This window comes from Streptomyces sp. NPDC041108, assembly GCF_055592645.1.
This window is the reverse complement of record NZ_JBVIYK010000020.1, coordinates 53982-108683: the sequence shown is the minus strand read 5'-3', so window position 1 is coordinate 108683 and position 54702 is coordinate 53982. Positions and strand designations below refer to the sequence as shown.

Annotated in this window: 60 protein-coding genes (2 of these 60 running past the window's edge); 26 read left to right on the top strand and 34 right to left on the bottom strand. The window is 69.9% G+C overall.

What is annotated here, in order from left to right; all coding sequences use genetic code 11:
- From rlmB to ACZ6BB_RS36865, 5 genes are all read right to left on the bottom strand, one after another.
- A protein-coding gene (rlmB, locus tag ACZ6BB_RS36885) for a 23S rRNA (guanosine(2251)-2'-O)-methyltransferase RlmB (RefSeq protein ID WP_471619478.1) crosses the window boundary here: on the bottom strand, positions 1–362 show its start. 580 nt of this gene lie to the left of the window's left edge; the window shows 362 of its 942 coding nt (coding positions 1–362); it begins with the start codon at positions 360–362; the stop codon falls past the left edge of the window.
- A gap of 125 nt (positions 363–487) precedes the next feature.
- Positions 488–1891 (bottom strand): cysteine--tRNA ligase, encoded by a 1404-nt coding sequence (gene cysS, locus ACZ6BB_RS36880; protein WP_471619477.1) that lies wholly within the window; start codon positions 1889–1891, stop codon positions 488–490.
- Positions 1892–2071: 180 nt separating this feature from the next.
- Positions 2072–2608 carry a 2-C-methyl-D-erythritol 2,4-cyclodiphosphate synthase gene (gene ispF / locus ACZ6BB_RS36875; protein ID WP_471619476.1) on the bottom strand — a complete coding sequence of 179 codons (537 nt, stop codon included), beginning with the start codon at positions 2606–2608 and terminating at the stop codon, positions 2072–2074.
- Entirely contained in the window at positions 2598–3374 is a 777-nt protein-coding gene (gene ispD, locus ACZ6BB_RS36870; RefSeq protein WP_471619475.1) for a 2-C-methyl-D-erythritol 4-phosphate cytidylyltransferase, read from the bottom strand. Before ispD ends, ispF begins: the two co-directional genes overlap by 11 nt.
- Positions 3375–3725: 351 nt before the next feature.
- A complete protein-coding gene (locus ACZ6BB_RS36865) occupies positions 3726–4208 on the bottom strand; it encodes a CarD family transcriptional regulator (RefSeq protein WP_003953493.1) in 483 nt (160 codons plus the stop codon).
- A gap of 760 nt (positions 4209–4968) precedes the next feature.
- On the opposite strand from ACZ6BB_RS36865, the gene ACZ6BB_RS36860 reads away from it, so the two are divergent.
- A complete protein-coding gene (locus ACZ6BB_RS36860; RefSeq protein WP_471619474.1) occupies positions 4969–5661 on the top strand; it encodes a copper chaperone PCu(A)C domain-containing protein in 693 nt (230 codons plus the stop codon).
- 148 nt (positions 5662–5809) lie between these two features.
- Here ACZ6BB_RS36860 and phoP read toward each other — a convergent pair whose 3' ends face one another.
- Both phoP and phoR read right to left on the bottom strand, forming a co-directional pair.
- Entirely contained in the window at positions 5810–6481 is a 672-nt protein-coding gene (gene phoP / locus ACZ6BB_RS36855; protein WP_010985401.1) for a two-component system response regulator PhoP, read from the bottom strand.
- Between the two features lie 5 nt (positions 6482–6486).
- Positions 6487–7752 carry a two-component system sensor histidine kinase PhoR gene (phoR, locus tag ACZ6BB_RS36850; RefSeq protein WP_471619473.1) on the bottom strand — a complete coding sequence of 422 codons (1266 nt, stop codon included), beginning with the start codon at positions 7750–7752 and terminating at the stop codon, positions 6487–6489.
- A 287-nt stretch (positions 7753–8039) separates the two neighbouring features.
- On the opposite strand from phoR, the gene phoU reads away from it, so the two are divergent.
- From phoU to ACZ6BB_RS36835, 3 genes are all read left to right on the top strand, one after another.
- Complete coding sequence (gene phoU, locus ACZ6BB_RS36845) at positions 8040–8729, top strand: phosphate signaling complex protein PhoU (RefSeq protein WP_005476809.1); 690 nt, start codon at positions 8040–8042, stop codon at positions 8727–8729.
- Positions 8730–9339: 610 nt separating this feature from the next.
- Positions 9340–9588, top strand: coding sequence for an SCO4226 family nickel-binding protein (locus ACZ6BB_RS36840; RefSeq protein ID WP_471619472.1), 249 nt, complete (start codon positions 9340–9342; stop codon positions 9586–9588).
- A gap of 116 nt (positions 9589–9704) precedes the next feature.
- Positions 9705–10004 (top strand): hypothetical protein, encoded by a 300-nt coding sequence (locus ACZ6BB_RS36835; RefSeq protein WP_471619471.1) that lies wholly within the window; start codon positions 9705–9707, stop codon positions 10002–10004.
- A 518-nt stretch (positions 10005–10522) separates the two neighbouring features.
- Here ACZ6BB_RS36835 and ACZ6BB_RS36830 read toward each other — a convergent pair.
- The 7 genes from ACZ6BB_RS36830 to ACZ6BB_RS36800 all read right to left on the bottom strand — a co-directional run bounded on the left by ACZ6BB_RS36830 (position 10523) and on the right by ACZ6BB_RS36800 (position 16614).
- Complete coding sequence (locus ACZ6BB_RS36830; protein WP_471619490.1) at positions 10523–10849, bottom strand: GYD domain-containing protein; 327 nt, start codon at positions 10847–10849, stop codon at positions 10523–10525.
- Between the two features lie 800 nt (positions 10850–11649).
- Complete coding sequence (locus ACZ6BB_RS36825) at positions 11650–11871, bottom strand: hypothetical protein (protein WP_471619470.1); 222 nt, start codon at positions 11869–11871, stop codon at positions 11650–11652.
- A gap of 753 nt (positions 11872–12624) precedes the next feature.
- Positions 12625–13011, bottom strand: coding sequence for a hypothetical protein (locus ACZ6BB_RS36820; RefSeq protein WP_471619469.1), 387 nt, complete (start codon positions 13009–13011; stop codon positions 12625–12627).
- Positions 13012–14685: 1674 nt separating this feature from the next.
- Positions 14686–15105 carry a hypothetical protein gene (locus tag ACZ6BB_RS36815; protein ID WP_467348058.1) on the bottom strand — a complete coding sequence of 140 codons (420 nt, stop codon included), beginning with the start codon at positions 15103–15105 and terminating at the stop codon, positions 14686–14688.
- Positions 15106–15330: 225 nt separating this feature from the next.
- The gene (locus ACZ6BB_RS36810) at positions 15331–15738 is read right to left on the bottom strand and encodes a hypothetical protein (RefSeq protein ID WP_467348060.1); all 408 of its coding nucleotides are present in this window, start codon (positions 15736–15738) and stop codon (positions 15331–15333) included.
- A complete protein-coding gene (locus ACZ6BB_RS36805) occupies positions 15732–16160 on the bottom strand; it encodes an ATP-binding protein (protein ID WP_467348062.1) in 429 nt (142 codons plus the stop codon). The genes ACZ6BB_RS36810 and ACZ6BB_RS36805 overlap by 7 nt, the downstream gene beginning before the upstream one ends.
- Before the next feature lie 46 nt (positions 16161–16206).
- Positions 16207–16614: an NUDIX hydrolase gene (locus ACZ6BB_RS36800; RefSeq protein WP_471619489.1), complete on the bottom strand. Its 408-nt coding sequence runs from the start codon at positions 16612–16614 to the stop codon at positions 16207–16209.
- Positions 16615–16721: 107 nt separating this feature from the next.
- Between ACZ6BB_RS36800 and ACZ6BB_RS36795 the strand changes: the two genes are divergently transcribed.
- The 10 genes from ACZ6BB_RS36795 to ACZ6BB_RS36750 all read left to right on the top strand — a co-directional run bounded on the left by ACZ6BB_RS36795 (position 16722) and on the right by ACZ6BB_RS36750 (position 23745).
- The gene (locus tag ACZ6BB_RS36795) at positions 16722–17510 is read left to right on the top strand and encodes a GntR family transcriptional regulator (protein WP_060903208.1); all 789 of its coding nucleotides are present in this window, start codon (positions 16722–16724) and stop codon (positions 17508–17510) included.
- A gap of 168 nt (positions 17511–17678) precedes the next feature.
- The gene (locus ACZ6BB_RS36790; RefSeq protein ID WP_334425151.1) at positions 17679–18035 is read left to right on the top strand and encodes an SCO3933 family regulatory protein; all 357 of its coding nucleotides are present in this window, start codon (positions 17679–17681) and stop codon (positions 18033–18035) included.
- Positions 18035–19411: an FtsK/SpoIIIE domain-containing protein gene (locus tag ACZ6BB_RS36785; RefSeq protein WP_471619468.1), complete on the top strand. Its 1377-nt coding sequence runs from the start codon at positions 18035–18037 to the stop codon at positions 19409–19411. Before ACZ6BB_RS36790 ends, ACZ6BB_RS36785 begins: the two co-directional genes overlap by 1 nt.
- Before the next feature lie 89 nt (positions 19412–19500).
- Positions 19501–20142 carry a DUF2637 domain-containing protein gene (locus ACZ6BB_RS36780; RefSeq protein ID WP_467348068.1) on the top strand — a complete coding sequence of 214 codons (642 nt, stop codon included), beginning with the start codon at positions 19501–19503 and terminating at the stop codon, positions 20140–20142.
- Between the two features lie 11 nt (positions 20143–20153).
- Positions 20154–20345 (top strand): mobile element transfer protein, encoded by a 192-nt coding sequence (locus ACZ6BB_RS36775; RefSeq protein ID WP_046709297.1) that lies wholly within the window; start codon positions 20154–20156, stop codon positions 20343–20345.
- Positions 20346–20368: 23 nt separating this feature from the next.
- Positions 20369–20563: a hypothetical protein gene (locus tag ACZ6BB_RS36770; RefSeq protein ID WP_046709296.1), complete on the top strand. Its 195-nt coding sequence runs from the start codon at positions 20369–20371 to the stop codon at positions 20561–20563.
- 25 nt (positions 20564–20588) lie between these two features.
- A complete protein-coding gene (locus ACZ6BB_RS36765; RefSeq protein WP_467348162.1) occupies positions 20589–20834 on the top strand; it encodes a SpdD protein in 246 nt (81 codons plus the stop codon).
- A gap of 154 nt (positions 20835–20988) precedes the next feature.
- Complete coding sequence (locus ACZ6BB_RS36760) at positions 20989–22272, top strand: replication initiator (protein WP_471619488.1); 1284 nt, start codon at positions 20989–20991, stop codon at positions 22270–22272.
- Positions 22265–22501, top strand: coding sequence for a helix-turn-helix transcriptional regulator (locus ACZ6BB_RS36755; protein WP_055520625.1), 237 nt, complete (start codon positions 22265–22267; stop codon positions 22499–22501). The genes ACZ6BB_RS36760 and ACZ6BB_RS36755 overlap by 8 nt, the downstream gene beginning before the upstream one ends.
- A complete protein-coding gene (locus ACZ6BB_RS36750) occupies positions 22501–23745 on the top strand; it encodes a tyrosine-type recombinase/integrase (RefSeq protein ID WP_467348072.1) in 1245 nt (414 codons plus the stop codon). The genes ACZ6BB_RS36755 and ACZ6BB_RS36750 overlap by 1 nt, the downstream gene beginning before the upstream one ends.
- 80 nt (positions 23746–23825) lie before the next feature.
- Here the strand turns inward: ACZ6BB_RS36750 and ACZ6BB_RS36745 are convergent, their stop codons facing one another.
- Positions 23826–24587, bottom strand: coding sequence for a phosphoglyceromutase (locus tag ACZ6BB_RS36745; protein ID WP_471619467.1), 762 nt, complete (start codon positions 24585–24587; stop codon positions 23826–23828).
- Between the two features lie 153 nt (positions 24588–24740).
- Here ACZ6BB_RS36745 and ACZ6BB_RS36740 point away from each other — a divergent pair, with 153 nt between their 5' ends.
- Complete coding sequence (locus ACZ6BB_RS36740) at positions 24741–26171, top strand: MDR family MFS transporter (protein WP_471619466.1); 1431 nt, start codon at positions 24741–24743, stop codon at positions 26169–26171.
- A gap of 218 nt (positions 26172–26389) precedes the next feature.
- On the opposite strand, the gene ACZ6BB_RS36735 is transcribed toward ACZ6BB_RS36740, so the two are convergent.
- A complete protein-coding gene (locus ACZ6BB_RS36735; RefSeq protein WP_471619465.1) occupies positions 26390–26833 on the bottom strand; it encodes a DUF2000 family protein in 444 nt (147 codons plus the stop codon).
- A 154-nt stretch (positions 26834–26987) separates the two neighbouring features.
- On the opposite strand from ACZ6BB_RS36735, the gene ACZ6BB_RS36730 reads away from it, so the two are divergent.
- The gene (locus ACZ6BB_RS36730; RefSeq protein WP_471619464.1) at positions 26988–27779 is read left to right on the top strand and encodes a helix-turn-helix transcriptional regulator; all 792 of its coding nucleotides are present in this window, start codon (positions 26988–26990) and stop codon (positions 27777–27779) included.
- Here ACZ6BB_RS36730 and ACZ6BB_RS36725 read toward each other — a convergent pair.
- The gene (locus tag ACZ6BB_RS36725) at positions 27724–28239 is read right to left on the bottom strand and encodes a type III secretion system chaperone family protein (protein ID WP_013002624.1); all 516 of its coding nucleotides are present in this window, start codon (positions 28237–28239) and stop codon (positions 27724–27726) included. The two genes, ACZ6BB_RS36730 and ACZ6BB_RS36725, sit on opposite strands and share 56 nt — an antisense overlap.
- A 62-nt stretch (positions 28240–28301) precedes the next feature.
- A complete protein-coding gene (gene mshA, locus ACZ6BB_RS36720) occupies positions 28302–29642 on the bottom strand; it encodes a D-inositol-3-phosphate glycosyltransferase (RefSeq protein WP_471619463.1) in 1341 nt (446 codons plus the stop codon).
- Positions 29643–29915: 273 nt separating this feature from the next.
- Between mshA and ACZ6BB_RS36715 the strand changes: the two genes are divergently transcribed.
- From ACZ6BB_RS36715 to ACZ6BB_RS36705, 3 genes are all read left to right on the top strand, one after another.
- Entirely contained in the window at positions 29916–30713 is a 798-nt protein-coding gene (locus tag ACZ6BB_RS36715; RefSeq protein WP_471619462.1) for a class I SAM-dependent methyltransferase, read from the top strand.
- A 453-nt stretch (positions 30714–31166) separates the two neighbouring features.
- Positions 31167–32294: a C40 family peptidase gene (locus ACZ6BB_RS36710; protein ID WP_471619461.1), complete on the top strand. Its 1128-nt coding sequence runs from the start codon at positions 31167–31169 to the stop codon at positions 32292–32294.
- 321 nt (positions 32295–32615) lie between these two features.
- A complete protein-coding gene (locus tag ACZ6BB_RS36705) occupies positions 32616–34046 on the top strand; it encodes a PP2C family protein-serine/threonine phosphatase (RefSeq protein ID WP_471619460.1) in 1431 nt (476 codons plus the stop codon).
- Positions 34047–34187: 141 nt separating this feature from the next.
- Here ACZ6BB_RS36705 and ACZ6BB_RS36700 read toward each other — a convergent pair whose 3' ends face one another.
- From ACZ6BB_RS36700 to ACZ6BB_RS36690, 3 genes are all read right to left on the bottom strand, one after another.
- Positions 34188–34529, bottom strand: a complete 342-nt coding sequence (locus ACZ6BB_RS36700; protein ID WP_383894479.1) for a DUF2516 family protein — start codon at positions 34527–34529, stop codon at positions 34188–34190.
- A 248-nt stretch (positions 34530–34777) separates the two neighbouring features.
- Entirely contained in the window at positions 34778–35386 is a 609-nt protein-coding gene (locus ACZ6BB_RS36695) for a hypothetical protein (RefSeq protein ID WP_471619459.1), read from the bottom strand.
- A 128-nt stretch (positions 35387–35514) separates the two neighbouring features.
- A complete protein-coding gene (locus ACZ6BB_RS36690) occupies positions 35515–35985 on the bottom strand; it encodes a helix-turn-helix domain-containing protein (RefSeq protein WP_471619458.1) in 471 nt (156 codons plus the stop codon).
- 239 nt (positions 35986–36224) lie between these two features.
- Between ACZ6BB_RS36690 and ACZ6BB_RS36685 the strand changes: the two genes are divergently transcribed.
- Complete coding sequence (locus ACZ6BB_RS36685; RefSeq protein WP_471619457.1) at positions 36225–36923, top strand: Clp protease N-terminal domain-containing protein; 699 nt, start codon at positions 36225–36227, stop codon at positions 36921–36923.
- Positions 36924–37092: 169 nt separating this feature from the next.
- Positions 37093–37218, top strand: a complete 126-nt coding sequence (locus ACZ6BB_RS36680) for a hypothetical protein (protein WP_471619491.1) — start codon at positions 37093–37095, stop codon at positions 37216–37218.
- A 204-nt stretch (positions 37219–37422) separates the two neighbouring features.
- Here the strand turns inward: ACZ6BB_RS36680 and ACZ6BB_RS36675 are convergent, their stop codons facing one another.
- Together ACZ6BB_RS36675 and ACZ6BB_RS36670 are read right to left on the bottom strand one after the other, a co-directional pair.
- On the bottom strand, positions 37423–38286 hold the full coding sequence (locus tag ACZ6BB_RS36675) for an alpha/beta fold hydrolase (protein WP_471619456.1): 864 nt from the start codon (positions 38284–38286) through the stop codon (positions 37423–37425).
- A gap of 174 nt (positions 38287–38460) precedes the next feature.
- Positions 38461–39039 (bottom strand): TetR/AcrR family transcriptional regulator, encoded by a 579-nt coding sequence (locus ACZ6BB_RS36670; RefSeq protein ID WP_471619455.1) that lies wholly within the window; start codon positions 39037–39039, stop codon positions 38461–38463.
- 114 nt (positions 39040–39153) lie between these two features.
- On the opposite strand from ACZ6BB_RS36670, the gene ACZ6BB_RS36665 reads away from it, so the two are divergent.
- From ACZ6BB_RS36665 to ACZ6BB_RS36655, 3 genes are all read left to right on the top strand, one after another.
- Positions 39154–40101 carry a GNAT family N-acetyltransferase gene (locus ACZ6BB_RS36665; protein ID WP_471619454.1) on the top strand — a complete coding sequence of 316 codons (948 nt, stop codon included), beginning with the start codon at positions 39154–39156 and terminating at the stop codon, positions 40099–40101.
- A complete protein-coding gene (locus ACZ6BB_RS36660) occupies positions 40098–40697 on the top strand; it encodes a DinB family protein (protein ID WP_471619453.1) in 600 nt (199 codons plus the stop codon). The genes ACZ6BB_RS36665 and ACZ6BB_RS36660 overlap by 4 nt, the downstream gene beginning before the upstream one ends.
- Before the next feature lie 603 nt (positions 40698–41300).
- Entirely contained in the window at positions 41301–42164 is an 864-nt protein-coding gene (locus ACZ6BB_RS36655) for a nitroreductase/quinone reductase family protein (RefSeq protein WP_471619452.1), read from the top strand.
- Between the two features lie 228 nt (positions 42165–42392).
- Here the strand turns inward: ACZ6BB_RS36655 and ACZ6BB_RS36650 are convergent, their stop codons facing one another.
- From ACZ6BB_RS36650 to ACZ6BB_RS36630, 5 genes are all read right to left on the bottom strand, one after another.
- Positions 42393–44528: a HelD family protein gene (locus ACZ6BB_RS36650; protein ID WP_471619451.1), complete on the bottom strand. Its 2136-nt coding sequence runs from the start codon at positions 44526–44528 to the stop codon at positions 42393–42395.
- Between the two features lie 128 nt (positions 44529–44656).
- Positions 44657–45277 carry a TetR family transcriptional regulator gene (locus ACZ6BB_RS36645; protein WP_471619450.1) on the bottom strand — a complete coding sequence of 207 codons (621 nt, stop codon included), beginning with the start codon at positions 45275–45277 and terminating at the stop codon, positions 44657–44659.
- Positions 45278–45287: 10 nt separating this feature from the next.
- Positions 45288–46388, bottom strand: coding sequence for a phosphotransferase (locus ACZ6BB_RS36640; protein ID WP_471619449.1), 1101 nt, complete (start codon positions 46386–46388; stop codon positions 45288–45290).
- A gap of 232 nt (positions 46389–46620) precedes the next feature.
- On the bottom strand, positions 46621–47340 hold the full coding sequence (locus ACZ6BB_RS36635) for an HAD family hydrolase (protein WP_471619448.1): 720 nt from the start codon (positions 47338–47340) through the stop codon (positions 46621–46623).
- A 29-nt stretch (positions 47341–47369) separates the two neighbouring features.
- Positions 47370–48230 (bottom strand): GntR family transcriptional regulator, encoded by an 861-nt coding sequence (locus ACZ6BB_RS36630; RefSeq protein WP_471619447.1) that lies wholly within the window; start codon positions 48228–48230, stop codon positions 47370–47372.
- A 206-nt stretch (positions 48231–48436) separates the two neighbouring features.
- Between ACZ6BB_RS36630 and ACZ6BB_RS36625 the strand changes: the two genes are divergently transcribed.
- Entirely contained in the window at positions 48437–48628 is a 192-nt protein-coding gene (locus tag ACZ6BB_RS36625) for a hypothetical protein (RefSeq protein ID WP_471619446.1), read from the top strand.
- Positions 48629–48667: 39 nt separating this feature from the next.
- On the opposite strand, the gene ACZ6BB_RS36620 is transcribed toward ACZ6BB_RS36625, so the two are convergent.
- From ACZ6BB_RS36620 to ACZ6BB_RS36610, 3 genes are all read right to left on the bottom strand, one after another.
- Positions 48668–49585, bottom strand: a complete 918-nt coding sequence (locus tag ACZ6BB_RS36620) for a winged helix-turn-helix domain-containing protein (RefSeq protein ID WP_471619445.1) — start codon at positions 49583–49585, stop codon at positions 48668–48670.
- Positions 49586–49859: 274 nt separating this feature from the next.
- Positions 49860–51149, bottom strand: a complete 1290-nt coding sequence (locus ACZ6BB_RS36615; RefSeq protein WP_471619444.1) for a GNAT family N-acetyltransferase — start codon at positions 51147–51149, stop codon at positions 49860–49862.
- 152 nt (positions 51150–51301) lie between these two features.
- The gene (locus ACZ6BB_RS36610) at positions 51302–51937 is read right to left on the bottom strand and encodes an RsiG family protein (protein ID WP_471619443.1); all 636 of its coding nucleotides are present in this window, start codon (positions 51935–51937) and stop codon (positions 51302–51304) included.
- 215 nt (positions 51938–52152) lie between these two features.
- Here ACZ6BB_RS36610 and dtd point away from each other — a divergent pair, with 215 nt between their 5' ends.
- Positions 52153–52578 carry a D-aminoacyl-tRNA deacylase gene (gene dtd / locus ACZ6BB_RS36605; protein WP_471619442.1) on the top strand — a complete coding sequence of 142 codons (426 nt, stop codon included), beginning with the start codon at positions 52153–52155 and terminating at the stop codon, positions 52576–52578.
- Between the two features lie 210 nt (positions 52579–52788).
- On the opposite strand, the gene ygfZ is transcribed toward dtd, so the two are convergent.
- The 3 genes in view from ygfZ to ACZ6BB_RS36590 are tightly spaced (at most 16 nt apart) and all read right to left on the bottom strand, a layout consistent with a single transcriptional unit that may run on beyond the window.
- Positions 52789–53754, bottom strand: coding sequence for a CAF17-like 4Fe-4S cluster assembly/insertion protein YgfZ (ygfZ, locus tag ACZ6BB_RS36600; protein ID WP_471619441.1), 966 nt, complete (start codon positions 53752–53754; stop codon positions 52789–52791).
- A gap of 9 nt (positions 53755–53763) precedes the next feature.
- Positions 53764–54279, bottom strand: a complete 516-nt coding sequence (locus ACZ6BB_RS36595; protein WP_471619440.1) for a Fur family transcriptional regulator — start codon at positions 54277–54279, stop codon at positions 53764–53766.
- Positions 54280–54295: 16 nt separating this feature from the next.
- Positions 54296–54702, bottom strand: the 3' portion of a protein-coding gene (locus tag ACZ6BB_RS36590) for a heme-binding beta-barrel domain-containing protein (RefSeq protein WP_005476868.1). It continues 169 nt past the right edge of the window; only the last 407 of its 576 coding nucleotides appear in the window; the start codon falls outside the window, past its right edge — the gene reads right to left on this strand; it ends in the stop codon at positions 54296–54298.

The following is a 54702-nucleotide window of genomic DNA, read 5'->3' as shown; positions in this document are numbered from 1 at the left end:
GCCTCCATGAGGTTGATGCCGCCGCGCTCGGCCGCGAGCTGCAGCGCCTCGCGCACGCGCTCGTCGTTGTCGATGAACTGCTGGACGTAGAGCGTCGAGGCGGGCACGCCCTCGCGCAGCGCCTCGACGACGGGGTTGCGTCCGACGACCATCTCGGACGTGCCCTTGCCGCCCCGGCCGCGCGCCACGGGACGGCGTGCGGCCTGCTTCGCCTTGGCGTTGGCGATGCGGTTGGCCTTGTGCTTCTTGCGCATCTCGGCGGGCGGCGTCGGGCCCTTGCCCTCAAGACCCTTGCGCCGCTGGCCGCCACTGCCGACCTGCGCGCCCTTCTTGCCGGACATGCGGCGGTTGTGAGCGGCCATGACCTACCTGTCTCTGAGTAGCGTGTGCGCGTACGCGTCGGGCGTACGTCGTCGTGTGTACGTAATGCAGTGTGCCGCCCGGAGGCCCGGGCGGCACAATCGATCAAGGTGGCCGGACATCCTGCTCAGCGCGGACCGAGTGTCCAGCGCGGGCCGTCGGGGCCGTCCTCGATGGCCAGACCCGACTGGTTGAGCTGGTCACGGATAGCGTCCGCGGTCGCCCAGTCCTTACGGGCGCGGGCCGCCTCGCGCTGCTGGAGCACGAGCCCGACGAGCGTGTCGACGACCCCGTGGAGGTCCTCGCCGCGATTGCCGTCGGCACCGGCCCAGTGTGCGTCGAGCGGGTCGAGGCCCAGCACGCCGAGCATGGCCCGCACCTCGGCGAGCCGGGCCACGGCCTCTTCCTTGTCGTCGGCGGCCAGCGCGCTGTTGCCCTGCCGGACCGTGGTGTGCACGACGGCGAGCGCCTGCGGCACTCCCAGGTCGTCGTCCATCGCCTCGGCGAACGCCGGCGGCACCTCGGCCGCGGGCTCCACGACCCCGCCGGCCTTCTCGATGACCCGCTGGACGAACCCCTCGATCCGGGCGAACGCCGACTCCGCCTCGCGCAGGGCGTCCTCGCTGTACTCGATCATCGAGCGGTAGTGCGGGGTGCCCAGGTAGTACCGGAGCACGATGGGCCGCCAGTGCTTGACCATCTCGGAGACGAGGACGCTGTTCCCCAGCGACTTGGACATCTTCTCGCCGCTCATGGTGACCCAGGCGTTGTGCACCCAGTACGTCGCGAAGTCGTCGCCGAAGGCCTTGGCCTGCGCGATCTCGTTCTCGTGGTGCGGGAAGATCAGGTCGAGACCGCCGCCGTGGATGTCGAACGCGGTGCCCAGGTACTTGTGCGCCATGGCCGAGCACTCCAGGTGCCAGCCCGGCCGTCCCCGCCCCCAGGGCGTCTCCCAGGTCGGCTCCCCCGGCTTCGCCGACTTCCACATGGCGAAGTCACGGGGATCGCGCTTGCCGGTCTCGCCCTCGCCGGAGGGCTGGAGGAGGTTGTCGAGCTCCTGGTTGGACAGCTGCAGATACCCGGGGAACGACCGCACGTCGAAGTAGACGTTCCCGTCGGCCTCGTACGCGTGACCACGCTCGATCAGCCCGCGCATCATCTCGACCATCTCGGTCACGTGCCCGGTGGCCCGCGGCTCGTAGGTCGGCGGCAGGCAACCGAGCGCGCCGTAGCCGTCGTTGAACGCGCGCTCGTTCTCGTACCCGATCGACCACCACGGGCGGCCCTGGTCGGCCGCCTTCGCGATGATCTTGTCGTCGATGTCCGTGACGTTCCGGACGAACGTCACGTCGTACCCGCGGTACTCGAACCACCGGCGCATGATGTCGAAGTTGAGCCCCGACCGGATGTGTCCGATGTGCGGGGCCGCCTGCACCGTGGCGCCACACAGGTAGATCGAGACACAACCCGGCGTGAGCGGGGCGAAGTCACGAATCTGCCGGGCGCTGGTGTCGTACAGGCGAATAGTCACGCCCCCAAGCGTAGTGGCCCACCAGCCGTGCCCCGAGCCCTTCACCCCAAGGACGGCAGATTCGTGACGTATGCACGTCCGGCACCGGCCCACCGCGTCTTCCGGACGGGCCGGAGGCCCGAACAGGGGCGCGGGGAACGCCGCGGGCGACCACGACGCTCCCGCACCCGAGCAGGGAAGTCACCCCACCCGCACCACCAGCGCCGTGGCCACCGCCATCAGCCCCTCACCCCGCCCGGGAAAACCCAGCCCGTCCGTGGTCGCGCCGGACACCGAAACAGGGGCTCCCACCACCTCGGACAGCACCTTCTGCGCCTCGTCCCGCCGTTTCCCGATCTTCGGCCGGTCCCCCACGACCTGCACGGCCACGTTCCCGATGACGAACCCCCCGGCCCGCACGATCCGCGCCGCCTCCGCCAGCAGCGTCACCCCGGACGCCCCCGACCACTGAGGCCGCCCCGTCCCGAAGTGCTGCCCGAGGTCCCCCATCCCGGCCGCGGAGAACAACGCGTTGCAGGCGGCGTGCGCCACGACGTCCGCGTCGGAGTGCCCGGCGAGACCCGGCCCCTGCCCCTCCCACCTGAGTCCGGCGCACCACAGTTCCCGCCCCTCCTCGAAGGCGTGGATGTCGGTACCGATCCCGACCTGCGGCAGCACCACGGAAGCCGGCAGCGACACCGGCGACGCCCCCGAAGCCTCGACGTTCTCAGAACCCATCGTTCAGCCTCCTGCGCGCCAGAACCGCCTCCGCGAGCACCAGGTCCAGCGGCCGCGTCACCTTGAACGCCTCCTCGTGCCCGGGCACGACCACCACGCCGAGCCCGAGCCGCTCCACCATGCTCGCGTCGTCGGTCACCTCCCCGGTGACCGTCTCGTGCGCCCGGAGCAGCGTGTCCCGGTCGAACCCCTGCGGCGTCTGCACGGCCCGCAGCCGCGCGCGCTCGGGCGTGGCGACGACCGGCTCCGGCGCACCCGGCGCGTCCGCCGGCTCGACCTCCTTGACGGTGTCGGCGAGCGGCAGCGCGGGCACCACGGCGGGCGCCCCGTCCCGTACGGCCTCGATGACCGCGTCGACCGTGTCGACCGGCACGAGCGGACGGGCCGCGTCGTGGACGAGGACGACCTCGTAGCCGGGCGGCAGCGCGTCGAGCCCGAGCTTCACCGACTCCTGGCGCGATGGGCCGCCGGGGACCACGAGGAAGTCGGTCCGCTCGGGCAGGGCGTGCGCGTCGAGCAGGGTCTTGACCTCGGGGGCGCCGTCGGGCGGTGCCACGACGATCACCAGGGAGACCGCACGGGAGGCCGCCATGGCCCGTACCGCGTGGATCAGCATCGGGGTGCCGTTCAGCGCGCGCAGCGCCTTGGGGGCGCCCGGGCCGAGGCGTACGCCCCGGCCGGCGGCCGGGATCACGGCCGCCGTGCGGGGTGCCGTACGGGGTGCCGCTCCGGCTGCGGAAGGCGAAGGGCGCGAATCGTCAGACATCGGTTCCTGTCAGGTTTGTGTGCTCGGCCTACGTGGGTATGGCCACAGCGTGCCGGGCGCGACACCTTGACCGGACCCTTCCGTGACATCTGGTCGAGCCAGCTGCCCGGGCCCGGCACGCCAGTACGAGTCAGGAGTACGAGTACGACAGGTACGAGCACTCCGTACTCGCAGGAGCACCGGGGCACGCCAAGTATCGCCGAGTATCGGGGTCGCCCTTCAGGCGTTCGGCATCCGGGCACGAACATGCCGCAGCGCCCGGCGACATTACGTACGTCATCGGGCACCGCGGCATTTCGATGTGCTGCGCTGAACGGCTGAGCGGGCTGGCTGCCTGCCTCAGGAGTCAGTTCAGGACGCGAGAACCTCGTCGAGCAGGGCCTCGGCCTTGTCCTCGTTCGTGTTCTCCGCGAGGGCGAGTTCGCTCACCAGGATCTGGCGGGCCTTGGCGAGCATGCGCTTCTCACCGGCGGACAGTCCGCGCTCCCGCTCGCGACGCCACAGGTCACGCACGACTTCCGCGACCTTGATGACATCGCCGGAGGCGAGCTTCTCCAGGTTTGCCTTGTAGCGACGCGACCAGTTCGTGGGCTCCTCGGCATACGGCGCGCGCAGCACCTCGAAGACCCGGTCCAGGCCGTCTTGACCGACCACATCACGTACACCGACGAACTCCGCATTGTCCGCCGGCACACGCACTGTCAGGTCGCCCTGAGCGACCTTGAGCACCAAGTAGGTCTTGTCCACGCCTTTGATCTGGCGAGTTTCGATGGCCTCAATCAGCGCGGCCCCGTGATGGGGATAGACCACGGTGTCGCCAACCTTGAACGTCATGTGACAGGTACCCCTTCCGTGGCTATCCAGGGTAACACGGAAACGGCGTGTTCTGAATGGCGTTTTCGCAGGTCAGGGCGCATCTCGGGGCTTGACAACTGCAACAGGAACGTGCTGCGAGGGCCGAACGGGAGAGGGTATCCGCAGGTCGGAGCGGCTCTCCGGGCGGAGTGAAACGCGTACGCTACACGCATCCGGAGGGCCGCACGAGCGCCCGAACGTCCCGCTTTGTCCGGCCCCACGTGTGCGACTTACGCTACTCCGTTCGATGGATGGAGTCGGGTACGAGACGAATCCGGAATTGATCAAGGAGTTCGATCAACCGGTACTGTTCCGCCGTTACCGGATCGTGTTCTGAAGCCGTTCCGGTGACGTTCCGCGGAGGGTTCCCGCGCGTGTTCCACCCGCTGTTCGGCCGGCGTTCCGACAGGTCTTCCGGCCGGCGTTCTGATCGGCGTTCCCGGGGGCGTTCCGGCCCGTGTTCCGGTGGGCGTCCGGCCGCTGTTCTGACAGCTGATCGATTTTCCGTACCGGCCGGCAACCGGCCGGCATTCCCTGGCGGAAATCCGGGTCCCGGCCCCGGCGAAGTCCGAGGGCGGTTTTGTGAATGCCGGGCAGGCGTGTCGGCCGCGGCCGCCAATTGCTTCCGGTGACTTGCCGGGGACTTGGGGAGGGTCGGGTGCGGCGGCGGAGGGACGGCTCGGTAACCTAAGGCCGCTACAGACCACGTACCGCCCACGTTCTAGGAGTTGCCGCCGCCGTGAGCAGCAGCCTTCGACGCGGCGCCCTCGCCGCCGCCGCCATCGCGTTCTCGATCGCCTCACTCGCCGCGTGCGCCGCCGGCAACAACGCCCAGACGCTGGAGATCAAGCCGGACAACGCGGCCACCAGCGTCGGCGACATCAAGATCCAGAACGCGATCGTGGTCACCCAGCCCGGCACCGAGACCAAGGGTCCCGCCGTGGTCTCCGCGACCGTCTTCAACGGTGCCACGACCGCCCAGACCCTGGACTCCGTCACCGTCGAGGGCGCCGGCACCGCCGAGCTGACCCCCGCCAAGGGTGAGGGCAAGGGCGGCAAGATCGTCGTCCCGGCCGGCGGCTCCGTCGTCCTGGGCGGCGAGAACAACGCCTCCGCCGTCCTGACGGACCTCACCGACACGGTCCAGGACGGCAACGCCCAGAAGGTCACCTTCGCCTTCAGCGAGACCGGCGAGGTCGGCCTGCGCGCCTTCGTGGTCCCCGCCGAGCACTACTTCGAGAAGTGGGGCCCGAGCGACATCCCCGAGGCCCCGGCCACCAGCGCGTCGCCGTCCGAGGAGACCTCCGGCTCCCCGTCCGCGACCGCCTCGGGCTCCCCCGCCGCCGGCGAGTCCGCCGCCGAGGAGGGCACCGCCGCCGGCTCCACGGCCTCCCCCTCCACCTCGTCCTCCGAGGAGACCGGCGGCCACTGAGCCCCGCACCATGCCGAAGGGCGGCACCCCCGTGAGGGGTGCCGCCCTTCGGCGTTCGGCCACGACACGACGCGGCCGGTGCCCGCTCTGCCGGGCGCCGGGCGCGTCGTCGCCGTACGGCGCCACCCGGCCCGGCGGGGCGTCGGGTCTACGGCTCGAACTTGTACCCCAGACCCCGCACCGTCACCAGATACCGCGGCGCGCCCGGGTCCGGCTCGATCTTGGCTCTGAGGCGCTTGACGTGGACGTCGAGGGTCTTGGTGTCGCCGACGTAGTCGGCGCCCCAGACCCGGTCGATGAGCTGCATGCGGGTCAGGACACGGCCCGCGTTGCGCAGCAGCATTTCGAGCAGGTCGAACTCCTTGAGGGGAAGGTCGACCTTGGAGCCCGAGACAGTGACCACGTGACGGTCGACGTCCATCCGGACGGGCCCGGCCTCCAGCGCGGCCGGGGTGACCTCCTCGGGCTCGCCGCGGCGGCGCAGTACGGCCCGGATACGGGCGACGAGTTCGCGGGAGGAGAAGGGCTTGGTGACATAGTCATCAGCTCCTATTTCCAGGCCCACTACCTTGTCGATCTCGCTGTCCTTGGCGGTCACCATGATCACCGGGACGTTGGAGCGGCCGCGCAGCTGACGGCAGACCTCGGTGCCCGGCAGCCCGGGCAGCATCAGGTCGAGCAGGACGAGGTCGGCTCCGTTGCGCTCGAACTCGTCGAGACCGTCGGGCCCGGTGGTCGCGATGGCGACCTCGAAGCCCTCTTTGCGGAGCATGTAGGACAGGGCGTCGGAGAAGGACTCCTCGTCCTCGACGACGAGCACTCGGGTCACGGAAGGACCTCCGGGGCGGGATGCGATTCGTACGGTCCGTACGGGGATGGGGCGGTGTGAGGCTGTCCGTCCTCGTCGTCGAGGTCCGGGTGCTGGGCCGCTCGGGCACGGGACGCGCCCGCCTCCGGCAGCCTGAGGGTGAACGTGGAGCCCTGTCCCTCCGAGCTCCACACCGTGACCTCCCCGCCGTGCGAGGCGGCCACGTGCTTGACGATCGCGAGACCGAGACCCGTACCGCCGGTCTGGCGGGAACGGGCCGGGTCCACGCGGTAGAAGCGCTCGAAGATGCGCTCCTTGTCCTTGTCCGAGATGCCGATGCCCTGGTCGGTCACGGCGATCTCGACATGGTCCCCGCCGGGCGCGGACACCTGACGTGCGGCTATGCCGACGCGGGTGCGGGCCGGGGAGTAGTTGACGGCGTTCTCCACGAGGTTGCCGAGGGCGGCGGCGAGCTGCCCGCGGTTGCCCCAGACGCGCAGCTCGGCGGTGCCGCCGGCGGCCATCGTGATCTGCTTGGTGCCCGCCTGATGGCGGCAGCGGTCGACGGCCTCGGCGACCAGCTCGTCCACCCGGACGGGCTCGGCGTCCTCCAGCGGATCGTCGTTCTGCACCCGGGAGAGGTCGATGAGTTCCTGGACGAGGTTGGTGAGCCGGGTGGCCTCGATCTGCATGCGTCCGGCGAACCGCTCCACCGCCTCGGGGTCGTCCGACGCGCCCATGACAGCCTCGCTCAGCAGCGACAGCGCGCCCACCGGCGTCTTCAGCTCATGGCTGACGTTGGCGACGAAGTCACGCCGCACGGCCTCGATCCGGCGGGCCTCGGTGAGGTCCTCGACCAGGAGCAGCACCAGCCGGGAGCCGAGCGGCGCGACGCGCGCGGAGACGGCGAGCGCCTCCCCGCGCCCCGTGCCGCGCCGGGGCAGGTCCAGCTCGACCTGTCGTATCTCGCCGTCCCGGCGGGTGTCGCGCGCCATCTTGAGCATCGGCTCGATGGAGAGCTTGCCGCCCCGCACGAGCCCGAGGGCGTACGCGGCGGAGCTGGCCTTGACGACGGCGTCGGCCTCGTCGAGCACGACGGCCGAGGAGCGGAGCACGGAGAGCACGGTGTCCACGCCGGGCGGAAGCACCGGGTCCGTGTGCAGCGAGGTCCTGGTGGGACGCTTCTGCTCGCGTTCGCTGACACGGAACGCCAGCATGGCGATGACGCCGGTGAGCACTCCGGCGATCGCTGCCGCTGCGGCGACCGCCGCGTTCACGTCCATGCTTCCAGGTTAGGCACGAGGTCGGACATCCCCACAGCGATCGGAGGGCGAGCTCGAACACTCGTCGCCCAGAGTTCACCTTGGAGCCAGTATTGGTTCATTTGGGATGGCCGAAACGGACGCGTACGGGCCTGAACGTGGGAGCGTGGGGTTGGTCCGGGCCCCCGGTCACCGTTTCGCCGTCGCCGTTCATTGGGTCGTTCGGCCTTCCTGGCCTGGCGGAACGGTCTCCGGAACGGCTTTTCTGGTTACCCACGAGCTGACGTACGTAAGAGAGGGACACCCTGATGCGGGACGCGTACCACGAGGAACTTGACTCGATCGGTGAGGGCCTGGTCGAGATGGCCCGACTGGTCGGGTCGGCGATCGGTCGCGCCACGACGGCGATGCTCGACGCCGACCTGAAGCTGGCCGAGAGCGTGATCGAGGCGGACAAGAAGGTCGACGACCTTCAGCACGACCTGGAGGCCCGCGCGATAGCCCTGCTGGCCAGGCAGCAGCCGGTGGCGACGGATCTGCGGATCGTCGTGACGTCGCTGCGTATGTCGGCGGACCTGGAGCGCTCCGGCGACCTCGCCCAGCACGTGGCCAAGCTGACCCGGCTGCGCTTCCCCGAGAACACGGTCCCGCGTGACCTGCACGCGACGATCCTGGAGATGGGCCAGCTCGCGCAGCGTCTGATGGCGAAGGCCGCCGAGGTCATCATCACCAAGGACGTCGACCTCGCGCTCCAGCTGGAGAGCGACGACGACGCGATGGACCTCCTGCACCGCACCCTCTTCCAGCACCTCATGGACGACCGCTGGAAGCACGGCATCGAGACCGCCGTCGACGTCACCCTGCTCGGCCGTTACTACGAGCGCTTCGCCGACCACGCGGTGTCCGTCGCCAAGCGCGTGGTGTACCTGGTGACGGGTGAGCACGCGGACGAGCTGCAGGCGGACATCCAGCCGGTCACGGGGGTCGAGGGGGCGTAGTCCCTCCCGCGTCGGCGCGGGGAGGGAGGGGAGCGCGGGGCTCTCGTTGCGAGGCCCCGGCGCCCGCCCGTCCGGTGGGGCGTGCGGGCGCCTCCGTGCGCCGTTGATGCGCCTGGCCGGAAGGCCCTGCAATGGGACAACCAATGGGCACGGGCAGGGCGCGGGCGAGGCTCGGACCACCGAGGCCCTTCCGCGGGCCAGGCCGGCTGACCGCCGGCGGCCGCCCTGCTGCCCCAGCTGCCTCAGCTACCTCCGAGGAGGGACCATGGCCGACTCCCCATCACCCGCCAGCCCCAGCACTGCGGACCCGACACAGGTACGGGACACCCATCAGCCCGCGGACATCAAGACCCTGCCCCTCGTCGGCGCCTGTGGCTGCGGCTCCGGATGTGCGTGCGGATGCCAGTCCGGCAACCCGTGCCAGTGCGGCTGACCGGCACGGGCTGCGGTCGCCCGTAGGCGAGAGGAGGGGCCGCCCCTGGCGACGGCCCCTCCTCTTCCGTCGGACGCCGGGGCGGCCGGCGAGGGGTCGCACCCGCGGGCGTACGGGCGCAGCATGAAGGGAGAGGACGGGGAACAGAGAGCGGACGAGGAAGAAGGAGGTGCGGCCATGAGCAAGTTCATGGACGTCCACCACGACATGAAGGGCATCACGGCGGACCAGCTGCGCGAGGCGCACAACGCCGACCTGGCCATCGAGAAGGACGAGCAGGTCCATTTCGAACGCGCCTGGGCCGACCCCCAGTCCGGCACGGTGTACTGCCTCTCCGAGGCCCCCTCCGCCGAGGCCGTCCAGCGCATCCACGAACGCGCCCGCCACAAGGCGGACGAGATCCACCCGGTGCCCCTGGCGATCTGAGCGCGCGGGCTCTTCGCCTGGCGTCGGCGCGCCTCCGCACGCCCTGTCCGGCGGACCTCGCGAGATGGAACCATCCCCTTGCCGACACCGATTTCGGTGCGAACAAGGGGGATGCGATGGCTGTGGTGATGTCGATGCTCTGGGCGGACGTGGCTCCGGAGCAGTACGACACCGTGCGGGACGCGGTGGACTGGGAGGAGGTCCCGGCGGCCGGCGGTCAGATGCACGTGGCCTGGTTCGACGACCGGGGCCTGCATGTCACCGACGTCTGGGAATCCCAGGAAGCGTTCGAGACCTTCTTCACCGAACGCCTCGCCCCCGCGATCCGGAAAGCCGGCCTCACGGGCACCCCGGAAACCACCCTGAGCCCCCTGCACCGCCGCTTCGTCGCACCGGACGTCACGGGCGCCGCGTGACCCACGACAGCGGGGCCCCCTGGACCTTGCCCTGATGGCGGATGCCGATGAAGCTGGGCCGATGCCCGGACAGCGCAGAAGGAGACGCGGACAACAGAACGAGGCACAGCGGACCGCCGCGCGATTCGCCTCGGAGGCGGGCCGGTGGGAGGTGCTGTTCGAAACCCAGGACGAATCGGAATGGCACGCGCATCTCCGCCGTCTCCGAACGTCGGACGGTCAGATCGACTGGACGGCGGTACGGGTGGACAGACTCTGCGGCCGCCACACCCACCCGACCACCTTCCGGCTGAGCGTCTTCGTACCTGGGCGCGAGCCGAGCTGAGGTCTCACAGGCCCCCGAGCGGGCCCAAGCCGTGAAAACGCCCCCGCCCTGCGCCGCGTGCGCCGGGCGGGGGCGGGATCATGGTTCCTGGTGGTCGTCGTTGGTCGTCATTGGCCAGTGTCGAGCGGCCTCGGACGGCCCAGGGACGGCCCCGAAGCCGGGACCTGCTCGTCGCTGCCAGCCGCCTGGACCGCTACGCGCCGGGAGCCCGGTACTGGACTTGCCCGGCCTTACGCAGGGCATCCATGGTTTCGTCGATGCTCAGGAGAACGGTCGTCTCGAACGAGCTGAGTGCGCCGCCTCCGCTGATCGCCAGGGCGACCGCGGCCATGGAGACGTTGTCGGGGGCCTCCCACAAGTTGTAGCCGTCGCGGGTGCCGAACGCGTACCAGAAGCCGTGTAGCTTGCCGCCGACGGACTCGATGTACGCCTGAGCGGCCTTTGCGCGGTCCTCGGGGTGGCCGATGAGTCTCGCCCACGTCTCCGGCGTGTAGCTGAACCTTGATAGATAGAGCGGCATCATGTCTCCCTTTCGTCCCAGCAAGGGATGCCCCCGCCGGGTGAGACACGCCTCCGAGGCCGCGTATATCTCCCCCGAACGGTCGGGATGATGACCGCCAGGGTCGGTGTTGGGCTGTCACCGGGAGGACGATGAAGATCCCGACCGCGACGATGCCCGCCAGGGAGTGGCACACGGCACGAGCGATTCGCCACACGCGAGCCTGGACGAGTCCTTGCAGGGAAGCCTTCTGCCGCAGCAAGGGGCGCGGGCGGGCCCTATGGCCGCGAACGACTACTCGACGCCCCTCCGTCCTGTTGGCCGCTCCGGCCGACGCCTACGGAGCTGACTCAACACGCTTTCCAACTGTGTCGGTGGGGTCTTGGGCGTCGTTCGGGGCCGTTCACCTGGGTTCATGGGCGGATGGCCACTGGCGTGGGGACGGCTCCGGGGCTCGCCCGAACGACCGTGAACGGGGCTGAATGAGACGGAGACTGAGGCAGCCGCGTTCCTCCGCAGCACCGGAGACGGGCTGTGGCCGGCTGCCGAAGTCACCGACGTTCGTGGAGCTAAGCCGCCTTGGGGCGCGCCGCACGCATGCCTGAGGCGGGCTCCTGTGCATCGTCGTCGAGCAGGAAGAACTCGTCTTCCCTGAAGTCTGGGGCCTGGAAGGGGTTCGTCGTCGGAGGCGGCGACGCTGCAGTGGAGCAGTGGGGTTGCTCTTCCAGAGCGGAGAACAGCGACGTGGGCTCGATGAGAGGTCTCTCTTTCGTTACAGGCCCCTGATGGGGCCTGGCGTGCCGTGACCGGGCACAGTGGTCCTACAGCTTGGTCATCTTGGCGTACGGGCTCAAGATCCGCATTTGCGCCGAGCCGAAATCCACCAGCACCGCGATTCCGTCCTCGATGCCGATTACCCGGCCGAGACCGTACACGTCATGTGTGACCTGGTCGCCCGTGGCGAAGTGCTTGGGAGTCGGTGTGACCGGGGCCTTGAAGGGGCTGGTAGGCAGGTGGCGCTTCAGCGCAGCAGGCTTTGTCATGACTCAGTATGAGCCTACGCGTATCCCGATCGCTGTGGCCGTCGGCACAGATCCGGACGAGAGTAACCGCGTCATGCCACTGACCTGCGGTTTCGAGATTTGATGAGGCGAAACTCGGCCATGGGCTCCTTCGCTCAGCAAAGCCCCCTACCCGCGGACAAGCCGCGGGTAGGGGGCTTCTTCAGCTCGCGTTACTTCTTCTTGCCCTGGGTCTTGTCGGGGATCTTGGTGAGCTGGGTTTTTGCAGGTCTGGAGTGGTGGGCTCGCGCGCTTGGTGGTCGTCGTTGGTCGTCATTGGTCACTGTTGAGCGACCTCGGACGGCCCAGAGACGGCCCAGCCTTGCCCGTGCGAGCCCCGCTCGGCTGACGGCCGGCACCTTCGCCACGGCCCGTCTCAGCCTCAGCCGACGAAAGCCCGCCACGACGGCGCGTCAGTCGACCGATCAGGCGCGCGTGTGCCTCGCGGCACCGCCACTAGCCTCAGCCACGCTATTGCTGCCGTCGACCAGAGCAAGCCGCGACGGTCGGCCCGCGAAGGCAGCTCGTGGCATCCACCCCTCAAAGCTCTCAGCTTGGGAAGCTAAGGGCGTTTGAAGCCTGCTCCAGGGCTGGCCGGTGGTGGAGCGGTGTCAGCGCCTGGCGGGCTGTCGACTCGTTCCTCGGTGTTGCCCGTGGTTCCCCGCACGATCTGACACGGGTCTGGCACGCCGCAACTCGGTCCCTACTAGTCCGAGCTGCGGCGTGCACCATGCTTCAGGCGCTGACGATCTTCTGGACCTCGCGAAGTTTCTCTTCCGCGGTCAGTGACGAGTAGTCGCCCCTCACCAATCCATCCAAGGCGCTTCGCACGTTGTAGGACTGGGGGCGAAGAACGGCATCTAGGACGCGGGCACGCTCACCCCCATCGCGTGTGTACACCCACACCTGCTGGTCCTTACGCGGTTCGGTGTTGCACCGAGGATCCAGGACGGCGAGCGGGAAGTACCCGAGGCCGACAGCTTCGAGTTCACGAGCGATGGAGCCGAGAACATGCTTGCCGAGTCTGTCGAATCCCAATGCGTTCCGCAGACGCCCCAAGTTGTCCTGCATCAGCCCGCCCTCGTCCTCGCACGCCCCAGCCGTCTCCTGAAGATCAGCCACTTCACCCTCCCCTTGTGTGGTGCTGAGCTGAAGAGCGTATAGGGATCAAGGAAATAAAACCTGTGATCTCCCAACAGCGCTGGCTGCTGGCCTTCGTGGTCGTAGACGTAAGCCTCCGGCGCGGAGCGCGCTTCGTGCGCACGACTCCGGAGGCCCTGTACGTTTCCCACGCAACTGCAGATCAGAGTCCCTTAACGAGACACTCGGGGAGTCCCTGTCCACGAATAAGCCCTGAGCTCGAGCTCGTCCAGAGGTCCTGACCGGCGGACCACCCATTGTGTCGTCCCCGGGTTGGTCGCCTGGGCATGGATGAAGGTGAGGCCCCTGAAACGGTCCTCGACTTCGATTGTCCCTGGACCGCCCCTGTTTGAGGACGAGGGGTGGCGAGAGCATGTGGTGGTCCTGTACATGCCCGGCCGAGGGGGCGCGTTTGCACATGGCGAAGCATGGTCGCACTCTTAAGAGAGAGCGGAGCTTGTAAGCCGGGAGGCATTTTCGATGAATCAAACTCCCGCTTCATCAGGACAGGCATCAACGCCCATGCCAGGGGGGCAAGCGGCAGCACCCCCACGTCACTGGGATTACCCATCACCCCTAGGACTTGGGGCCTCGCGCGATTTCATGACAGGAGCGGCCGCGCCGCTCTTGGCTGGCTTTTCCATAGCCTTGATAGGGGTGATTGCTCAGGCGCCTCAATCTATCAAGTGGCCGGGATTGTCACTCCTGCTGTTCTCGCTTTCTGCAGGATTTCTTACAACTTGCGTTCAATTTGGCTTCTGGGCGCGAGCCTTCATATATTCAGCGCAGGACGTACGTGACTGGTTCCCTGAATTTGAAGATCCGCCATCAGGGAGAGAGTTCTTTCAAAAGGTGCAAAGTGATCACTTGAATCACTGGAGGGCATGGCACAAGCGTGCGTCCTACATGTATGACCTGGGAATTATGTGCCTTGCGGCGGCAGTTGCTCTGACGTTGGCTCCACCCGTGGCAGCCTCGACGCCCGAGACGGTCTTGCGCTGGGTGGCAACAGGCGTGGTCGCGAGCGCCGGGGCAGCGGAGGCCGTGTGGATCAAGGTGACCCGGCGTCCCTAACAGGGAGGAACGATGTCTCGAGATAGCCGACAGCCTCAACGCGAAGAGAAAGGGGGGGCTCAGGCCGAGCATCCTGGCCAAGCGGGGTACCGTCGGGCGGCGCATGGGAGAAGGCCCTCCTTTTCAGGTCCCAGTGGCGGGCCGGAAGAAGAATCTAAGTGCGGTATGCACAACAGGCCAAACTGTCCGGATTGCCCCAAGAAAAAATGAGACACCTTGCGCGCATTGCCAAAGCATCAACCGCAACCCAATACCTCCCTGGTCCCATCGCGCGCCCCTCAAGGGCCGGCAGGTGCGAATGGTGCCTTTCCATCTCGGAGCCTGAGCGCCCCCATGCCCTTGCGGCGTTTGGCTCATCGCTCACGGAACATCCCAAGTACGCGCGGCCCGGCCCTCGGCTGGGCTGGAGCGGGGCGGAGACGGGAGCGCAGGCCCGGCCGGGGGCCGGGCCGCGCGCGGGGAGCGGAGCGAGCCGCCTTGAACCAGTAGAGAAAGTTGTAACGCAGTCGCTCGCTCGGGGTCTGTCCGGTCCCGGGAGATGCCTGACGTCCCCTCCCGAGCTTTGCCACGCTGGCCGCTGTTCTAGGACCGCGTAGCGGCGGCCTCGATGCCAGCCGCCTGCAGCTTCTGGGCGAGTAGTTCCAGCTCAGGAAGCGTTCCTGAGTAGCCACCGCTCAGAACACGGCGCAGCACAGCCTTGGCGTCGACCAGATCGATGCCCAGCTCGGCTCGGAGCACCCTCATGATCACGACACTGTTTGCCGACTCATCGAGCACTTGAAGGGTCGCTGGCCCGTGCTCCGCGAGCAGCTGCTGGCGCTGTTCACTCGGCAGATCCCCGCCACACACGGCCACCGCGAACCCACACGCAGGACACGTTGACTCGACGTCCCACCGCAAGCGGCCGTCAACGAGCGCTTGAACACCGCAGCACTCCAGCTCCGCACCGCAGTCCTGGCACATCGCGGAGTACCTGACCGACTCGAAAACGGCCTGCTCCATCTCCCACCCCCAGGGGGACGAGGTTAAGCGACAACTCAGGGCGTGAGCGTTTTGAAGGCGTATGCGCATAGGGGGAGTTCGCCGCCTTGACGGTGTGCAATCGGCAGGAAGAGCACCTGTCGCACCGTCCATGTGACCCGAGTCGTCGGGGCCTCTGAGTTCGGGTGGTAGCTCGCCAGACAATCTCGGCGATCGTCTGGCAGGAGATCGTTTAGAGCAGGCGTTTCAACCGCACCTCGGCGCCTGGTTCGAGCGGCCCGTGTGAGGCTTGAAGTCGTATGCGCAGGCTGGAAGTTCCGTGCCCTGTCGGTGTGCGAGGGGTAGGAAGATCACTGGCCGGATCGTCCAGGTGATGCGGGTCGAGTCGAAGGTGACCGACACGGTGCAGGGTTCGGAGCGAAGGAGGGCGCGTCGGGTGTCTATGCGGCCGTCGTACAGCCACTCCCACGCCTGGGCGGATGCGTCGGGATCGAAGGCCGGGGAGATGGTGCGGAGTGCGACGGCAACCCATCGGTCGGCCTGGGGCGCCGAGTAGGCGTCGAACGACGCTCTCAGCTCCAACCCGCCCTGACCGTAGAGGTCTTCGGTCCAGCACTCGCACCAGTAGCCCCGGCGGGCTTCGTCCTTCAGCACAGGTGGTCTCCCGGTCGGGTGCCGGTGAACAGTTCCGCGGTGACCGTGTGGCCGCCCTCACTGCCGTGGACGACGACCCGGTGGGCCAGCGCGGTGACCATGCCCAGGCCCCGGCCGTGTTCGGCCTCGTCGTCCTGGTGCTCGGCTTTGGGGGCCGTGCCGGTTCCTCCGCCATCTGTCACCGACAGGGCGATCACCTGCCGGGTTACCGCGAGGGCGAGGTGGAAGCTGCCGGATTCCATGCCGCTGGCCGTGTGGAGGATCGCGTTCGCGCTCAGCTCGCTCACGATCAACTCGGCGTCCTCGGCCAAGGGAGATCCGCGCAGGATGTCGCGGGTCCAGCGGCGGGCCCGGCTCACCTCTTCCGGAAATCCTGGGCAAGTGAGTCCCCAGACCCGGGCGGTGCTCGTATACTCGTGCATACAAGTTCCTTCGTGCTGGTAGGCCGCCATGTGCAGCGGGTTCGGGCTAGACGAGTTTCACGCCGTCATGGGCGCGGATGGCCGGCGGGGATGCCGCGTCCAACGCGTCCAGGACGCGGATCGCGTATGCCTCGTCGGCAAGCTCGGTGACTTCTTCACGGGTGGCCCACCGCAGTGCGCGGGTCTCGTCGCCGGTGGTCGGCGTGCCGTCGGCCGCCTCGCAGCGGAAGACCAGCGAGACGATCAGGCCCGTCATGTTCTTGTAGACGCCGGTCAGGGTCGCGGGAAGTGCGATCTTGATGCCGGTCTCTTCGAGAACTTCGCGCTGGAGAGCTTCGGGGACGGTTTCCTCGCGTTCGAGGACTCCGCCCGGGGGTTCCCACTTGCCGTTGTCACGGCGTTTGATCAAGAGGGCACGGCCCTGGTCGTCGACGATGACTCCGGCGACGCTCACGGAGTGCGGACGGTCAGTGCTCACGTTCCTCGGCCCTCTCGGCTGGCTAGGCTCTCCACCGTAGCAACAACAATCGCCCACTCGTCTAGATATCTAAAGGAGTACACGTGCCCTCTCTTCCTTCCGGCTTCCTCGGTGATCTCGATCCCACGAGTGATCGTGCGGTCTTTCGGCAGATCGCCGACCAGTTGCGCGAGGCGATCGACCGTGGGCGGTTCAAGGAGGGTGAAAAACTGCCCTCGGAGGCTGAGCTTGTTGACCACTACGGGGTATCCCGGATGACGGTCCGCAACTCCTTCTCCGTCCTCCAGGGCGAAGGGCTCGTGCACGCCGAGCATGGCAAGGGCGTCTTCGTCCGGCCCCGGCCGCCCGTGCGGCGTCTCGCATCCGACCGGTTCGCCCGGCGCCACCGCGAGCAGGGCAAGGCGGCCTTCATCGTCGAAGCCAACGCGGCCGGCAGTCACCCCCAGGTCGACAGTCTTGAGGTGAAGGAAGAAAAGGCCAGTCAGGACGTCTCGACACGGCTCGGGTCCGTGCGGCGGGTGCTGGCTCGTCGGCGCCGGTATCTGCTCGACGGGCGGCCGGTCGAGTTCGCCACCTCGTATCTGCCGCTCGACATCGCTCGCGGTACGCCGATCGCTGAGCCGAACCCCGGGCCCGGCGGGATCTACGCCCGTCTCGAAGAGCTGGGCCACCGCCTCGACCACTTCGAGGAGGAGATTCGCGCCCGGATGCCTTCGCCGGCCGAGGTGAAGACGCTCCGGCTGGCTTCCGGTGTGCCGGTGATCCACCTGATCCGGACCGCCTTCGACGCCGAGGGGCGGGCTGTGGAGGTCTGCGACACGGTCATGGCGGCGGATGCGTACGTGCTGTCGTATCAGCTTCCGGCGACGTGATGAGGTGATGTGCGGTGGTGCGCGGGGGGCGCTTCTCCGACTCGTACACCCCAACAGGCATACTCGTATAGACGAGTGGGCAAGTGATGTGGCAGGGTGGTCCGCATGAGCCCGGAGATCGGGTTCACAGACTGCATCACGTATAGACGAGTAGATGGGTGAACTGCCTTGCGCACCATTCGTGTTGAAACCTCGGCCGCCACGATCCTGCTGACCGAGGCCCCTGAGCCCAAGGTCCGGGACCGGCAGACGGGCGAGATCGCCAAGGACGCCATCAGCGGGGAAGCGCTGATGACGATCGGCGTCGTCTACATCGAGGACGGGGAGTCGTCACTGTTCAAGGTCACCGTGCCGGAAGGCGGTGTGGCCGAAGGGCTGACGCTGGGGGCGCCGGTCTCGCTGCCGGGGCTGGTTGCCCGGCCGTGGGAGTCCGTGTTCAACGGGCAGCAGCGGCACGGCATCGCGTTCCGCGCCGCCGCCGTGACTCCGGCCGCCTTCCCGGCCGCCATGGGGGCCACCGCCTGATGTCCGATCTGCTGACACTTCTGGAGGTGGGTGGTCCTGTCGCCACACTCGGCGGCGGGGCCGCCTACACCCGGGCCAAGCACCCCCGCGTGTACTGGCCCACGGTCGGCCTACCGATATCCACCGCACGGCTCCTCGGCTCCTACAGCTCGGTCATGGAGGCGTGCGGTCTGACCGTGGCGCCGTCCCGGCTGCGGGTCCTCGCTGTCAAGGCCACCACTCGGCGGGAGGTCCGGCCCGTTCCGCCTCGGCGGGGCATCATCCGGCCCACCTCGACCGGGCTGCGGCTCCGTCTCCGGCTCGCTCCCGGGCAGGAACCCGCCGACGTCGCCGCTTCGGCCGAGCGGCTGCGGCACGCCTGGGGCGTCCACGCCGTGTACGTGACGATGGTCAAGCCGGGCGTGGTCGAACTACGACTCGTCGGCTTCGACGTGCTGCGGAACGTGCGGATGCCCCGCAAGGCCACCGCCGAACTCCTCAAGGTGCCCGTGGCACTGCGGGAGGACGCGACTCCCTTTGTGCGTGACTACCGCATCATCCCGCACCAACTCACCCTCGGAGCCACGCTCTCGGGCAAGTCCATGTACCTGCGCCACCTGATCACCGGACTCGCCCGGCAACCCGTGGCGCTGGTCGGTATCGACTGCAAGCGCGGTGTGGAGCTGGCGCCGTTCGCCTCCCGGCTCTCCGCCCTCGCCACCGATCCCGACGAAGCTGCCGAGTTGCTGCCCGTGCTCATCAAGGAAATGGAGGACCGCTACGACCTGATCAAGGCCCGCCAAGGCATCGCCCCCGGCGCCCCCGACGAGGAGATCACCTCCGACATCTGGGGCCTGCCCGAGAGCGAACGCCCGGTGCCGATCGTGCTGTTCGTCGACGAGGTGGCCGAACTCTTCCTCGTCGCCACGAAGAAGGACGAGGAACGGCGGGACGAGATGGTCACCCAGCTCATCCGCCTCGCCCAGCTCGGCCGCGCCGCCGGGATCTACCTGGAGGTGTGCGGGCAGCGCTTCGGCGCTGAGCTGGGCAAGGGTGCCACGATGCTCCGGGCTCAGCTGACCGGCCGGGTCTGCCACCGCGTCAACGACGAAGCCTCCGCGAAGATGGCCCTCGGCGACATCGCCCCCGAAGCGGTCTTCGCCGCCTGCGCCATCGCTCCCGAACTGCCCGGCCTGGCCGTGGCCGGTGACACCTCCGGCGGCTGGTCCCGCATCCGCACGCCATACCTGTCCCTCGGTTCCGCCGCCGAGATCTGCCGGGACTCGGCGCACCTGGTGCCCGACCTGCCCACGCTCAAGCCCTTCCGGCCCGACATCCCCGTACGGCCCGTGGAGTCCTCGGCCCCGGCAGTGCAGTCGCACCCGGTGACCGACTGACCTTCGCCCACCCCTCACCCCCGGTCGGCGTGACCGCCTCGCGCCAACTCCCTACCCCCGCCATGCCTGAATCCGAAAGGAGCCGCACCATGCGCGCCCAACTGGCCCGTGTCGACGCGGTGCTCGTCCAGGCGCTCATCGCCGCCGCGCTGTCCTTCGCCCACCTGCACGACATCGCCTCGGCTGCCGGTCAGGACGGGTGGAAAGCGTGGGCCTATCCCGTCTCGGTCGACCTGCTGCTCGTCGCCGCCTGGCGCCGACTGCGGACCGGTGAGGCGAAAGCGGCCGGGTGGTGCTGGTTCGTCATCGCCCTCACCGCCTCCCTCGGCGCGAACGTCGCCACCGCCGGCCTACTCGACCTCAACAACGTCCCCGCCTGGCTGCGCATCCTCGTCGCGGGCTGGCCCGCCGTCGCCTTCCTCGGCGGAACCCTCCTCGCCCACACCGCCCCCGCGACAACCGGCGAAGACCCCGAGGACATGGACGACACCGTGGACCAGGAGGACGCGCACGAACTCGCCTCCGAGGAACCGCCGCCGACACCGCCGGCCATCGAGCCACCGCCGCCCGAGCGGCCCGCCGTACCCGTCCCGACCGCCCTCGTCGAACACGCCCGCAAGGTCGCCGCCGAACACCACACCCGCACCGGAGCACCGATCGACACCCCAACGCTCCGCGTCCGCCTCGGCGTCCCCGCGCCCATGGCCGAAGCCATCGCCGCCCACCTCTGAGAGGAGACCCCGTGTCCGCCAACCGCCGCTTCCGCAACGTCACCCGCATCGGCCCCGTCCAGGTCGCCACGTCCTACGACGGCCGGGGCCGTGAGAAGCACACCGCCGCCTGCACGGCTCCGCGCTGCGGCTTCTCCGCCGACTACGACAGCCGCGCCGCCGCCGAGCTGGCCGCCCGCACCCACCGCTGCCCCATCCGCTGATCCTCCGAAGGGACCCACACACCGTGACCGTCAGCCTGCCGCTCGTCGTCGTCCTCGGCCTCTTCGCCTGGGGCGCGGTCAAGTTCCTCGGGGTCCGCACCTGGGTCGTCGTCCTGATCGCCCTCTTCGGCTTCTACCTCTCGCAAACCTTCCTCGCCCCCGCCATCGAGTCCGGCACCCGCTCCGGCGTGGACGTCATAAACGGCTCACATGCCTAGACGAGTAGATGAGGAGAGCCTGACCGTGTTCCTGCCCAAGTACCCCGACAACCCCACCCCGCCGCCCGCGCACACCCACGCTCCGGCTGATCCGGCGCCCGTCCGGTGCTCGCTCCCGGCGGTCTCCCTCAGCCCCGGAGTTGTGGCGGCCGTGGTCGTCGGCGGTGTCGTCCTCACCGCGCTCCTGGCCGCCGTCGCCGTCTCGGCCATCTCCGTGGCCGTCGCGGCCGTGGTCCTGCGCTCCCTGATCCGCGAGCAGAACCGGCGCTGAATGCGCACGCAGCCCGGGGCGGCGCACACGACTAAGCATCCGCCGCCCCGGGCCATCACTCCTGACCGAGCCAGTCAGAAGGAGAATCGCCATCTTCACCCGCACCACACCGCCCCCGCTCCCGGCACTCGCGAAGCTGGCCGAGCACGGCACCCTGCCCGGTATCCTCCGTCAGCTCTCCGGACTCGGCGGCTGCACCAACCCGATCCGCCTCGACGGCCACCGCACCGAGCACGACGTCGACACCACGACCGGCGAGATCGGCCGCGTCCTCCACCACCTCGACTCCACCGACCTCCCGGCCGGCCAACTCCTCGTCCGCTGCAACAACCGCCGCACAACTCGGTGCGCGGCCTGCTCCGAGGTCTACCGCCGCGACACCTTCCACCTGATCACCTCCGGCCTGCTCGGCGGCAAGGGCGTCCCCGAACACGTCGCCACCCACCCGCGCGTCTTCGCCACCTTCACCGCCCCGAGCTTCGGCCCGGTCCACAACCGCCCCTCCAGCGGGCGCCCCTGCCGCTGCGGCACCCGCCACGACCAGGACGACGCCGAACTCGGCACAGCCCTCGACCCGGACATCTACGACTACGAAGCGGCCGTCCTCTGGAACGCCCACGCCGGTCCGCTCTGGCAACGCTTCTCCACCTACCTGCGCCGAGAAGTCGCCAAGCGCGCGGGACTGTCACAACGCCGGTTCCGCGACCACGCCCGCGTCTCCTTCGCCAAGGTCGCCGAGTACCAAAAGCGCGGAGCCGTCCACTTCCACGCCGTCATCCGCATCGACGGCCCCACCGGCGGCGACACCCCACCCCCAACCTGGGCCACCGCCGAACTCCTCACCGACGCCATCGAGACAGCGGCAGCCAAGGTCCGCGTCGACGGCCCGGTCATCGAGGGACGCACCCACACCTTCGCCTTCGGTCGCCAACTCGACGTCCGCACCATCCGCTCCGCCGACTTCAACGACAGCCAGGAGCTGACCGAGCGGGCCGTGGCCGCGTACATCGCCAAGTACGCGACCAAGGGCGCCGAGACAGCCACGGGAGCTCTCGACCGGCCGCTGAAGTTCGCCGCCGAGCTGGCCCAGCTCGACATCAGCGACCACGCCCGCCGCCTCATCCGAACCGCCTGGACCCTCGGCGCACGCAAAGACCTCGAAGACCTCCGCCTACGCGCCTGGGCCCACATGCTCGGATTCCGCGGCCACTTCTCCACCAAATCCCGCCGCTACTCCACCACCCTCGGCGCCCTCCGCGACGCCCGCGCCCAATGGCGCCGCGCACAAGCCGCAACGGCCAACGAAGCGGCGCCCGACACGACGTACTTCCTCGCGCACTGGGTCTTCGCCGGAACCGGCCTGTCCGACACCGAAGCCTGGCTTGCCGCATCCCTCGAACCCGCCCCCGGAACAGAAGGAGAGCCGACCCGTGGCTAAGCGCCATCTCGCCGTCGTAGAAGCCGCCGCCGAACCGCGCGCTCTGCCTTCGCGGTACCTGACTCCTCTGGACGTTGCCGAGATCCTGGGCGTGCCGGTCGAGACGGTCTACCAGTGGCGGCGGAAGCGCACTGGGCCACGTGGCTTCCGGGTTGGCCGGCATCTGCGCTACGACCCCGTGGACGTGCGGGCCTGGGTCGAGTCCCTGATGGAAGGGGCTGCTGCCTGATGGCCGGGCACATCCAAGACCGCTGGTACAGAACGGAGACCGGGCCGGACGGGAAGGCTCGCAGGGTCAAGACGGAGCGGTACGGAACGGGATCCCGTTACCGCGCCCGGTACGTCGGGCCGGACGGTACTGAGAAGTCCAAGAGCTTCCCCGACCGGCAGAAGCGGCTCGCTGATCAGTGGCTGGCGCACACTGAGGCCGACATGGCGCGCGGGCAGTACATCGACCCGCGTGCGGCTCGGATCACGTTCGAGCAGTACGCCGAGAAGTGGGTGACACACGCGCCGGACCCGAACACTCAGGCATCGATGGAATCGCAGCTCCGGCTACACGCCTTCCCCTACCTGGGCTCGCGTCCGCTCGGCTCCTTCCAGCCTGCTCACATCCGTGACTGGGTCGGGAAGCTGCAAGAGAACGGCGTCCGGGGCTCGTATGCCCGGACGATCTACTCCAACGTGCGTGCCGCGCTGAGTGCGGCCGTGGACGACGGGCATCTCCCCCGGAATCCGTGTGCTGCCCGCTCGGTCCGGCCGCCGACGGTGGACGTCAGACGCGTCGCTCCCTGGACGCCGGAACGGGTCTTCGCCGTCCAGGCCGCCATGCCTGAGCGGTACCAAGCCATGGTCGACCTGGGTGGCGGCTGCGGGCTCCGCCAGGGGGAGATCCTTGGCATCGCCGTCGACGCGATCGACTTCGAGTCGGACACGCTTCACGTGGTCCAACAACTGAAGCTGAGCCGGAGCAAGGCCGTGTTCGCTCCGCCCAAGGGCAGCAAGCTGCGGGACGTGCCACTTCCTGGGCCGGTCGCTGATGCGCTGCGGGAGCACATGAAGCGGTTCCCTCCGGTCGAGATCACCTTGCCGTGGAAGGTGGCGGACGGGCCTCCGGTGACCAAGCGGCTGATCTTCACCGGACCGCGCGGCGGGCATGTCTGGCGGACTTCGCTCAACGAGGAGGTGTGGAAGCGGGCGCTGGCCTCGGCCGGGGTGATCCCCAAGCGCAAGCCGGGCGAGTCCTACGCCGAGTCCCGCGAGAACGGCATGCACGCGCTCCGCCACTTCTACGCCTCGGTACTCCTGGACGCCGGAGAGAACATCAAGGCTCTCGCCGAGTACCTGGGTCACTCTGACCCCGGTCTGACCCTCCGCGTGTACGCGCATCTCATGCCGTCCAGCCAGGAGCGCACTCGCAAGGCCGTGGCCGCCGTCTTCGATACGGCCCGGCCCGAGCCGTCCCCCACCTGACGGCCCACAGACGGCCCAGCCCCACCAAGAAGCCCCCTACCGGCGGAGAACCCGCAGGTAGGGGGCTTGTTCGTGCCTGCTTACTTCTTCTTGCCCTGGTTCTTGACCGCCTCGATCGCCGCCGCCGCGGCGTCCGGGTCGAGGTAGGTGCCGCCGGGGTTGAGGGGCTTGAAGTCGGCGTCCAGTTCGTAGGAGAGCGGGATGCCCGTGGGGATGTTGAGGCCCGCGATGTCGGCGTCCGAGACGTCGTCGAGGTGCTTGACGAGGGCGCGGAGGGAGTTGCCGTGGGCGGCGACGAGGACCGTGCGGCCCGCGAGGAGGTCGGGGACGATGCCGTCGTACCAGTACGGAAGCATGCGGACGACGACGTCCTTGAGGCACTCCGTGCGGGGGCGGAGCTCCGGCGGGATGGTCGCGTAGCGCGGGTCCGATGCCTGGGAGAACTCCGAGTCGTCCGCGAGCGGGGGCGGCGGGGTGTCGTACGAGCGGCGCCACAGCATGAACTGCTCCTCGCCGAACTCGGCGAGGGTCTGGGCCTTGTCCTTGCCCTGGAGGGCGCCGTAGTGGCGCTCGTTCAGGCGCCACGAACGGTGTACGGGAATCCAGTGGCGGTCGGCGGACTCCAGGGCCAGCTGCGCGGTGCGGATGGCGCGCCTCTGGAGGGAGGTGTGGAGCACGTCCGGGAGCAGGCCGGCGTCCTTCAGCAGCTCACCGCCGCGCGTCGCCTCCTTCTCTCCCTTCGGCGTGAGGTTGACGTCCACCCAGCCGGTGAACAGGTTCTTCTCGTTCCACTCGCTCTCGCCGTGGCGGAGGAGGATCAGCTTGTACGGTGCGTCGGCCATGGCTCCGAGCGTAATCCACGGCCGGGAATCGTCACCCACCTGGCCGACAGGCGGACAGGCCGTCGATGTGCGGGGTAATTGAGTGGCCCTGCCCCGGGCGCGTTCGTAAGGTGTGTTCGCTGTCTTGGCCGCTTACGTCCGTGGGGGATCTGCATGCCACTCGTCGCCGTCAGGCGTGCCGTCCGGGAATCGGTCTCCGGGCTGCCCCGGGAGTTCTGGTGGCTGTGGACCAGCACGCTGGTGAACCGGCTGGGCGCGTTCGTCGCCACCTTCATGGCGCTGTATCTGACGCTGGACCGCGGGTACTCCGCCTCCTACGCCGGTCTTGTCGCCTCGCTGCACGGGCTCGGCGGGGTCGTCTCCTCGCTCGGCGGCGGAGTCATGGCCGACCGGCTCGGGCGGCGGCCCACCCTGCTCGTCGCCCAGGCGTCCACGGCCGGATCGGTCGCGCTCCTCGGCTTCGTACAGGATCCCGTGGCCATCGCCGCCGTCGCCTTCCTCGTCGGGGCGGCCAGCAACGCCTCCCGCCCGGCCGTACAGGCGATGATGGCGGACATCGTCCGACCGGAGGACCGCGTACGGGCGTTCTCCCTCAACTACTGGGCCATCAACCTCGGTTTCGCCGTCTCCTCCATGGGTGCCGGGTTCATCGCCGAGGTCAGCTACCGCGCCGGCTTCCTGGCCGAGGCGGGGATGACGCTGGTCTGCGCGATCGTCGTCTTCCTGAAGCTGCCGGAGTCGCGCCCGGAGCGGACGGCGGCGGAGAAGGCCGGGGCGGAGGACGTCGGACTGGGGACCGTGCTGCGCGACGGCCGCTTCATGGGTGTCGTCGGGCTCTCGTTCCTCGTCGCGCTGATCTTCCAGCAGGGGTCGGTGGGGCTGCCGGTCGCGATGGGGGCGGCCGGTTTCACTCCTGTCGACTACGGGCTCGCCCTCGCCGTCAACGGGGTGCTGATCGTGGCCCTGCAGATCCCGGTCACCCGTGTCATCGAGCACCGCGACCCCGGACGGCTCCTCGTCCTCTCGTCCGTGCTCGCGGGGTACGGCTTCGGCCTCACCGCCTTCGCCGGGTCGCTCGGCGTCTTCGTCCTCACCGTCTGCGTCTGGACCCTCGCGGAGATCGTCAACGCGCCCACCCAGACCGGCGTCGTGGTCCGCCTCTCACCCGTGCAGGGGCGCGGCCGCTACCAGGGCATGTACACGATGTCGTGGTCCGTGGCCGCGCTCGTCGCGCCGCTGATGTCCGGCGTCGTCATCGACCGCTGGGGCGCCGGGTGGCTGTGGGGACTGTGCGCCGTGATCGGGACCGTGGCGGGGGTGGGGTACTGGGCGTTGATGCGGCGGTTGCCGGGGTCGGAGGAGGAGGTAGCCGAGACGCACCTCACCGGGGGGCCTGGCGTCGAGGAGGCGGGCGTCGGGGTGCCTGGCGTCGGAGGGTCTGGCCTCGGGAAGCCCGTCGTCCGGGAGCCCGTCGCCGGGCAGCCGGACGACCTGGAACCGGTCGACCTGGAGCCGGTCGACCTGGAGCCGGTCGACCGAACGCGCGTCGCCGGAGGAACGGTCGGCCGAGAGACGGCCGGCTGAGAGACGGTCGCTTGAGAACGGCCGCCTGAGAGGCCGTCGTCGAGGAGCCCCTCGTGGGACCGGCATGAAGACGGCCGGCGGCCGGCGGAGGCATCCGGTGGAAGCGGGAGTCGATCCGACGCCGGGGGGTGGACAGACACACCCCTGCCGCCGCGGAGAAGGGAACCCGTACGGTGGCGCCGGATGCAGAGGCCGGCGCGCGGCTCGGCCCGAGCGGTCTACGGGTGCATCCGCGCCCCCTTCACCACCTTGTCCACCCCGTTGCGCGGCCCGTACACCGCGAGCCCCACCAGATCCAACCCTCCCGCTCCCACGGCCCGTACGGCCGCGCGGTTGTCGCGGTCGTTGCCCGTGGTGAAGAGGTCGGACGTGAAGAGGGCGCGGGGCAGCGCCCGGGCCAGCGCCCGCGTGTGGGCCGCCCTCAGCACCTCCTTCGTCCCCTCGAAGACGAGGACCGGCTGGCGGAACATCGGGAGATACGCCGTGCCGTCAGCGTCCTCGTACGGCTCGCCGATCACCTCCGGGATCATCGGGCCGATACCGCTGACCAGGAAGGACGTGACGTTGAGGCGTTGCCAGCTCTCCAGGTCGTCGCGGAGGAGGACGGCGATCTTGGTGTCGAAGCGGATGGGGGGCGTACTCGCGGAGGTCTCGCTGCTCATGGAACGAGACTGCCGACCGGCGTACGCCCCCGTCTTGTACGTTCTTTGCATGTGCCCTCAGCGGCCGAAGCCCCGCCCGGCGACACCCCAGCCGCCCCCTCAGCCAGGCCCTCAGCCCGGCCCTCAGCGCGAGGTGTCCGCCTGGAGGCCGCGCGTGCCCGGCATCGTCGAGGTGTTCCACGCGCACTACACGGAGTACGCGTACCCGATGCACGTGCACGACGTCTGGACGCTGCTGATCGTCGACGACGGAGCCGTGCGGTACGAGCTGGACCGGCACGAGCACGGGACGCCGGACGACACCGTCTCGCTGCTGCCGCCGTACGTGCCGCACAACGGGGCGCCGGTGACGGAGCACGGTTTCCGCAAGCGGGTGCTGTACCTGGACCTGGATTCGAGCCCGCTGGACGAGAGCCTGATCGGGGCGGCCGTGGACGGTCCCGACCTGCGGGATCCGCAACTGCGGCGGCGGGTGGGGCAGTTGCACACGGCGCTCGCACGGCCGGGGGACGAGCTGGAGGCGGAGAGCCGACTGGCACTCGTCGGGGAGCGGTTGCGGCGGCATCTTCGCAGGCCACCGGCGCGTTCAGCCGCGCGGCCGGCAGGCGGACGTACGGTCGCCCACCAGCTGCGCGAACTCCTCGACGAGCGGGTCGCCGACGGGGTGACGCTGGCGGAGGCCGCGGGGACGGTGCACGCACACCCCGCGCATCTCGTACGGGCGTTCGGAGCGGCCTTCGGGATCGCGCCGCACCAGTACCTGATGTCCCGGCGGGTGGAGCGGGCCAGGCGGCTGTTGCTGGACGGGATGCGGCCGGGCGAGGCCGCGGCGGCGGCCGGGTTCTACGACCAGGCCCATCTGACGCGGCACTTCAGACGGTGGGTGGGTGTCACCCCTGGCCGCTATCGGAACGGCCGGCCGCCACGTCCCGGGTCAGATGGCTGAACGCGTCCAGATTGCGGGTCGGTTCGCCCCGGGAGACGCGCCAGGCGTACTCCTTGCGGATCGCTGAGGCGAAGCCCAGTTCGAGCAGGGTGTTGAACGCGCCGTCGGCCGCTTCCAGGACCTGGCCGAGAAGGCCGTCGATGCCGTCGGGGGTGACGGCGGAGAGGGGCAGCCGGGCCGTGACGTAGACGTCCCCGAGCGGGTCGACGGCGTAACTCACTCCGTAGAGCTTGAGGTTGCGCTCCAGGAGCCAGCGGTGGACGCCCGCTTCGTTCTCGTCGGGGTGCCGGATCACGAAGGCGTTGAGGGAGAGGGAGTGCCGGCCGACGATCAGGGAGACGGTCGTCGAGAGTTTGCGGGTGCCGGGGAGCTTCACGACGTACGTGCCGGGTGCCGGGCTCTCCCACTCCAGCTCGGCCTCGGTGAGGACCTGCTCGATGATCGACGCTTCGTCAGCCATGGGGCGAGCGTACCCGCCGGTACGAACCGGTCGGCCACGGAGCCACGACGGGCCCCCGCGGCTCACCCGTAGTGGCCCCGCACCCGGTGCCGGCGGTGGTCCTGCATGGCCGCCGTGTAGACGTCGGCGGTGGCGGCGGCCGAGGTGTCCCAGCCGAAGGACTCGGCGTGCGCGGCGGCGGCCGCGCCCATGCGGGCGGGCAGGTCCGGGGTGTCGGCGAAGTCGCGGAGCACGCGCGCGTAGGCGGCGGGGTCGTGGCCCTGGACCAGGAACCCGGTCCGTCCGTCCCGCACGGCGACCGGGAGGCCGCCGACCGAGGCCGCCAGCACCGGCGTACCGGCCGCCTGCGCCTCGATGGCGACGAGCCCGAAGGACTCGCTGTACGACGGCATGACCAGCACCGACGCCGCCCGGAACCAGTCCGCGAGCTGCTCCTGCCCGACGGGCGGCCGGAACCGTACGACATCGGCTATCCCGAGCCGCGCGGCCAGCTTCTGCAGTCCCTCCGGCTTGGCCAGGCCACTGCCGCTGGGCCCGCCGACCACCGGTACGACGATCCTGGACCGCAGCTCGGGACGCTCGTCGAGGAGGACGGCGACGGCGCGCAGCAGGACGTCGGGGGCCTTGAGTGGCTGGATTCGGCCGGCGAAGAGAGGGATCAGGGCGTCCTGGGGCAGGCCGAGACGCGCCCTCGCCGCCGCGCGTCCGTCGGCCGGACGGAAGCGGTCGAGGTTCACACCCGGGTGGACGACGGCGACCTTGTCCGGGTCGGCCTCGTAGTGGCGTACGAGTTCGCCGGCCTCCTCCGCCGTGTTGGCGATGAGACGGTCGGCGGCGCGGACGATCTGGGTCTCGCCGATGACACGGGCGGCGGGTTCGGGGGTGTCGTCGTCGGCGAGCGCGGCGTTCTTGACCTTGGCCATGGTGTGCATGGCGTGCACCAGGGGGACGCCCCAGCGTTCGGCGGCGAGCCAGCCGACGTGGCCGGAGAGCCAGTAGTGCGAGTGGACCAGGTCGTAGTGGCCGGGCCGGTGGCCTGCCCATGCCTGCATCACCCCGTGCGTGAAGGCACACAGCTGGGCCGGGAGCTCCTCCTTCGCCAGCCCTTCGTACGGCCCCGCGTCGACGTGCCGCACGAGGACGCCCGGGGCCAGCTCGACCGTCGGGGGCAGGGCCCCGGTCGTGGCCCGGGTGAAGATCTCCACCTCGACGTTCTGCGCGGCCAGCCGCTGCGCCAGCTCCACGATGTAGACGTTCATCCCGCCCGCGTCACCCGTGCCGGGCTGGTGCAGCGGCGACGTGTGCACCGACAGCATCGCGACCCGGCGGGGCTTCCGGTGCAGCCGAAGCCGCCCGGCGCCGGCTGGGGAGCGCCGTCCGAGCCTGGCGACGTAGTGGCTCACGTGGCGTCCTCCTCGCTCCGGGCATGCCGTTCGGAGGGTGTGGGGCCCTCTGGTCAGGCAGAACGCCGGAGGAGTCCGTTCCATTTCCTCTTTGCGGAATTATTACCGAACCTCGCTCAACCGTTCGATCACGTGGGGAGTGGAGGGGCGCCACACGTTCCGAGGGACAGGATCGTGGAGCGACGGCGGGGCGGCGGGGCGGCGGGGCGGCGGGGCGGCGGGGGCAGGAAAGCGCGCGATCGCCGCATGCGGGAGGAGGAATACGCTCACCGCATGGCACGACCAGTCGGCACCGTCACGCGCGGCACCACCAACCCCAACCGCCTGCGCCGCATGGACCGCTGGATCGCGGCGACACACGGCGCCGAACTCCGCCGCGCCACCACCCCCCTCGCCGTCGACCTCGGCTACGGTGCCGCCCCCTGGACCGCAGTCGAACTCCTGCGCCGGTTGCGCGCGGTGGCCCCTCGCACCCAGGTGGTCGGCATCGAGATCGACCCGGCCAGGGTCGCGGCGGCGAGGCCGTACGCGTGCGAGGGGCTGACCTTCCGGCACGGCGGGTTCGAGGTCCCGGTGCCCGGCAGCCCGACCCTCGTCCGGGCGGCGAACGTACTGCGCCAGTACGACGAGGAGGAGGTCAGGGCCGTCTGGGAGCGCCTGTGCGCCCGTCTCGCGCCGGCCACGCACTCCTCCGCCGGGGGCCTGCTCGTCGAAGGCACCTGTGACGAGATCGGCCGTCGGCACGTCTGGGTCGCGCTCGGCCCGGAAGGCCCTCGCACGGTCACCTTCGCCACCCGCCTCGGTTCCCTGGACCGTCCCTCCGACCTCGCCGAACGCCTCCCCAAGGCACTCATCCACCGCAACGTCCCCGGCGAGCCGGTGCACGCCTTCCTCCGCGACTTCGACCGCGCCTGGGCCGCCGCGGCACCGTACGCCTCGTACGGCGCACGCCAGCGCTGGATCCGCACCGCCCGCGCCCTGAGCACGGACTGGCCGGTCCGGGACGGGGTGACCCGATGGCGGCAGGGCGAAGTCACGGTGGCGTGGGAGGCGCTGGCTCCGAGGGGGTGAGCGTCCACACCGTGGCACCACGATTACACAGAGTGATATCGTGGTGACGCACGGGAACGATCGCCTCGGGCCGATCGTCACACAGTCGGGAGCAACGATCTCCTCGGCTCGTGAGTCACACAGAAGCGACGTGACGCGCGGACGCGGGCGCGCGGGCGGGAGAGAGCGGAAGAGAACCGGCGGGGAGAGCGGACGGGAGGGAACGGCAGGGAACGAGGGCGGCAGGGGACGGGGGGGCCGGCAGGGAACAGGGGCGGAGGGCGAAGGGTGGGGGACGGCACGACAGCAGAGGGGCGGGCGCGGAGGTGCCGCAAGGCCGGGCCGAGGGCGGGGAGTTCGTCGTCACCCGCCCCTGTTGGATCACGCGAGGCCGTGACACGATCACCGAGCACCGGCAAGTTACTGACGGTTAACCAGTTTTCTCTCTTTCTATCGAGGTTGGGGGCAAGGGGTATGGGAGCCGGCAAGCGGAACCTGACCATGGCGGCCGTGGCCGTGGTCTGCGCGATGACCGTGCTGGGCACACCGGTCGACGCGTACGCGAGCCAGACGAAACCGACCGAGCCGACCCCGAGTACGACCCCCTCTCCGTCGAGCACCGCGGGCGGTTCCGGTACGCCGGAGACGTACCCGACTCCCGTCACGAACGAGGAGCTGGAAGCCGTACGCGCGAAGCTGGAGGGCCTCTACCACGAGGCGGCGGTCGCCACGGACGCGTACAACGCGGCCGAGGAGAAAGCCGACAAACAGTCCGACGAGCTCGTCGATCTGGCCCACGAGGTCGACAAGGGCCACGCGAAGCTGGACAAGCTGCAGGACCTCATCGGCGCCGCGGCCCGCGCCCAGTACCGCGGTGGCGGCCTTCCGCCCGAGGTGCAGCTGTGGCTGACCGAGAATCCCCAGGACTTCCTGGAGGGTGCGGACCGCCTGCGCCAGGGCCAGCTCGCGACCAAGGGCCTGCTCGCCGAGATGACCCGGACCCAGGAGGACTTGGAGCAGTATTCCAAGGACGCCGCCGCGCGCTGGAAGAAGCTGGAAGCGAACCGCAAGGCCAAGGAGAAGGCCAAGAAGAAGATCAAGAAGCAGATCGCCGCCGCCCAGGAGCTGGAAGGCCAACTGGAGGACGACGAGCGGGAGCGGCTGGCGCAGTTGGAGGAGGCTGCCGCCGAGCAGTCACAGGCCACCTGGCTGGGCTCCGGCATCCTCGACGAGATCAACGGCAAGGCGTCCCCGCAGGGCAAGCGGGCCGTGAAGTTCGCGACGGACCAGATAGGCAAGTGGTACGAGTGGGGCGCCGAGGGCCCCGACACCTACGACTGCTCCGGCCTCACCAGCCAGGCGTGGGCCGCCGCCGGCCTGACCATCCCCCGCACGTCACAGGAACAGTGGCGTCTGCTCAAGCACATCGACATCAAGGACATGCGCCCCGGCGACCTCATCATCTACAACGCCGACGCCAGCCACGTCGCCATGTACCTGGGCAACGGCTCGATAGTCCACGCCCCACGCCCGAACCGAAAGGTGTCGATCGCCGGGGCAGGGACGATGCAGATCCTGGGAGTCGTACGACCGGACGCGTGAGCGGTTGGCGCGGGGGCGACGGGCCGGAGCCGAGCGCCCCGGCCCCGCACCACGCACTCCACCCCGCGTGATCCGTCCCACGTGACTCTCGCCACCTTCCCCACTCGGCTCAACCTCCACCGCGTGACATACGTCATCCCAGGAGAAAGCCCTGCCATGTCCAAGTGCGGTACATGATGCGGCATATGACTCCGGCCGTTTGCCGCCCGGCGTCCCGCCGAGCATTCCGTTGCGGCGGCGCCTGGCGTTATGGTCCCCGTCGGTGGGTCGAGGTCCCTCGCCCCGCCGTGCCCTCGGGGGGAGGGAAGGAACCCGAACACGATGCCCGTACCCGTACCGCGGCAGAGAGCGATCCCGGCCGTGGAGTGTGGTCAGGCGCATGCCGCGTCCGCACCCGGCGGACCGTCCGGAGAGGGGGCGGCCATGAACGCCTCGGCCCTGGCCCCTGCAGACAACTCGAACACGCCCGGCCCGAACGGCGACCGCGCCACGGGTCTTGTGGGCCTGCCCGGCCCCGCCGCACAGCCCGGCGGCCCCACCAACCTCACGGTCCTGCTCATCGAGGACGACCCGGCGGGTTCCCTCAACGTGCCCGAGCTGCTCGACTCCACGGGCAAGCCGATCCGCGTCCGCACCGCCCGCAACCTCACCGAGGCCCAGCGGCTGCTGACCGACGACGTCAACTGCATCCTGCTTGACCTGGCACTCCCGGCCCCGCCCCGGCCGGCCGACGCGGACCCCGAAGGGGGCGACCGTCCCGAGGACGAACTCTCCGTCCTCAAGAACGTCCTGCAACTGGCCCCCCGCCACGCGGTCCTGGCCCTCACCGACTCCGGCGACACCGAACGCGGCACGGAGGCGGTGCGCGTCGGAGCTCAGGACTACCTCTTCCGGGACGAACTGGACGGCCGGCTGCTGAGCCGCGCGATCCGCTACGCGGTGGAGCGCAAGCGGTCGGACACGGCCGAGCGCCGGCTCACCGAGTCCAAGCTGCGCGCCCAGGAGAACGCCCGCCTGGAGCGCGGCCTGCTGCCGACGCCTCTCCTGGAGGGCTCCTCACTGCGGTTCGCCGCCCGCTACCGGCCGGGCCGCTCCCGCGCCCTGCTCGGCGGCGACTTCTACGACACCGTCCGCACCCCCGACGGCACCGTGCACGTCATGATCGGTGACGTCTGCGGGCACGGCCCCGACGAGGCGGCACTCGGCGTCGAGCTGCGGATCGCCTGGCGGGCGCTGACGTTCGCGGGGCTGTGTGGCGACGAGCTGCTGTCCACGCTGCAGCGCGTCCTGGAGCACGAACGCGAGAGCGACGAGATCTTCGCGACGCTCTGCACGGTCGACATCGCCCCCGACGGCCGCCGCGCGGGCCTCTGCCTCGCCGGCCACCCGGCACCGCTGATCGCGCGCCACGGCCTCGGCGTCCGCCCCACCCTGCCGGCCGAGCTGCTGCCGCACGACAACGGGGGCCCGGCCCTCGGCCTGCTGCCGAACGCCCGCTGGCCGCGCACGCAGATCGAGCTGGGAGCCGCCTGGAGTCTGATGCTCTACACGGACGGCCTCATCGAGGGCCGGATCGGCCAGGGCAAGGAGCGGCTGGGTCAGGACGGCATGGTCGAGATGGTCCGCCGCCAGCTCGCCGAGGGTCTGCGCGGCGAGGATCTGCTGCGCGCGGCGGTGAACGAGGTTCGCGACCTCAACGGCGGCGAACTGACCGACGATGTGGCGGTCCTCCTGCTGGACCGAGAGGGCTGACCCTTTCGCGGCGGTCACCGACCGCAGAAGTCACCGGCCACGGTGCCGTCGACCGCAGGAGTCACCGATCACCGATGCCGTCGACTGCCGAAGTCATCGACCCCAGAAGCCACCGAACACCGATCCCGTCGACCGCCGAAGTCACCGACCGCCGTTGTACGGCCCGTACGGACCGTCGCTGCTGGAGCCGCGGCGGCCGCCGCCCCCGCCACCCGAGACCTGCTTGACCGCGGGCCGCACGTCCACGATGTACACGATGCTCGCGATGACGCCGATGATCGGCAGGAACGACAGGATCGAGAACAGATAGCTCACGACGAGGGCGATCCCGAGGATGATCAGCCAGAAGACCTTGGTCTGCTTGTCCGCCGCGCGGAACGCGTCCTCACGCCGGAACGCGGCGTCGAAGAGCCCGAACGCGGCGAGAGCCATCAGGACGATCTTCAGAAGTCCCAGGAACCCCACGAAGCCCGTCATCAGCATGCCGCCCACACCACCCGTTCCGTTCGCTCATCCGACTGCCGACCGCCGAACGGCTGTCCGGTGCCCAGGCCGACTCCTACGCGGCCACCGTACCCGTAGAACGGGCCGGCCACCCCAAAGGTGCCCGGCCCGTTCTCCGTACCGCGAAGTACCGCGCGGGTACCTCCGAGATACCGCGCGGGTATCTCTCGCTCTGTCGCCGATCTCTCCGTCGGCTATGTCGCCCACCGGGCGGCGCGCCCTGCCGCCTACTTCGCGGGCGGGGTGGTCTTCTTCGCGGCCGGCGCCTTGCGGACCGGAGCCGTCTTCTTCGGCGCGGCCTTCTTGGCGGCGGGAGCGGACGCGGCCTGGGCCGGAACCGGCTTGGCGGCCACCGGCTCGTCCTTGACCTCGACCGGCTTGGACTTGGGCTCGACGGCGATCGCCAGCTCCTCGATCTCCTCCGCGGCCTCGCCACGCCAGGTCTTCACGGCCTGCTCACCGTGCTCGGCGACCTTCTCGTACGTCTCCCGGGCCTTCACCGCGTACTCGGCGGCGACGCCGACACCACGCAGCGCGAGGTCCTGAGCGGTCTCGCCGAGCTTCTTCAGGTCGGTGTCGAGGGTGCCGATGAGTTCGGTGACCTTGGTCTGCAGGGTCTCCTGGGTCTCCTTGACCCGGGCGGTCGCCTTCTCCTGGACGGCCTTCGGGTCCGTCTGGCGTACGGCGTCGATCCGGGCCGGCGCCTCGGCGCGCAGCTGCTCCACGATGCCGGGAACCTTCTTCGCCTTCTGCAGGGCGAGGTCGGCGGTGCCGGCGGCGAAGTAGAACGGCGTCGGGTCGGTGACGGCCTTGCGGATGTCGTCGGTGATGGCCATGGTGCTGGTCCTCCGGGTTGCTTGCAGCTGAGGGTTTGTGTGGTTCCGGTCCGCGTACGAGGACTCCGGCGTCGAAGCGGGCGACGAGCCCACCGAAGTCATCGAAGCCGTCGAAGTCGCCAAGGTTGTCAACTCGCCGTCTGCCGCGGGCCGGCATCGTCGCCGTCACCGGCCGCGTGCGGGCCGGGGCCGGGGGCCGGGGGTGCTTCCGGGTCCGTCTCCGCGCCCGGGCCGAGGTCGATGTCGATCTCGAATCCGTTCTCCTTGCGGAAGGACTCGTAGATCTGGAGCAGCACCTGCTTCTGCCGCTCGTTCAGCGTGGGGTCGGCGAGGATGACGGCACGCGTCTCCACCTCGTCACGATCCCGCTCGGCGTCGAGAATGCCGGCCCGCACGTACAGCGTCTCGGCGGAGATCCGCAGCGCCTTGGCGACCTGCTGCAACACCTCCGCGCTCGGCTTTCGCAGCCCGCGCTCGATCTGGCTCAGATACGGATTGGACACCCCGGCGGCGTCGGCGAGCTGCCTGAGCGACAGCTGCGCGTTTCGCCGCTGTTCACGCAGGTACTCACCGAGATTGCCGACGTTGAGCGATGCCATGCCTCCACCATGCCCCACCCTCGCTAACTTTTGCAAGCACCCGCTTGCAAAAGTGCGCTACACCACTGACGACCGGGCGCCGGGGCGTGGCGTGGTGTCCGGTCCCTGCGATCTCCGGGCAGTCTCGGAGATCTCCGGGCAAGTGGGCTGACATCTCCGTCATGTCCGGGCATCGCCGCCTCAAACGAGAGAGGCAAGTGCGCCTTGACAGTTTGGAAATGTCAAGGCGCACTTGCCTCATGACTCTTCCAGACCTGGACGATCTCATCGCGGAAGTCGACCGTAGGTGCGACACCGCACACCGCCCCGGCGGACAAGAACAGCCCGACTGGCTCGCCCTGCTCACGGTCGCCGCCCAACTCGCAGGCCAACTACAGGCCCTGGCAGACGACTTGGTCGAGGACTACGTCGAGCACTGCCGGATGCACGGCAACTCATGGACGGACATCGGCGCGTCCCTGGGTGTGACCCGACAGGCGGTCCAGCAACGCTTCCACGCCCCGCACAAGCGCTACAGCCCCGACACCATGACCGACGACCTCCGCCAAGCGATGGTCCACGTCAAGCAGGCGGCGGTGCATCACCGCAACAACTACATCGGAACCGAGCACCTGCTCTGGGGACTGACCGCGGAGGACAACAGCGCCACCCGCCTCCTGCAGACCGCCGGCGTCTCCCCCGAAACGGTCCACCAATCCGTCGGAACCCGGCTGAGCATGGGGGCATCCCAAGCAGCCGAACGGATCGCCTGGACCCCCTACTCCCGCAAGGCCATCGACATCGCGGAGGCACGGTCCAAGCAGCACGGATCCGACCGCATCGACTGCGAGGACCTGCTGATCGGCCTTGCCCGGGTCGGCCGTGGAGTGGCCGCCGACGTCCTGACCGAGACCGGCTTCGACCCGGCTGCCCTCGACGCGACACCTGCCGACGCCTGAACCCAGCACCGCCCCGGCACCCACCACTCGTTGGACAGCGAGAGCACGGCTCCCTGCCCGGACTTGAGTGAGACACACCGCCGAATCCCATCTCACTCAAGTCCGGGCACCGCAGGTCAGCGCAGCACGGTGCCCGGACTTATCCGAGACAGGACAACTGCCGTCCGGCGTGCAGATCATCGGGCGCGCGTTCCGGGAAGACCTGTGCCTGGCCGCCGCCCAGGAGATCGAGGACCGCCTCAGTGTGCTCACGCCGATCGACCCTCGCCCCGAAGTCCCGGCTGCCGCGCGGTAGGCGGAGCTTCGACCGCCGGACGCCTGGGCCGTGGGCTCTGTTCGACCTGCTCCCCACGGCCTCCGCGAGCGGTGGGACAGGGCCAGATACCTCACCTCGACTGATACGGGATCTTCAGAAGCGTCTCGCTCAACATGAGGCACCGCAGGTCAGCGCATCAACCTGCCCCATCCTCGGCGAGACCGGACACGTGGTGCCTGGCGGCTAAGTCCGCCGGGCCAGGAAGGGCAGCACGACGTCGGCCATTTCGTCGGGCACCTCCTCGGCGAGGTCGTGGCCGGTGACGTCGTGGGCGAACAACCGCATCTGGTCCTCGTTGCGGTCGCCGATGAAGGCGGAGCCGCCGAGGGCCAGCACCGGGATGTCCAGCTTCTTCCGGCCTGCCTGCCGGTTCTGCTCGGCGTCGACGAGCATCGCCCGGTAGATCGACAGCATGGCGCGGATGCCGCCCGGCATCGAGTAGCAGCGCACGTACTCCTCGATCGCGTCGGGAGTGGCGGTGTCCGGGCGGCCCCGCTCATTCTTGATCATGTAGGTGATCAGCTCGCGTTCGTGTCCGGCGATGAGCATCTCGGGCACATCCGGCTGGAAGTAGAAGCCCAGGTGCCACAGGTGCATGCCGCTCGCGACGTTCTCGGGCGTGAGCGCGGTGTGGTCCTCGAAGCCGAATCCGGGGAACAGCGCCTCGGCGAAGACCAGGGCGTTCACGTGATCGCGGTGCCGGGCAGCGAGCTGGTAGCCGATCACGGCACCCCAGTCCTCCCCGATCACGCTGTAGGTGTCGTGACCGAGGTGGGCCATCAGGGCGGCGATGTCGTCGCTCATCGTCGCCGAGTCGTAGCCGCCCGAGGGGCGGGCGGAGTCACCGAGGCCGCGGAGGTCGGGCGCCACGACGGTGTGGTGCGGCGTCAGCTTCGGGAGGAGATGACGCCAGTGGTAGCCGGTCTTCGGCACGCCGTGCAGGAGGACCACTGCCGGGCCCGAGCCGCCCGTCCTGAAGTGCAGGCTTGTGCCGTTGACGGTGACACGGTCCGTGCGGACGGGCGCGTTGCGATGGTCGACGATCACTTCTTCGCCTTTCTGGGGGGTGTTTCTGGTGGCGGCGGCGTTTCTGGTGCCGGTTGGGCTTTCGTGCCGGTTGGGCTTTCGTGCCGGTTGGGCTTCCGTGCCGGTTGGGCTTCCGTGCCGGTTGGGCTTCCGCTCTTATATGGATCGTCCGTTACAGATTTCGCGCATGCCGCATCAGTCGAGCGTGCTCAGGGCGACCTCCACGAGGGGTTCGAGGGTCCTGGCGTCCGGGGTGACCTTCGAGGCGACGAGGAGCCCGTTGAGGAAGGTGAGGAGGAAGGCGGCGAGGGTGTGCGGGTCGTGCCGCGCTGAGATCTCGCCGCGGTCCGCCGCCGTGCGCAGCAGGCCGGTGAGCGCGTCCTCGTTGGCGCTCAGCACATCCCGTACGGTGCGCCGGGTCGGCTGGTCCCCCGGGAGGCGCTCGGTCACGGCATTGACCAGCAGACAGCCCTGGCCGCCGTGCGCGACGGCGATCCGGATCCGTTCGACCAGCAGCGCACGAATCGCCGAGCGGGCGTCCGCCCCCTCTTCCAGACCGCGCAGGGCGGCCGCCGCGTAGGTGACTCGATAGTGCTCCAGCGCGGCGCGGTACAGGCCGTCCTTGTCGCCGAACGCGGCGTACAGGGAGCCCTGCCCGATCCCCAGGTGCCGGGTCAGATCCCGCACCGAGGTCGCTTCGTAGCCGCGCGCCCAGAACAGCTCCATCGCGCGGCTCACCGCCGCCTCGGTGTCGAACTCCCGGGTCCTCGCCATGCCTCCACCGTAGCCCCTTATGGAACGTACGATCAAGAATTCCGCACGGCAGCCCCCCCCCGCCCGCTGGCTGGAAAGTTCGGGCCGCCCCGGTGGGATGGGGAAGCATGAGGCATGCGTCCGAACGAGTGGCATCTCACCGCCGACGTCCATGACTTTCACGCCCGAGCTGGGGACTTCCTGCGTTCGCGCCCCGCTCTGCACACCATGCCGCTGACGGTGACCGAGAAGTACAGAACCGAAGGGGTGGCCTCGCAGGACGGCACCGCGGGCCCTGTTTTCGGCCGACTGGAGCGCGAGGGCGAGGTGCGTGCGGCCTTCTTCCAGCGCGCCCCGACCGGCTCCCTGAGCGTCACGTCCCTCACCCGCGAGCAGGCCGACGCACTCGCCGGCCGTCTGGCCGAGCTGAAGCACCCGGTCCCCGGCGTCGTCGGGGACCATGACTCGTCCACCGCGTTCGCCGAGGCGTGGCAGCGGCGGACAGGTGCGGAACCGGTGCCCAGCACACGGCTCCACCTCTACCGCCTCGGCACGCTCACCCCACCGGAGCCCTTCCCCGAAGGCCGGGGGCGGCCCGTGGGCGAGGAGGACCGGGAGCAGCTCATCCGGTTCTGCCGTGAGTTCTGCGTCGACGTCGGCGAACAGACCTCCATCGACCTGATCGACGCCGGCTCCTGGGCCGACTCACGCTTCGCCGACCGGCACTTCACGTTCTGGGTGACCCCGGACGGCACCCCCGTCTCGACGGCGGCCAGGACCTCGGTCGTCGGCGAGATGAGCAGGGTGGACCCGGTCTACACCCCGGCCCGCCTCCGGGGCCGGGGCTACGCGGGCGCCGTGACGGTCGAGGCGAGCCGCGCCGCGCTGGCCGCGGGCGCGAAGGAGGTCGTGCTGTTCACGGACCCCGGCAACCTCACCAGCAACGCCCTCTACAGGCGGCTCGGTTACGTCCTGCTCACCGACTTCACCGTGTACGAGTTCCCCTCCAGGGCGTCGGAGACGGGCGGCCGGCACCGGGTGGCGGTGGACAGGGATCGTGCGGGCGGCAGACTTGCCTCATGACCGCCGCCGCTCCGAACGCCAAGGCCGACCTCAGTTTCTACCTGCAGTCGGCCCGCGACGCCCTGCTGTGGAAGCTCGACGGGCTGTCGGAATACGACATCCGCCGCCCACTGACGCCGACCGGCACCAACCTCCTGGGGCTGATCAAGCACGCGGCCGGCGTCGAACTGGGCTACCTCGGTGACACCTTCGGCCGCCCCTCGGGCGAACCGCTGCCCTGGCTCGGCGACGGCGCCGAGCCCAACGCGGACATGTGGGCCACCGCCGACGAGTCCCGCGAGGACGTCGTGGGGCTCTACCGACGGGCCTGGGCGCACGCGGACGCGACGCTCGACGCGCTGCCGCTGGACGCCGTCGGCAGGGTGCCGTGGTGGCCCGACGGCAAGGACGAGGTGACGTTGCACCACGCCGTGGTCCGCGTGATCGCGGATACCCATCGGCACGCCGGCCACGCCGACATCGTCCGCGAACTCATCGACGGAGCCGCCGGGATGAACGAGGGCAACACGAGCATCCCGTCGAGCGACTCGGCATGGTGGGAGGAGTATCGCGGCCGCCTGGAACACGCGGCCGAGGAAGCCGAGCGAAATTCCTGACCGACCCGTTCGGCAGGTCGTTCCTTTCCGGGTGTGCCGACCCACCCTCTCAGAACAGGCCGTAATTCAGGCTGAATACGCATTGCCCGGCCCTCGCCCCTCCCCTTATGGTTGGCGCATGACTGCCGGGTCGGCCTTGCGCCGTGAGTGGATCGGTTGCCCGGCCTCCGAGTGAGGCCGGGGCGGGCGAGGAGCCCGCCCGCTGAAGTTGCGCGCACCGAACACCGTTCTCTTTCTTACGAGTTCATCGAGTGCCTCCGTGGCACGTCACCGATGCTTGCCGGCTCCATGCCGCGTTCCTTCGGCGTCGCCCGGCATTGCTCGGCATTTCTGCGGTGTTCCACGACGCACCACGGGTGCGTCCATCACCTCTCGCGCGCGCCGAAATCAACGCACCGCACTCCCGCGGCATCGCATCACACTCCACCGCCCGCACCACCCCCACACCGCACCGCATCGCACCGCATCCTCGGCGGACATCCCGCCACGCATTCAACGCCGACACCCATTCCGTCGGTCATTCGCGGACGCGCGCTGCGGCGATCATCCCTGCCCGAATTCCGTGACAATTCCCGTCGCGCGGCCATCAACGGAAAGCAGAGAATGCCCAACCCTTTCAACCAGCAGGTCATCGACGAGTTCCGCGCCCGCCACGGCGAGGTGGGCGGCTACTTCGAGGGCGCCCGGCTGATCCTCCTCACCACCACCGGCGCCCGTACCGGCAACCGGCACACCACTCCCCTCGGCTACCTCCCCGACGGCGACGGCACGATCCTGGTCATCGCGTCGGCCGGAGGGTCGCCGAAGCATCCCGACTGGTACCGGAACATCACGGCCGACCCCCGCGTCACCGTGGAGAGCGGGGCGTTCACCTACGAGGCCGAGGCCGTCGTACTGGACGGCGAGGAGCGGGACCGGGCGTTCGCACGGGCGGTCGAGGACGAGCCGGGCTGGGCCGAGTACCAGGCGAAGACGGACCGTACGATCCCGGTCGTCGCCCTGCGCCAGGTTCCCGTGTCCGGTCCTCCGAACATCAATGCCCGTTCCATGGGCGAGGCCATCAAGGTCGTCCATGACGCCTTCCGCCGCGAACTCGCGCTGATCAAGAAGGAGCTGGCCGCGAGCAACGGCCGCCCCGGGCTCGGTGCCCAGCTTCGGGTCAACTGCCTCACCTTCTGCCAGGGCCTCCACAACCACCACACCGGCGAGGACATCGGGCTCTTCCCCCACCTCTCCGACCGCCACCCCGAGCTGGCCCCGGCCCTGACCCGCCTCCACGAGGAGCACGAGCGGATCGCCGCGCTCTGCGAGGAACTGCGCCGGGCCGTGACGGCCGAGAACGCCGCCCCCGAAGCCGTACTCCCCGAGGTGGAGCGCCTCGTCGCCCAGCTCGAAGCCCACCTCACGTACGAGGAGGAGCAGTTGATCCCGGTGCTGGACGCCATGGCGGTGCCGACGGCACCCTGAGCGGCGCACTGGAGGGGAAGGGCGCGGCACCAGGCGCGCGCCCTCCTGCACAGCCGGTGAGCGGCTCGCGAGCCCCCTGGGGGGAGGGAGAACGGGCTCGCGTGCGCGCCGCTCACCGGCACCGCTCACCGTAGCCACGACCTCGATCACCAAGGTGCCGGTACGGTCATGACTCCGCCGCCTTCCGGTAACACGATCACACCTTCACCACCTGCTGGAACGAACCGCTCACCAGGGCAGCACCCGCGCGTGCACCACGTCCAGCCGGGACACGGCACGCGTGAGCACGACGTACAGCCGGTGCAGTCCTCGCCCCTCCGCCGCCACGATCGCGGCCGGCTCGACGACCACGACATGGTCGTACTCCAGCCCCTTCGCCTCCCCGGCCCCCAACACCGCGACACGCAAGCCGAGTTCGCCCGGCCCGCCGACGGTGATCCCGGCCTCGCCGAGTGCTTCCCGCAGCCGTACGACGTCGGGCCCGTCGGCCGCGACGACCCCGATGGACCCCTCACGAGCGAGCGCGTCCCGCACGGCGGCGACGGTCTCGGACACGGTTTCGGGGAAAACCCCGGGGACCGCCCCACCGGTACCACCGGCCTCCGCCCCCTCCACCCTCCTGATCCGCAGCTCCCCGTCGCTCCGCAGGGACCGAGCGGCGGGCACGTCCACTCCCAGGCGTCCCAGCAGCCCGTTCGCCAGCCCTACGACGGCCTGCGGCACCCGGAACCCGGTGGTGAGCGGGACGACGTGGGCGTCCGGCTTGCCCAGGTGGGTGAGGAGTGCGGGCCAGTCGCGGGCGGCCCAGGGAGTCGTCCCCTGGGCCAGGTCGCCGAGGACGGTCACCGAGCCGTAGGCCGCCCGGCGGGCGATCGCGCGGCACTCCATCGGGGAGAGGTCCTGGGCCTCGTCGACGACGACATGGCCGTAGCCTTCCGGGTGGGCGAGCAGCCCCGCGACCTCGTCGAGGAGGACGAGATCGGCCGCCGACCAGCGGGCCGACCGCCACGTACGTGGTGGCTCCGCCCAGCCGAGGGCCTTCCGCTCCCCCACGTCGAGAAGGCCCTGCGCCGCGACGGCCAGCGTGTCCGGGTCCCCGAGCAGCCCGGCCACCACCTCCTCCGGCCGCACCTTCGGCCACACGGCGTCGATGTACGCGCCGACCGGCCGCGACCGCGAGATCCGGTACAGCCACGCGTTCGGGCGGGGCCCCGCCCGCCGCTCCGCCTGCAACTGCAGCAGCCGCACGACCCGCGCCCGTACGCGTTCACGCCCGACGTCGTAGGGCAGGTCCTGCACCCGTACGTCCGCCACGATCCGCCGCAGCTCGTCCCCGGAGACCCGCCAGCGGTACGAGCCCTCCGCCAGGACGAGGGAGTCGAAGCGATGGCCGTCGCCCGCGACCCTCGCGTACAGGGCCCGGCGGAGCACCTCCGCCATCCGGGCGTCGTGCTTCACGACCGCCGCGCACTCGTCGTCCTCCGCCGTGACCGGGTGCCGGGCGATCTCGTCCGTGACCGTCGACTGCCGTACCCCCGTCTCTCCCAGCGCCGGCAGCACCTCGGCGATGTAGGAGAGGAAGGTGCGGTTGGGGCCGAGGATCAGCAGCCCGCCGCGGCGGATGCGCTGGGGGTATGTGTAGAGGAGGTACGCGGCGCGGTGCAGCCCGACGGCCGTCTTGCCGGTGCCGGGGGCGCCCTGGACGCAGACGGAGGTGCCGAGATCCGCCCGCACCAGGTCGTCCTGCTCCGGCTGGATGGTGGCGGCGATGTCCCGCATGGGGCCGACGCGGGGCCGCTCGATCTCGGCGGCGAGCAGGCTGCCGGGGTGGGCGGCGGCCCTGTCGTGTCCGGGGCCGCTACGGTCCAGGCGCTCGTCCTCCAACCCCGTGAGGTCGGCCGACCCGCCCCGGCTGCCCGGCGCCCACCCGAAGCGGCGCCGGACGGCGACACCCCGTGGATCACGGGAACTCGCCTGGTAGAAGGCCCGCGACACCGGCGCCCGCCAGTCGACGACGAGCGGCGGCACGGCCGGGGCCTCGCTGATCCGCAGGCGTCCGACGTGGTAGCTCTGCCCGGCGTGATCGGCGTCCGTGTGAACGTCGAAGTCGAGCCGCCCGAAGAACAACGGCCCCTCGGGCAGCTCCCGCATCTCCTTCGCCCGGCTGCGCAGCCGGTAGCCGAGCACTTCGGCGTCCGCCCCCGACGCGGAGACGTCCTCCCCCACGACGACCTGCTCCCCCGCGCCTTCGACCATGGCGGCGAGGGCGGCGCGGCAGGTGTCGTGGTACGCACGCTCATGAGCGAGCGCGCGCCGGAGGCTGGGGTCGACGGCGGGTTCGACGGCAGGTTCGAGGGACGTCATTCCACCGAGCGTACCGAAATAACGTGACCGAGTTAAATTCTTTACCGAGCTTCAGCAATCAGGGTTCGCGGGCGCACGGGATGCGCCCGCCGAGCACCCTGCCGAGCACTCCGCCGGAGGCAACCGCCTCAGCCCGCGGCCCCGAGCGGAAGGGCCCCCTCCAACCGCCCGAACACCCGCTCCGCGGCGGCGACGGCGTCCCGTTCGACCTCCTCCATCGGCTCCCCCCGCTCGACCCGCCGCCGGTTCTCCTCCGCGAGCACCCGCCGTACGGCCACGATCTGCCCGGCGGCGACCCGCGCGTCGAGACCGCCCCCGAGCACCTCGGCGAGCGCGGCCTCGGCCCGCTCCAGATGGCCGTACGCCCGCGCGACCAGCGACGGTGTCCCGTAGAGCAGCCGGTGGAACGCGAGCACCTGCGGATGGTCGTTCAGCCCGGTCACCGGGTCCCGCTGCGCCAGCCCCGCCAGAAAATGCGCCCGCACGGCCCCCACGACCGACTCCCCCTCGGCCCGCCCGGCCACCACCCGCGCCGTCTCGTCCTCGTGATCGGCGATCCGGTGGAGGACGAGGTCCTCCTTGGCCGGGAAGTACCGGAACAGCGTCGGCTTGGAGATCTCCGCCGCCGCGGCCACCTCGGCCACGGACACGGCGTCGAACCCCTTCTCCAGGAACAACCGGATCGCCACATCCGACACGGTCTCGTACATCCGCCGCTTCTTGCGCTCACGCAGGCCGGTCTCACTCATGCCGTCGAGCCTAAGCACCGACGGCGCCGGCCCGCAGCCACCGGGTGAGCGCCGCCTCGATCGCCGACACGCCGGGCACCTCCTCGACACCCAGAGGGTACGCGCCTCTGCTCAGCACGCCCCGGACCGTCCGGCTCGCACGGCGGAGCAGCGCCCGGTAGGCCGTGCGATCGGCCGTGGGCGCGACGCGGAGCTCCTGCGAGGTGCGGATGACATCGGTGAACACCGACTGCGCCCTCTTGTAGTCGAGGAGCTTCGGCAGATCCTCCTGCCAGCCTCGGGAGCTTCCCGGCCGGGCCTTCTCCACGAGCGCGCACCAGCGTTCCGTCATCCGCAGTTCCTGCTCCACCGGGTAGCGCATCAGATAGAGGTGGGTGGCCAGGTCGTACAGCGGGTCGCCGAACATCGCGAGTTCCCAGTCGATGACCCACAGGCGCCGGTCGCGGTCGACGATGAGGTTCTCTCGGTGAAGATCGGCATGGAGCAGGCAGAAGGGGCGCTCGCGCAGGCCGGACACGTGCTTTCTGAGCTGCTTGAAGGAGTCGAGGTCCAGGTTCAGGTCCCCGAACAGGCGGCCGTACTCCGGGAGGTTGTCCCGGTAGACCTTGTCCTCGGTGAAGCAGATCAACCGGTCGAGGAAGCCCGCGCTGTCACCTTCCCGCGCGCGGTCCTGCCGCTCGCACCTCCGCTTCACCAGCAGGGACCGCGGCCTGACGGCGGCCAGTTGCCGGAACAGGGTGAGGATCTGCTCGAACTCCTCGTCGGGCACCGTCGTGTCGGACGGGTGCAACGTCCCGAGCGTCTCGCCCTCGACGAACCGCTGGAGGACGGTTCCCTCGACCTCGATGAGGTCGGGAATATTGTCGATACGACCGTGGAGTTCGGTGAGCAGGCGCTCCTCCGAGTCGAAGCAGCGTCGGTCGAACCACAGCAGGCTCTCGCGCGGCTCACGGCACTTCCAGCGTCCGCCTTCACCGACGTGGGCCTCCGGGGGCAGGCGGAAGACATAGGTCTCGTGGTGGTAGCCGCTGAGCGGTCCCTCCACCTCACCCGGGTCGGCGCTCATCTCACCGGCGCGGCGCCGCCCCGTGGAATCCGATTCAGCTGGCATTGCCCGTTCTCTCGCCGTGGTCGCACCCGTGCAGAAATCCAGAAAGTGGAGGCACGGTACTCCTCCGTGGGCGAGCATCGTGCCAGAAGCGGGTCTTTGGCAGGTGGTGGTCCACCGGTTGAGCGCACCCGCGCCCGGCCCCGCACCGCGACGCATCGCACACCTGCCCGAATGCGCCTCACCCCCGAGGCGTGCGCCCGGCCGCACCACCCGGCCGGGCGGGCCCCGGGGTTCAGGCCCGGCCCGGAAGAAGCGTGCGCAGGAGGTCCAGCACCGGCTTCAGGGAGTTCACCGTGCGGGACAGGGGAACGCCCGCCTCGCGGAGTGCCTTGAGTTTGCGTTCGTTCTGTGCGTACCCGAGGAAGGGGACGCCGGCCTCTCGGGCCGCCTCGAAGTCCGTCGGGGCGTCGCCGACCATCAGGGAGCGGGTCGGGTCGGCGCCCATCGCGTTGAGGGCCTGGCGCAGGATGTGGGGGTGCGGCTTCATCAGGTCGAGGTCGCGCGTGCGGCCGTACATGTAGGGGAAGCACTCGGTGAGGCGGCGGGTCTCGATGTAACGGGCCGCCGCGAGCGCCGAGTTGTTGGTCGTGATGGCGAACGTGGCCCGCCGGGACCAGGTCCGGATGAGCGGGTCGGCCCAGCTGGTGGGGAAGGCCTTCGGCGCGGCGGTCAGCTCCTGCTGGGTGAGCCACTGCTCCAGGTCGACGATGAGGTCGCTGCTGGGGTGGCGCCGGCCCAGACCCAGCAGGACGACCTGCGGGTCCGACGTACCGCGTTCCCGCTCGGTCAGCAGGCCGCCCAGCCCGCGCCGGTCGATCAGCTCCACCAGATCGCGGGCCACTTGGTGCGCGGGATGCCCGGAGAACAGTCGGCAGATCGGCCCGTCCAGGTCCCAGAGCACATGGCGTACGGGAGTGATCAGTTCTCGGAGGGACTCTGTCTCTGCTGTCACCGGTTCAGTCTGCGCCGTATCAGGAGTCACTAGGAGAGTGTCAGGTCCGTCGTGATGGTTTCCCAGAGGGCGTTGAACCACTGCTGGGACTGGTCGACGAAGGCCGCGTCGCGGGGGCCCGTCTCCTTCTCGAAGGAGAAGAGGAGGGACTGCGTGCCGAAGGCGTCGTACATCTGCAGGGGGCCGTCCTCCATCTGCTCCTCGCGCTGCATGAGCATGTAGTAGGCGATCAGGGCCTCCTGGCCGTTGAGGAGGTACAGCTTCACGGGCGGGGTGAAGGGCAGCGCGCGGAAGGCGACGCGGACGTCGAGCTGGTGGGACGTGCGCAGGGCCTGGAGGTTGTGGCGCAGGACGCGGATCTGGGCGTTGCGCTGGTCGAGCCAGCGCTTGTGGACCGGGTCCTCGTCGTCCGCGCCCCGCCCCTCCACCGGCACCGGGAACGCCAGGTTGATCTTCCGGGAGGGGAGGAGGATGCGTACGTCCACGGACTTGGGGCGGATCGTTCCCTCGTGGATGCGGCGGACCGGCTCGCCGAGGGCCAGCATCAGGGTCTCGGCGGTGAGGCAGGCCGCGTCGATCCGGACGTGCGGCGCGGAGAAGGCCGCGGCGAGGCGGGGGCCGAGGCCCACCATCGTCGGCTGCGGCTCCTCCCTCGCGGGATGCACGGCCTCGGCGACCCTGGGCGGGCTCCCCTTGCTCACGTTGCTCAGCAGCCCGTCGTCCTGCAGGGCGCGCAGCGCCTGACGGACGGTACCGCGCTCCACGCCGAACTCCTCCGCCAGTTCGGCCTGGGTGGGCAGGCGCTCGCCGGGCCTGAGTTCGCCGCCGCGGATGCGGTCCCGCAGGGTGTCGGCGATCTCCTGGGACGAGAGCTTTCTGCTGCCGTTCACTGCAACGTTCTCCTGAGTCACGACCAAACGGTACAACTCTCACCCATCTTTGGGGAGTTCACCGCAAGGTGGTTATGAACATGGACCAAATGGGAACCATTTAAACGAAGTTGGTTGCCAACTTGGTTAAGTTGGCACAGTTCTGACACTGACCGGCCCCCTGGTCACCGCCGCACGGCACTCAGCCCCTCGGAGGAGGTACCACCATGCCCGCTGCCATCGCCCTCGCCTCCGCCCTCGTCGTCGTCGCCCTCCAGCGATTCGTCGAGTGGCGCTACGGCACCATGGGAGCCGTCGGCCTGCTGTTCCTCACGATCGGGCTGAAGGCGAACAACCACACGTGCAGCTCGATCGGCGCGGTCATCCTCGCGCTGATGTTCGCCGGACCCGCGATGTGAGGCGCGAGCCCCTGCCCACGGCCCCTGGCCTCTCGCCCCTCAGGACGTGAGCAGCAGGTCCGAGCTGATCGTCTCCCACAGCGCGTTGAACCACAGGCCGGACTGTTCGACGAACGTCGTGTCCCGCGGGGCCGCGGCCGCACCCCGCTCGAACGCGAACAGCGTGGACTGGGTGCCCTCGGCGTCGTACATCTCCAGCTGCTCACTGTCCACTTCGGCCTCCTTCCGCTGGACGGTGTAGTACGCGAACAGCGCCTCCCGGCCGTTGAGGAGGTACAGCTTCACGGGCGGGGTGAAGGGCAGCGCGCGGAAGGAGACATGGACGTCGATGTGGTGCGTGGACCGCAGGGCCAGCAGGTTGTGCTTCAGGACCTGTCCCTGGGCGTTGCGCTGGGCGAGCCAGCGGCGCTGCAGCCGGCCGTCGACCGAGGCGTCGACCGGGGCCGGGAAGGCCAGCGGGATGTCCCGGCTGGGCAGCATCACCCGGACGTCGACCCTGGCCGGATTCAAGCGCCCCGCGTGAATCTCGCGCAACGACTCACCCACGGCGAGCGTGAGGGACACGGACGTCAGGCACAGGGCGTCGATCCGCACGTGCGGGGCCGCGAAGGCCGCGGACACCCGCGGGGCGAGCTCCACCATCGTGGGCCGCGGGGCCGCTTCCGGCCCGCCGGCGGCCGCCGCCCCCAGGCGTGCGGCGACGGTGGCAGGACTGCCCTTGGAAACATTGGTGAGCAGGTGCTCGGACTGCAGGATGCGCAGGGCCTGCCGTACGGCCCCGCGCTCCACGCCGAACTCGTCGGCCAGCTTCGCCTGGGTGGGCATGCGCTGTCCCGGTCGCAGCTCGCCGGACCTGATCCGGCCGCGCAACACGTCGGCCACCTCGTGGTGTGACCTCTGGGGCCGCTGTGACGACTTCCGCCCATCGACGGCCGTGCGTTCCCGCTCCACGAACAAACCCTACAACTTCTCGCCATCTTTGTGCAGTTCGTGGGAAGGTGGTTATGAGACGACTCCAAGAGGAGATAAGCAAGGAGGAGTTGGTCGCCAACTTTCACAACATGGTTAAAGCTGCTGACTGTTGGTGACACCGAGACCGACCGTTCGCTCTCCCCTCCGGAGGGGAGCCGGGAGCTCGACCGGTCCGCACAGCCACAACTGAATGGATCAGCCACAACTGAATGCGCAGCCACAACTGAACAGCTACGGATTCCGCACCCATCACGAAAGGTCAGAAGATGTCCGGGCACCATGGGCGCCTGGACGTCCGCAGCAGGGCGTCGGCTACGGAGGCGGCGCCCTTCCGCTGTTCCCGGACCCGGCCGAGCGCGGCGAGCCGTACGGCCGACTCGTCGCCCAGCCACAGCACCGCCAGGTCCGAGGCGTCCAGCACGAGGTCCCCGTCCTCGCTCGTCGGCACGCAACTCGCCCCGTCCGGGCCCGCGTCCAGCCGGTAGCGCCCGTCCGCGAAGCCGCCCGCGTCGACGATCTCCAGCACCAGCGTCCCGGTCCCCGCGTAGGTACGCGCCTCAAGCGCCCGTACGACGTCCAGGATCCGTACCCACAGCCAGTCCGCCTGGGTGGTGACGCTCACGGCGCGCGGGTCGGGGAAGAGGTGCGGCAACAGGTCGTCGGGGGCCCGCCAGCCGGACTTGACCTTGGTGATCCAGTCGATCGAGCAGAGGTAGTGCCACAGAGCGCGCTCGGCGGCCGGGGTCGTCGCGATCAGCCAGTTGACGTCGGCCGTGTTCTGCGGCTGCTTCATCTGCCAGCTGTCGTCCGCCCCGTAGGAGACGAGGCCCTCGATCTCACCGGCGGCCGAGCGGTACACCGCGTAGAACGGATCGGTCCAGGAGGAGCTGGTCCGCAGGTCACCGGTGTTGACGCGCCACCAGCGCTCGTCGCGGCTCACCGCGCCGGGCAGGGCGTGGCGGAGCCGGTCGTGGAGGGCGGGGCCGAGCGCGCGTACGGCCGCGCCGTCGACGAGGTCGACCCGGCCGCCGTCCGCCGGGCCCGACCAGCGGGGGTCCAGGCCGGTGCGGGGCACGTCGACGGTGTACTCGGTGGTCCAGGTGGCCGGGCCGAAGCCGTAGCGGCCGTAGATCGGGTACTCGGCGGCGATCAGGGTGGCGACGACGTCACCCCGTTCCTTCGCGGCGGTGAGGTCCTGGGCCATCATCCGGGTGAGGAGGCCGCGGCGGCGGTGGGTGGGGCTGACCGTGACGTTCGAGATGGCGTCGGCGGGGACGGTCCGGCCGCCGACGACCGTGAGTTCCTGGGGGAACGAGCGGAACGTCGCGACCACCTGGGCGGTGTCGGCGGGGGTGAGGGGCGTGTGGGTGCGGGAATCGTCGAACGCGCCGAGGGTGCGGGACGGGTCGATGTGGAACGAGCGGTCCTTGAGCTCCTGTTCGGACAGGGACTCCGGGGCGCGGAGGAAGCCCGTGTTCAGGGCGTTCAGCCAGGCCGGGATCTCGTCCTCGGTGACGGGGCGTACGGCTATGTCGTGGGAGGAGCTCATGGGGCCACGCTAGGGGGCGCTCCGCGGTGTGTCTCGGGTTTTTTCTCGTCCTCCGCCGCCCCTGCCGCCCCTGCCCATCCCTCCCCCGGGGGCCGCGCCCCCGAGAAGACGGCCCTTCGGGTCCTGTGTTCTCAGGGGCGCACGCCGTCGCATCAGATCAGCAGGTCGTCCACCTGGGCCTCGCCCTCCCGGTAGCGGCGGGCGATCTCCGCGCTGCAGTCGTCGGCGGTGCGCTGGAGGCGCTGACGGCGGCCGGAGATCTGTCGCTCGTGGTGGACGAGACGGGCGCGACCGGCGGTGAGTTCGTCGTCGGTGCGGGCCTGGAGGTCGGAGAGTCCGACCTCGTCGAGCAGCTCGGCGGCGAGCCGGCGGTACTCCTCGCCGTACGGCGTGCCCACGGTGACATGCCGGGCCGAGGAGCGGTGCCGGGCCGGGGCGTCCGTGAGGATCGCCGAGAGACGGTCCACGAGCGCCGCCGGTTCGTCGGCGGTCGCGGGGTCAGTCGCGCCGCCCCGGCGGGCCAGTTCGGCGCGCAGGATGTCGATCCGGCCCTGGAGCAGCCGCCGCAGATAGCTGAGGTCGGCCTCGTCCCGCTGGGCGTCCCGGCGCAGCGCGCGCAGTTCGGGCAGCCGCAGCCGGGCCAGATCGTGCTCGGCCTGATCCGGCGGCGGCAGCGGTTCGCTGTCCGTGCGCTGGACCGGTGGCCGGCGGATACCGGGGCCGGGCCCCGGGGTCGTACGGGTAAACGTCGCAGTGCCCGGGGGCTGCCCGGTACTCGATGTGCTCATGCGCCTCAACCGTCCCCTCGACCGGTGTGTGTGAGCATGGTGCCACTCTCGGTGGCCGCTTTGTGACCGAGTCCCCGCGATCCACCCCAGATGGCCGGTAATGGATCAATGAGAAAGACCGGGCAAAGCGCCCCTCAAACCCGGGTGATCACAAACCCCCCGTACGAGGGACCCCTCGCACACGGTTGATGGACGTCGGCGGCATGATGGTCGGCATGCGTGCGGTGGTGCAGAGAGTCGACGGCGCGAGTGTCGTCGTCGACGGCGAGACGGTCGGGGAGATCCAGGGCGAGGGGCTGTGCGTCCTCGTCGGGGTGACGCACGACGACACCAAGGAGAAGGCGGCGCAGCTGGCCCGCAAACTGTGGTCCGTGCGGATGCTGCGTGACGAGAAGTCCTGCAGCGACGTGGCCGCGCCGCTGCTGGTGATCAGCCAGTTCACGCTGTACGGCGACGCGCGCAAGGGGCGCCGGCCCACCTGGAACGCGGCGGCGCCCGGCGACATCGCCGAGCCGCTGGTGGAGGAGGTCGTCGCGCAGTTGCGGGCCCTGGGGGCGACCGTGGCCACGGGGCGGTTCGGGGCGAGTATGCGGGTCGGTCTGACGAACGACGGCCCGTTCACGGTGCTGCTGGAGATGTAGGACGCCCGGGTGCCGCCGAGGAGCCACGAGGGGGCCTGGGAGAGGCCGGGTGGGGCCGCCTGGGGCCGGGTGGGGGCCCTAAGTCCGGGTGGGGGCGCAAGCCGGCGTACGGATGCCGGCGTGCCGCTCCCGTGCCGCCCGCGTGCCGTGCCCGTGCCGCCCCCGGCGGACGAGCTGCCCCGGCGGGCGGGGCCCCTGGGGGCCCCGCCGCTACGGCTCGACCACCGTCTCCTGCGCCGCGGCCGTCGTGTCCGCCATCAGCCTCGCGTCCACCGGCACGTTGCGCTTGATGAGCGCGAGGGCCACCGGGCCCAGTTCGTGGTGGCGTACGGACGTCGTGATGAAGCCGAGCTTGCGGCCGTCGGGGCCGTCGTCGGCGAGGCGGAGTTCCGCACCGCGCGGCGGGAGGTGGACCTCGCTGCCGTCGAGGTGGAGGAAGACCAGGCGGCGCGGGGGCTTGCCGAGGTTCTGCACGCGGGCGACGGTCTCCTGACCCCGGTAGCAGCCCTTCTGCAGATGCACCGCCGTACCGATCCAGCCCAGCTCGTGCGGGATCGTGCGGTGGTCGGTCTCGAAGCCGAGGCGGGGGCGGTGGTGCTCGACCCGCAGCGCCTCGTACGCGAGCAGACCCACCGCCGGGCCCGCCTTCTGCGCGTACGACTCCAGGTCGGCGCGCGGCAGGAACAGATCACGGCCGTACGGCGTCTCGCGGACGACCGTGCCCTGCGGGATCTCGGTGATCGAACCGGCGGGGAGGTGGACGACCGCGACGTCGTCCGTCCGGTCGGCCACGTCGACGCGGTAGAAGAACTTCATCGACTCCAGGTACGCGAGCAGCGCCTCCTGGGTGCCGGGCTCGACATGGGCCCAGACGGTGGTGCCGTCGTCGACCAGGTACAGCGCGTGCTCGATGTGACCGTTGGCGGAGAGGATCAGCGCCTCGGTGGCCTCGCCGACGGGGAGATCGCTGACGTGCTGGGTGAGGAGCAGGTGCAGCCAGCTGAGCCGGTCCTCCCCGGACACGGTGATCACGCCCCGGTGGGAGAGGTCGACGAATCCGGTGCCGTCGGCGAGGGTGCGCTGTTCGCGGAACAGGTCGCCGTAGTGCGCGGCGACACCTTCGTCCACGCCCTCGGCGGGGACGGCGCCGGGCAGGGACAGCAGAGGGCTCTTCATACGCCAAGCCTACGACTCGGTAGTTGAACCCTTGGAGGTCGATCCCCCGACAGACGACGCGCCCTCGACGGACACGCCCTCGACGGACGCACCCTCGGCGCGCGCGGCCCCGCGCGAGCAGTCCTGGCAGCGGCCGAAGATCGCGAAGTGCTTCATGTCGGTGTCGAAGCCGAACGTCTCGCGCAGCTTGGCCGTGAAGTCCGCCGCCACCGACACGTCCGCCTCGATCACGTTCGTGCAGTCCCGGCAGACGAGGTGGATGTGGTGGTGCCGGTCCGCCAGGTGGTACGTCGGCGCGCCGTGCCCCAGATGGGCATGGCTGACCAGCCCCAGCTCCTCCAGCAGCTCCAGGGTCCGGTAGACGGTGGAGATGTTGACCCCCGACGCCGTCTTGCGCACTTCCACGAGGATGTCGTCGGGGGTCGCGTGCTCAAGGGTGTCCACGGCTTCGAGCACGAGTTGCCGCTGCGGCGTCAGCCGGTAGCCGCGCTGCCTGAGGTCACTCTTCCAGTCGGTGCTCACCACACCTCAGAGTCTAGGACTACTTGAAGAAGGCGATGCCGTCGTCCGGCATGTCGTCCGGGAGGGCCTTCGCCCAGCGCTCGACGTCCTCGGGGGTGACGACCTTCTTCAGGTGCGCGGACATGTAGGGGCGCAGCTCCACGTCGGGCGTCGCCTTCTCGCCGACCCACATCAGGTCGCTGTGCACATAGCCGTACAGCCGCTTGCCGCCACTGTAGGGACCCGAGGCCGCCGTACGCGCGACCGCGTCCGTGACCACGTCGATCTGCGGCTTCTGCTTGGCCAGCTCGCCGTACCAGACCTCGACGACGCCGTCGTCCCGGGTCATGACGATCTCGACCTTGCGGTCGGCGTCGATGCGCCAGAATCCGGACTCGGTCTCCAGCGGACGGACCTTGTTGCCGTCCTTGTCCAGCACCCAGGTGT

Excerpts from the sequence above, each read along its gene's own strand:
- ispF (WP_471619476.1), bottom strand. The coding sequence starts at position 2,608 with ATGGGTTCTGAGAACGTCGAGGCTTCGGGGGCGTCGCCGGTGTCGCTG.
- ispD (WP_471619475.1), bottom strand. The coding sequence starts at position 3,374 with ATGTCTGACGATTCGCGCCCTTCGCCTTCCGCAGCCGGAGCGGCACCC.
- ACZ6BB_RS36865 (WP_003953493.1), bottom strand. The coding sequence starts at position 4,208 with ATGACGTTCAAGGTTGGCGACACCGTGGTCTATCCCCATCACGGGGCC.
- phoR (WP_471619473.1), bottom strand. The coding sequence starts at position 7,752 with ATGGACGTGAACGCGGCGGTCGCCGCAGCGGCAGCGATCGCCGGAGTG.
- phoU (WP_005476809.1), top strand. The coding sequence starts at position 8,040 with ATGCGGGACGCGTACCACGAGGAACTTGACTCGATCGGTGAGGGCCTG.
- ACZ6BB_RS36840 (WP_471619472.1), top strand. The coding sequence starts at position 9,340 with ATGAGCAAGTTCATGGACGTCCACCACGACATGAAGGGCATCACGGCG.
- ACZ6BB_RS36835 (WP_471619471.1), top strand. The coding sequence starts at position 9,705 with ATGGCTGTGGTGATGTCGATGCTCTGGGCGGACGTGGCTCCGGAGCAG.
- ACZ6BB_RS36830 (WP_471619490.1), bottom strand. The coding sequence starts at position 10,849 with ATGCCGCTCTATCTATCAAGGTTCAGCTACACGCCGGAGACGTGGGCG.
- ACZ6BB_RS36825 (WP_471619470.1), bottom strand. The coding sequence starts at position 11,871 with ATGACAAAGCCTGCTGCGCTGAAGCGCCACCTGCCTACCAGCCCCTTC.
- ACZ6BB_RS36815 (WP_467348058.1), bottom strand. The coding sequence starts at position 15,105 with ATGGAGCAGGCCGTTTTCGAGTCGGTCAGGTACTCCGCGATGTGCCAG.
- ACZ6BB_RS36805 (WP_467348062.1), bottom strand. The coding sequence starts at position 16,160 with ATGCACGAGTATACGAGCACCGCCCGGGTCTGGGGACTCACTTGCCCA.
- ACZ6BB_RS36785 (WP_471619468.1), top strand. The coding sequence starts at position 18,035 with ATGTCCGATCTGCTGACACTTCTGGAGGTGGGTGGTCCTGTCGCCACA.
- ACZ6BB_RS36780 (WP_467348068.1), top strand. The coding sequence starts at position 19,501 with ATGCGCGCCCAACTGGCCCGTGTCGACGCGGTGCTCGTCCAGGCGCTC.
- ACZ6BB_RS36750 (WP_467348072.1), top strand. The coding sequence starts at position 22,501 with ATGGCCGGGCACATCCAAGACCGCTGGTACAGAACGGAGACCGGGCCG.
- ACZ6BB_RS36745 (WP_471619467.1), bottom strand. The coding sequence starts at position 24,587 with ATGGCCGACGCACCGTACAAGCTGATCCTCCTCCGCCACGGCGAGAGC.
- ACZ6BB_RS36740 (WP_471619466.1), top strand. The coding sequence starts at position 24,741 with ATGCCACTCGTCGCCGTCAGGCGTGCCGTCCGGGAATCGGTCTCCGGG.
- ACZ6BB_RS36735 (WP_471619465.1), bottom strand. The coding sequence starts at position 26,833 with ATGAGCAGCGAGACCTCCGCGAGTACGCCCCCCATCCGCTTCGACACC.
- ACZ6BB_RS36725 (WP_013002624.1), bottom strand. The coding sequence starts at position 28,239 with ATGGCTGACGAAGCGTCGATCATCGAGCAGGTCCTCACCGAGGCCGAG.
- ACZ6BB_RS36715 (WP_471619462.1), top strand. The coding sequence starts at position 29,916 with ATGGCACGACCAGTCGGCACCGTCACGCGCGGCACCACCAACCCCAAC.
- ACZ6BB_RS36710 (WP_471619461.1), top strand. The coding sequence starts at position 31,167 with ATGGGAGCCGGCAAGCGGAACCTGACCATGGCGGCCGTGGCCGTGGTC.
- ACZ6BB_RS36705 (WP_471619460.1), top strand. The coding sequence starts at position 32,616 with ATGCCCGTACCCGTACCGCGGCAGAGAGCGATCCCGGCCGTGGAGTGT.
- ACZ6BB_RS36700 (WP_383894479.1), bottom strand. The coding sequence starts at position 34,529 with ATGCTGATGACGGGCTTCGTGGGGTTCCTGGGACTTCTGAAGATCGTC.
- ACZ6BB_RS36695 (WP_471619459.1), bottom strand. The coding sequence starts at position 35,386 with ATGGCCATCACCGACGACATCCGCAAGGCCGTCACCGACCCGACGCCG.
- ACZ6BB_RS36690 (WP_471619458.1), bottom strand. The coding sequence starts at position 35,985 with ATGGCATCGCTCAACGTCGGCAATCTCGGTGAGTACCTGCGTGAACAG.
- ACZ6BB_RS36685 (WP_471619457.1), top strand. The coding sequence starts at position 36,225 with ATGACTCTTCCAGACCTGGACGATCTCATCGCGGAAGTCGACCGTAGG.
- ACZ6BB_RS36670 (WP_471619455.1), bottom strand. The coding sequence starts at position 39,039 with ATGGCGAGGACCCGGGAGTTCGACACCGAGGCGGCGGTGAGCCGCGCG.
- ACZ6BB_RS36665 (WP_471619454.1), top strand. The coding sequence starts at position 39,154 with ATGCGTCCGAACGAGTGGCATCTCACCGCCGACGTCCATGACTTTCAC.
- ACZ6BB_RS36660 (WP_471619453.1), top strand. The coding sequence starts at position 40,098 with ATGACCGCCGCCGCTCCGAACGCCAAGGCCGACCTCAGTTTCTACCTG.
- ACZ6BB_RS36655 (WP_471619452.1), top strand. The coding sequence starts at position 41,301 with ATGCCCAACCCTTTCAACCAGCAGGTCATCGACGAGTTCCGCGCCCGC.
- ACZ6BB_RS36650 (WP_471619451.1), bottom strand. The coding sequence starts at position 44,528 with ATGACGTCCCTCGAACCTGCCGTCGAACCCGCCGTCGACCCCAGCCTC.
- ACZ6BB_RS36645 (WP_471619450.1), bottom strand. The coding sequence starts at position 45,277 with ATGAGTGAGACCGGCCTGCGTGAGCGCAAGAAGCGGCGGATGTACGAG.
- ACZ6BB_RS36640 (WP_471619449.1), bottom strand. The coding sequence starts at position 46,388 with ATGCCAGCTGAATCGGATTCCACGGGGCGGCGCCGCGCCGGTGAGATG.
- ACZ6BB_RS36625 (WP_471619446.1), top strand. The coding sequence starts at position 48,437 with ATGCCCGCTGCCATCGCCCTCGCCTCCGCCCTCGTCGTCGTCGCCCTC.
- ACZ6BB_RS36615 (WP_471619444.1), bottom strand. The coding sequence starts at position 51,149 with ATGAGCTCCTCCCACGACATAGCCGTACGCCCCGTCACCGAGGACGAG.
- ACZ6BB_RS36610 (WP_471619443.1), bottom strand. The coding sequence starts at position 51,937 with ATGAGCACATCGAGTACCGGGCAGCCCCCGGGCACTGCGACGTTTACC.
- dtd (WP_471619442.1), top strand. The coding sequence starts at position 52,153 with ATGCGTGCGGTGGTGCAGAGAGTCGACGGCGCGAGTGTCGTCGTCGAC.
- ygfZ (WP_471619441.1), bottom strand. The coding sequence starts at position 53,754 with ATGAAGAGCCCTCTGCTGTCCCTGCCCGGCGCCGTCCCCGCCGAGGGC.